This window comes from Rhodococcus wratislaviensis (assembly GCF_900455735.1).
Lineage (GTDB): Bacteria > Actinomycetota > Actinomycetes > Mycobacteriales > Mycobacteriaceae > Rhodococcus_F > Rhodococcus_F wratislaviensis.
Map to the genome: position 1 here is coordinate 114,943 of NZ_UAUI01000004.1, position 55,675 is coordinate 170,617.

Consider the following 55,675-nt stretch of genomic DNA (forward strand, 5'->3'; position numbering starts at 1 on the left):
GGCCGCCCGCGACGGGACCGTCGGTTGCCGAGAGTCCGGCGCAGCCCGGGGCCGGGCAGCGCTCGCTCGGGCTCGAGGGTGCCCGAAATGCTCGTGACATCGGTGGATACCCGACGGCCGACGGTTCCGTCGTCCGTTCCGGTCTGGTGTTCCGCACGGACGCGCTGGACAGGCTGACCCCGCGTGACCTCGCGCGGCTCGAATCCTCGAACGTGACGGTCGTCGACGACCTCCGCACGACGTACGAGCGGGCGCTCGCGCCGGACCGGCTTCCGGCCGGCGCAGCCGGGAACTGGTACGACGTGCTCGGGCAGTCGCCGATCGCCACTCTGGTCGACATGCCCGCCGCCTACCGCGCCTTCGTGACGGGTCCGGGGGCGAACGAGGCGTTCTCCGCGGTTCTCCACGACATCGCGGCGTCCGACGGCGCCGTGATCTACCACTGCAGCGCAGGCAAGGACCGCACCGGATGGGCGACGGCCGTGCTGCTCACCATCCTGGGGGTCCCGCGGGACACGGTCACCGCGGACTACCTGCTCAGCAACACCTACCGCGGGGCCGACCCGGAACATCCCGGCCTGGACGGCGTCGACCAGGCGTGGCTCGACATCGCGTTCGACACGGCCGTCGCCACGTACGGCAGCTTCGACGCCTACGTGTCGGAGGGGCTGAAGTTGTCCGAGGGCGACATCACCGAGCTGAAGTCACGACTGCTTGACTGACGTCACCTATGACGCCATGCTGGCGTCATGGACCTCGGCATCTACGTCTCCCGGCTGCGAGACGACCTGAACGCAGCAGCAGCACTCGGCGACGAGCAGACGCGTGCGACCGCGGCGGCACTCGCTGCCGCGGTCGAACCCGCAGCCCGGCTGCTCCTCCTCTCGGCGCTCACTGATTTCGCGGGTGAAGTGTCGTCCGAACTGGGCAATCGCACCGTCGGTGTGCGACTGGACGGCAGCGAGGTGGCGGTCGACGTGCATCGCACACCCACTGCGCCGGGGCCGGAGGGGGAAGGGACGACGGCTGCCGAGGACATCGGTGCCGCCTTCGATGACGTCACCGGAGACATCAGCCGCGTCACTCTGCGTCTGATGGATCAGATCAAGTCGAAGGCCGAGGAGGCCGCCTCCCAGAACGGGGTGTCGCTCAATTCCTGGGTGTCGCAGGCGGTCCAGGGCGCGCTCAAGGACCAGATGCGCCGCAGCGGGAGAGACAATTTCTGAGCACCGGCGCACTCACTCCACGCGCCCGTCGGCGGCGGTGATGTAATTACGTCGCATCAGCCACACGGTGAGAGTCGCCACGGGCTCGAAGGAGCGAAGAACATGGCCGTTTCCGGCGTCAAGGAATTCGAGATCAAGGCCGATCCGGCCACGGTGATGGCCGCGATCGCTGCGGTGGATCGCCTGCCCGAGTGGTCCTCGGCCCACAAGTCGGTCACCATCGAGAGCACACACGACGACGGCCGCCCCCATCGAGTCCGGATGAGCGTCTCCATCCTCGGGATCAGCGACGAGCAGGTCGTCGACTACACGTTCGAGGGCGACGACACCGTGTCGTGGCACCTCGTCGAGAGCGGCCAGCAGAACGCCCAGGACGGCTCGTACGTCCTCACCGAGTCCGGCGCAGGCACCAAGGTCACCTTCGAGTTGACGGTCGATCCGAAGATCCCGCTGCCCGGGTTCCTCGTGAAGAAGGCACAGAAGACGGCACTCGAGACCGCGAGCAAGGGCCTGACGAAGTTCGTCGAGAGCCTGTAATTCCTCACTCTCCTCGCGGCCGCGCCGCCGCGGCCGCGAGGAGGGCACCGAGGTTGCCGCGATCGTCCACCCGGATGTCGTCCAGACCCAACCACGTTGCCATTCTTCGCAGTTCCGGGAGCAGCGCCTCCACCACGCGCCCCGGATTCCGGTCGGGTTCCACGAACGCGGATCGCACCTCGAGCGTTCCCGACGCGCGGTCGGCCTTGAGATCGACCCTCGCGACCAGTTCACCGTTCAGCAGGAACGGAAAGACGTAGTAGCCGTGGACACGTTTGTGCGCGGGGGTATAGATCTCGAGTCGGTACCGGAAGTCGAATATCCGCTCGGTCCGGGGACGGCAGAAGACCAGCGGATCGAACGGGCACAACAGCGCCGCCCCCTCCACCTTTCGGGGAATTCGGACGTCGCGGTGCACGAATGCCGGCGCATCCCAGCCGCGGACCCCGACCCGTTCGAGCACCCCGTCCTCGACGAGTTCCTCGATGGCCGAGGCGGTCTGCCCCGGCGACAGTCGATAGTAGTCCCGCAGATCGGGTTCGGTAGCCACACCGAGGGCCCGCGCGGACCGCTGCACGAGCCCACGGACGGCGTCCTCCTCCGAGATTTCCTCGGCGAGTATCGCTTTCGGCAGCACACGTTCACTCAGGTCGTAGTGACGGGTGAAGGCGACCCGTTTGTCCACCGCCAACGCGCCGGACGCGAATAATTGCTCGCACACCACTTTGGTGTCGCTGCGATCCCACCACGGCCCCTTGCGGTCCGGACGGTCGACCTCGAGGTGTTTCTCCACGTCGCTCGCGCTGCACGCACCGACGGCGCCGATCACGTCGAGCACGTCGGCGGCGAGCGTGGGATTGCGGTCGAGTACGCGGGATTCGCCGGACCAGCGACCGTGCCGGTACCGGTGCATCCGCCAGCGCATCAGCGGCCAGTCCTCGACGGGGATGAACGCGGCCTCGTGCGCCCAGTACTCCGCCAGCATCCGGGGTGCGCGGGCGGAATGCGACCACGCCGCCGAATCGACCAGCCCCCGGTCGTAGCCACCGAGACGGCTGAACAGCGGGACGTAGTGGGCACGCACAGCCACCGACACCGAGTCGATCTGGAACAGCCGCACCCGGTCGAGGACCGAGCGGACGTGCCTGCGCGTCGGCGCCCCGGCCGGTTTCCTGTCGGCGAACCCCTGCGCCCAGAGCGCCGATCTCCGGGCCGCGGCAGCGGTCATCTCACGCATGACCGCAGCCTGCCATCAACCACCGACACGGTCCCGGCCGCGACGTCACGCATCCTCGGCCAGCGTGACCGCGACCGTCGCACCGAGTTCGTAACACCGCTCCCGCGCACTCGCGTCGAGCGATCCGGTCAGTTCCAGGATCTCCGCCACCTGCGTGAGTGCCAACCCGGTCACGATCTTCTGCACCGACTTCACGGCGCCGGCGGTGTCGTTGTTGCCGTGCACCCAGAGTCCGTAGGGACGTCCGGCGACCGCGTCGAGGCACGGGTAGTAGACGGTGTCGAAGAAATGCTTCAGCGCACCGGACATGTAGCCGAAGTTGGCGGACGTCCCGAACAGGAACCCGTCGGCTGCCAGGACGTCGGGCACGGTCGCGCCGAGAGCGGGGATCGACTTCACCTCGACGCCGTCGATGTCGGGATCGCGCGCGCCTTTCAGCACGGCTTCGAGGCACTCACGGGTCACCGGTGACGGTGTGTGGTGGACGACGAGTAGTGACTTCACAGTCGTCAGCGTACGACCGCGTCCGTCACCTACCGGCCGGGCTCACCTTCCCGTTCCACGCGTTCGAGTTCCACGGCCCGTTTCATCGTCTCCCGGGCCCTGCCGCGGTCGCCGGCGTAGTCGTAGGCGCGGGCGAGGCGGTACGAGTTCCGCCAGTTGTCCGGATCTGTTTCCCACTCGGACTTGATCTGCTGGAAGAGTGCGTCGGCGGCGTCCCGGTCGATGCGGCCCGAGGGTCGCTTCGGCAGATCGCTGACGTCCAGTTCGAGTCCCTCGTCGGCGATCCGGCGGGACAGGTGCTGATGCTGGAATCCGGCACGCAGCGTGGCGTAAACGATCCAGGCGCCCAGGAACGGCAGGATCAGGACGCCGACACCCAGGCCGATCGCGGCTGCTCCGCCGTCCTGGATCAACTCGATCCCGCGCCGGCCGAGAAGGACGAAGTAGAACGCCAGCGCCGCGACCAGCAGTCCGATCGTGACGACGGTCTTGGTCGAGCCGTCCTTCACAGGTCGAGAAGGGGGTCGATACCGACGGTCAGGCCGGGACGGGAGCCGATCTCCCGCACCCCGAGCAGGACGCCGGGGGCGAAGGAATTGCGATCGATCGAATCGTGCCGGATGGTCAGCGTCTCGCCCTGCGTGCCGAGGATGACCTCCTGATGGGCGACGAGACCTGCCAGCCGCACGGAATGAACCCGCACGCCGTCCACGTCGGCGCCGCGCGCACCGTCCAGTTCGGTGGTCGTTGCGTCGGGGCTCGGTCCCACGCCTGCCTTGCGGCGCGCCTCCGAGATGAGGGCGGCGGTCCGGTAGGCGGTGCCGGACGGCGCGTCCGCCTTGTTGGGGTGGTGCAACTCGATGACCTCGACGGAATCGAAGAATCGTGCCGCCGCCTCGGCGAAGCGCATGGAGAGAACGGCACCGATCGCGAAGTTCGGGGCGATCAGGACACCGACCTCGGGCCGCTCCGACACCCACGACCGCACGGTGTCGAGCCGGGCGTCGTCGAACCCCGTGGTGCCCACGACCGCATGAATACCGTTGGACACGAGGAACTTCAGGTTGTCCATCACCACGTCGGGGTGGGTGAAGTCGACGACGACCTGCGTGCCGGTCTCGACGAACGTCTCCAGCCTGTCGCCGTGATCGACCTCTGCGACGAGTTCGAGGTCCGGTGCCTGCTCCACCGCCTCGCAGATCGCTCGGCCGACCTTGCCCTTGGCCCCGAGAACCCCGACCCTGATGGGTGTTGCTGCGCTCACTTCTCCACGCTCCGTCCAGTCACAACGATTCGCCCGAAAGCCTACGCAATCGCCGGGTGCGGACCGTTGCGCAGGGGCGGGGCAGGAGACCTGCGTCTCGTCGTCAGACGCGGCCGGCCTCGTACTCGGGGTGCCAGTGCGGTGATCGGCCGAGCAGCGACAGCACCACGTCGAAATCGGCGGAGTCTGGGCCGGTCGGCAGGCCGGGCGCGAACGCGGCCCCCTCGCGCATCCGGTCCGCCCCGTCCGGCACGAGACGTGCGATGGGGAGAACCGCGGCCACCATGCCGGATTCGGGCGCGAAGTCGAGCCCGAGTGACCGGGCGACGTCCCACGAATGGACCACGTAGTCGAGGAAGTGGAACCCGACGGCCGTGGCTGCGGGGAACGGGAACTCGGTGCTGATCTCCGGCAACCAGAACTGCCGATTCCCGACGCCGTCCCGGGCGAAGGCCTCGATGACGGCGCCGGCCGCCGAGCGGTACGCGGCAACGGGGTCCGCCGACACGCGCGGCCGCCAGTTCGACAGGTCGGGACCGCCGCCCGCGGCCGCCGCGGCGAATCCCCGGTGCTGCACGGTCATGTGGGCCAGCAGTTCCCCGAGAGTCCACTCCGAACACGGTGTCGCGCGCTGCAGATCGTCGCGCGTCACCTGCGACACGAACTCCACACTCGATTGCACGGCGCGGCGATCCCAGCGCCGGACCTCGTCCACATCCATTGTCGGCACCTCGTCACTCGACTCGAATTGATATGCGTTCGCTTATCATCTACCTATGTAGATGATCGGTCAAGGTGTATTTTCTGCGATATGCCCAGCCTCGACCCGACGAACGGACAGCACGAACGCACCCGCCCCGACCTCGCGGCGATGACGACCGCCCTGAACCGTTCGCTGGTGGCGGCTGAACTCCCCGTGCTCGCGGAGCACGGGCTGACCATGTGGGGATACGTCGTGCTCCTGGCACTCGACGAGCATCCGCTGCGCACCCAGGCCGCGCTCGCGGAGGCGATCGGCGCCGACAAGACCCGGATCATCGGCGTGCTCGACGAACTGCAGGACCGTGGCCTGATCGACCGGCAGCGCGATCCCGCGGACCGCCGGGCGCGCCTGCTGTCGCTGACTCCTGCCGGGCACGACGTGCGCGATTCGGCGCAGGCGGCGATCCGGCGGGGCGAGGAGCGGCTCTTGGCCAGGTTGCCGGAGCGCGACCGCGAGAGTTTCCTGGCCGGTCTGATTGCGCTGTCGGCGCTGCCGGTCGAGGATGTCACCGGGCGACCGGGCGACTCCCCCTGACGGAATCCGCGCCGGTTCGCCTCAGCCCTGCCGGAGCGCGTCCACGGCCTTTCCGATCCGGCGCTGCCGGGTCTCGTCCGTCTTGGCGCCCTCGATCGAGAGCACGTGCCGCCGCTGATTGTTGTACGACAGTGCATCGAACGCCGTCCTCGCGTCCGGCTCCCGGTCGAGCGCCGCGGCGAAGTCGGGCGGAACCGTGACGACCCTGGGTTCGCTGTCGAGTTCGACGTCGACGTCCACCTCGTCGCCTGCCGCGACCCCCGCACCTGCCCTGTTCTCGGCGCTGAGCGGAATCATGAACACGCCACCCATCGGCGCGACCGTGGTGCGGTAGGTGTGACCGCCGATCGTGACCCGGACCGCGGGGCGCTTACCCGACCCCAGTTCCGCGACGACGTCCTCGGGGATCCGGAAACCGGTCGCGGTCTTGCCGCCCAACTCGATGGTGGTGCGAAACCTCATGGGCGGAATTCTGCCCGCGACCGGCCCGCCGGGTCAGTCGAACACGATGATCTGCCGGATCGCCTTGCCGTCGGCGAGTTCGTCCATGCCGCGGTTGATGTCGTTCAGCGTGATGCGAGAGGAGATGAGTTTCTCCACGGGTAGCTTCCCGGCGCGCCAGAGGTCCTCGTAGATCGGGATGTCCCGGGACGGCACCGCCGACCCGAGGTAGCTGCCGATGATGGTGCGGGCCTCGGCCACCAGGGTGAGCGGCGAGATCGACGACCGCGCGTCGGGGGACGGCAAGCCGACGGTGATCGTGCTGCCACCGGGAGCGGTCGCGCGAACAGCCGATTCGAACGCGCGCGCGTTTCCGGCGGCTTCGATGACGATGGGCGCCCGGACACCGGCCTCCTCGAGCTCCGCAGGGGTGTAGACAGCCGTCGCGCCGAGTTCGCGGGCGGTCTGCAGCTTCTCGGGAACGGCGTCGACGCCGATGACCTCGCCGACTCCCAGGGAGACCGCTGTCAGGATCGCGGCCATCCCCACCCCGCCGAGTCCGACGACCATCACAGCCTGGCCGGGTTGCGGATCGCCCGCGTTGAGGACGGCGCCGCCGCCGGTGAGGACGGCGCATCCGAGCACGGCCGCTACCTCGGCGGGGACGTCGTCGCCGACGGGAACGACCGAGCGGCGGTTGACGACCGCGTGCGTCGCGAATCCGGACACCCCGAGGTGGTGGTGGACGGTGTCGCCGCCGCGGTGCAGTCGCGCTCCCCCGTCGAGCAGGGTTCCGTCGTTGTTGGCACCGGTGCCGGGCACGCACGGCATCCGGCCGTCGGTGGCGCAGCCCTCGCACTCCCCGCAGCGTGGGAGGAACGTCATGACGACGCGCTGTCCGACCGCGACATCGTCGACTCCGGCGCCGAGTTGGGTGATCAGCCCCGCGGCCTCGTGCCCGAGCAACATCGGGACCGGGCGCACGCGGTTGCCGTCGACGACGGACAGGTCGGAGTGGCACAGTCCCGCGGCCTCGATCCTGACGAGGATCTCGCCCTCGCCGGGCTCGTCGAGGTCGAGTTCGGAGATCGAGATCGGTGCCGACTCGGCGAACGGGCGCGTTCTCCCGATCTCCTCGAGTACCGCTCCACGGATCTTCATCTCGGGCTTCTCCTCTTGTTTCGGCGAATCCTCGTTACCGCACGATGCCGCGCACCGAGGCCGGCAGGTCACGCTTGCGACGATACGGTCCGACGACGGCGGCTCCGAACGGGCGCTGCAGCAGGACTCGCGCGACGTCGCGCACCTCGTCGGTGGTGACCGCGTCGATCTTGCTCAAGGTTTCGCTGATGCTGCGGTGATTGCCGTAGTTGAGTTCGCTGCGACCGATGCGGTGCATCCGGGAGCCCGAATCCTCCAGTCCCAGAACCAGTCCGCCGCGCAGCGATCCCTTGGCGCGGGCGCACTCGGCGTCGGTGATGCCCTCGGCGGCGACGTTCGACAGCACCTCCCGGATCACCGTGGTGACCTCGCCGAGGTTCTCGGGCTGGCATCCGGCGTAGATCGAGAACGCGCCGGTGTCGGAGAACGTGTCGATGCCCGAGTACACGGAATACGCGAGGCCCCGGATTTCCCGCACTTCCTGGAAGAGCCGGGAACTGAGTCCGCCACCGACCGCGGCGTTGAGCACCGACAGCGCCCAGCGGTGCGACTCGTGCCGCCCGAACGCGCGCACCCCGAGGGAGAGGTGCACCTGTTCGCTGTCCCTGTTGGTCAGGCTGAGTGTCGGCTCCGTCCGCAGGCGCAGCGTCCCTGCGCGTCGGGGGGCGGGCTCGGACGCCGATTCGAGATGCCCGGCGAACGCGCGCCGGACCAGCTCGACCGTCGGTTCGTGCTCCACGTTGCCGGCGACGGCCACCACCATGCGCGGCGGCGTGTAGCGCCGCACGTGGAAGGAGTGGAGTTGGGTACGGGTCATCGATTCGATGGATTCGACGCTGCCGATGACGGGCCTGCCGACGGGATGGTCGCCGTAGAGCGCGGTCAGGAACGCGTCGCCGAGGAGGTCTTCCGGGTCGTCGTCGCGCATCGAGATCTCTTCGAGGACCACCTGGCGTTCCACGTCGACGTCGGCGGACCGGCACCGGCCCCGCAGCACGACGTCACTGACGAGGTCGATGGCGAGGGGCAGGTCGTCGTCGAGCACGTGCGCGTAGAAACAGGTGTGTTCCTTGGACGTGAACGCGTTGAGCTCGCCGCCGACGCCGTCCATCACCTGCGCGATGTCGAGGGCGCTGCGCGACGGCGTGGCCTTGAACAGGAGATGCTCGAGGAAGTGCGCGGCCCCGGCGACGGTGGGCTGTTCGTCGCGTGATCCGACACCCACCCAGACGCCCACGGACGCGGAGCGGACACCGGGAACGTATTCGGTGACCACCCGGAGTCCGCCGGGAAGCACGGTGCGCCGGACGCCGGCATCCGGCTCGTGGAGGGTCGGCGCTTGGGTCAGTGCGGCAGTGCGGCTGCGATCGATCTTGGCCATGTAGTGGTTCAGCAGTCCTCGAAAGCTGGGCGTCGTCGAACGGCAAACTTTACACGCGGCACCCGGCCGTCGGTCACCAGCCTCGGCGATGTGGTTGCGAGCCGATCAGCTCGCCGTTCCGGGCGACGTCGCGACTGCGGTAGACGATGTAGGGGCGGAACAGATAGGCCACGGGGGCGCTGAACGCGTGCACGAGCCGGGTGAACGGCCAGAGCGCGAACAACACCATCGCGATCGCGACGTGGATGTGGAAGGCGAGCGACGCCTGGGCCATGAGGTCGCCGCGGGGCTGCAGAATCCAGATCGACCGGAACCACGGCGACACCGTCTCGCGATAGTTGCTCTCCTCCCCGACGACGCCGGATCCGAGCAGGGTCGTCGCCAGCCCCGCGACGATCGCGGCGAGCAGCACCGCGTACATCAGCTTGTCGTTCCAGGTGCTGCCGACGCTCGCGGCCGGGGATCGGCGCGCCACCCACGCGAACACACCGCCCGTCCCGATGCCGAGGAACACGGCCAGCGTGATGAACGTGACGGCCGACCAGAAGTCCGGTGGGGGTTGGAATGCGGCCACCACCGCCATCACCCCGGTGCCCGCGAGGGACGTGAGCACCACGAACTTCGGAGGTATGCGGTCCGACAGCGCACCGCCGATCGGTCGCGCGGTCACCGCGGCGAGTGCGAATCCTGCTGTACGCGTGCCCGCGTCGACGGCGGAGAAGTCGTAGATCGTCTTTGATGTAGGTGGGCAGCTAGTTGCTGAATGCCACGAAACCACCGAACACCACCGCATACAGGAACGACATCTCCCACGTGACCCGCAGGCGGGCAGCGGCTTTCAACTTCGGCAGCACCGGTTCGGTGTGCGGTGCGAATGCCGGCGCGTCGCGCATCACGGCGATACACACCAGCGCGGTGACGCCGAGTGCGGGCTCGAAACCAGCCGGTGCCCAACGGTTCGGCCACGATCGCGTGCGTGGGAAGAAGGCCGAACCAGCCCACCATCCGACGCCTCGGCGTACGTGGTCGACAGGGGGCCGATCATGTTCCATGCCCAGAAGTTGATCGCGGAAACCCAGGTGGCCAACGCCAGATTCAGAGTCCGCGCCGAATTCGTTACCTCAGGATGTCCTAAACGCACCCATTCATGGAACCGTCAGTTGCCGCGAGATCGTGATAATTCGGACAAACATCCGGGGACGTGGCGGCGCCATCGCCGGGTCAGCGTGGAGCGTCGCCGTACCGGAGGTCGGTCGCGGCGAGCACCGCGATGCGCTCGGTGCGCTGGCCCGGCCGGATCATCTCCCGCGCCTCCAGCATCCTCGTGCGGGACGAGAGCGCGGGACCGAACGGCACGTCCTCCGACGCGACCACGTCCACCCGCAGTCCCCGTTCCTCCAGCATTGCCCGGGTCTTGTCCACACCGTTGAGCGTCGACTGGACGAGGAGCAGGGTGCCGCCGGGGGCGAGAAGGTCGGGGGTCTCGCTGCAGATCCGGTCGAGCACGGCGCGCCCGTCGACGCCGGCATCCCAGGCCCGCGCGAGTACCCGGCCCGGCCTGCCGTCGTCCGTCGCCGGCGCGTAGGGCGGGTTGGCCACCACCACGTCGAAGCGCAGGGTCCGGACCGAGTCCACCAGGTCACCCCGCACGACGCGGATCGTCCGGCGGTTCAGTTTGGCGTTGAGCCAGGTACTGATCGCGGCCCGGCGCGACACGTCGACCGCCGTCACCCACCCCGCTCCCGCCGCGCACGCCTCGACGCTCAACACCCCTGTGCCACAGCAGAGATCGAGCACGCGGGTACCCGGTCCGAGATCGCGGGCCGCCAGCACCTCGGCGAGCAGCCAGGTGTCACGCTGGGGGCGATACACCCCGGGCAGACGAACGAGCATGATCGGCTCCCTCCCTCGCCGTTCCCTACAAGCGTGGCCAGTACCCCGAGTTACACGCAACTCGACACGGGCCAATTCACCCGGTGTTCACCTCCGGCCCCTCCCCGAACCGCATCTGCGGTGTCTGCCGGGGTCGAAACCGGGTACTCCTCCCCCGTGCCGCATTCCTTCTCAGCTGATTCCGACGCCTCGGTGGATGTCGCGTGGGCGCTCGTCGCCCGACCCTCGCGCTGGCCCGAATGGGCGCCGCACGTGCGCGGCGCGTGGGGCCTCGGGTCCCCCGAGATTCAGGCCGGCCGGCGTGGCGCGGCGCGGCTGCTCTGGATCGTGCCTGTTCCCGCATCGATCTCGGCCAAGACGCCGGGCCGTTCCTGGACCTGGCGTGTGGGACCGATGACGCTCGATCACGCCGTCGAGCCCCGCGGTGCCGGATCACGGATCACGATGACGATGTCCGCTCCCGGCCCGCTCGACTCGGTGCTCGGCGCCGCCTACGGCCCGGTGGTGCGGACCCTCGTCCGTCGCCTCGCCCGTGTCGCGGGTGAACGCTAACCGACGGCCACCGGCGGCGCGTCGTTCGGAGCGAGTTGAGCGCCGATCTTCCGGAACAGCCTGTCGGCCTCGTTCTTGTAGGCCCCCGTGTCGTCGAAGGCGGCCTGTTCGTAGGTGACGGCGACGGCGATGGCGATCTTCTGGGAGGGCAGATAGGCCTCGGCCGCGGCGGACCCGCTGAACAGCGGGTTCTGCATCAGCCAGTTGCCCACGATCGGCAGTCCGAGCCCGTAGGTGTAGTTCTCCGACTGCGGGAAGCAGGTGGTGCAGCCGGGCAGCGCAGTCGTCTTGCCGCGCAGGTCCGTAGACACCATGGCCGCGTAGGACTCGGGCGAGAGCAGTTCGCCCGTGCCGATGGCGACGGCCGTGTCGTGGAGGTCGTAGATGTTCGTGGTCTGGATGGCTCCGTGGGTGATGGTCCAGGACGGGTTCCAGTACGTGGATTCCTCGTAGAACGGCGCACCGGGCGGGATCTGCAGGGCCTCGCGCCGCTCGGACGAGAACGCGTGCAGGACGGGTTCGGGGATCACTGCCGTCCCCGGATCCGTGGTGGCGTCGAGGCCGAGCGGACCGAGCACCTTGTCCTGCATGAGGTCCGTCATCGGCTGACCGGTGATCTTCTCGAGAGCCAACCCGAGGATGATGTAGTTGGTGTGGGCGTAGTTCCAGTTGGTCCCGGGTTCGTAGAGCAGGGGCTTGGACGTGGCGAATGCCAGGAGTTCCTCAGGCGTCCAGTTGCGGAACGGCGCCGCGTAGAGGGCGTCGGCGAATTCGGTGTTGCCGATGACGTAGTCGACGTAGCCCGAGGTCATCTGGGCGAGCTGACGGAGGGTCACGCGGTCGGCGTTCGGAAGGTCGGGCAGCCACTTCGACACCGTGTCGTCGAGGCTCACCTTCTTCTCGTCGACGAGCTGGAGCAGCAGCGTGGAGACGTAGGAGATGGCGACGGCTCCGTTGCGGAAGTGCATGTCGGTGGTGGCGGGCACCCCGGTCATCGACTCGCCGAGAGCCTGGGTGACGATTTCCTTGCCGTCGACCGTGACACGCACGATCACCGCCTTCAGGTGGCTCTCCGCCATGGCATCGCGCACGATCGTCATCACCGCGTCGGCCTGCGCCGGATCGGCCGACGCGAGGGCAGATCCGCTGCTCGCGTCCGAGGAGGACACATCGGAGGACGAGGTGTTCGACGTGCATGCGGCCAGGAGAACGAGGACGCACGTCAACAGGAGAACCCGCCGAGTCGGTGCCATACCCGAGCTTGGCAGATGCGGGCGGCCCCGGGGAGTGAAAACCGTGGAGCCGGCCAGGATTCCGGTCAGATTATCGGCCGGCGCAGGTAGAGATCGCGGAGAAGCGCCACCTCGGCGCCGTGATGGATGACTTCCCGGTTGATGTGCAACACCAGTGCCGCCATCGGATAATCCGCGAACGGTCCCTCGCTGGGGCCGCACGGCCGGGCGAACCCCTCGGCTCCGAGGCTCCGGACGCCTGCGGACCAGGCGGCATATTTCTCGTCGAGTTGCGCGAGCGCCTCCGCAGCGGTGCCGGCGTACTCGAACGTCTGATAGTCGACGGGCGGCCCGCCGAAGTGGCTGGCAATCCGCATACCGAAGACGCCGACGACGACATGCCCGAGCCGCCACGCGATGGTGGTGACCGGCGGCGGGTCCGGTGCGGGAAAGGCGAAGTCGATGGTGAACGCGCCACTTCCGGCCTGGACCGGCGCCTGCGACTCCCCGCGCGGGCGCACACTCCAGCCGTCCGGCGCGGGTTCCCAGAAATACTCTTCGTCGGTCAACCCCTCCAGCCGGGGACGCAACTGATGCTCCCAGTGCCAGCCGAGCTGATCGGCAAGTTCGTGCGGCCAGTCCATGTCGTGACTCCCCTCTCCCTTGTCGCCCGATCGGACACCGGCCCCGGGTCGCCTACCCCACACCGTCCGGGTCTCGGACCCCCGGATGATTGGCCCGGAGGTTCATTGCCGCCAGCCTGACCGTCCGCTCGATCCGCCGCTGCCTCGTGTCGGGCTTCCTGGCTGACGCTATCCACTCGAGAATCAACCGTGTCGAAGACGGCGGAAACTTGTCGAAGTTCGCGCGTGCAGCGTCGTGTCGCCCGAACGCTGCCCGCAGATCGCCGGGGACGACCGTGCCGTCCCCGTTCGCCGTGTTCTCCCAGGTCCCTTTGGCCTTGGCCAGTTCGATGGCGGCGAAACCGTGCTCGGTCATCAGCCCCTGCTCGATCATGTCCGCCGCGCGCTGCCGGTTCACCCGGCTCCAGGTACTGCGCGGGGTGCGCGGCGTGAAACGCAGTTGAGAACTGTCGGCGTCTCGTCTGCGGTGCAGGCCGTCGATCCACCCGAAGCACAACGCCTGCTCGATCGCCTCGTGGTATCGCACGCTCGGCGTTTCGCTGTCCTTGTGGTGGATGATCAGCCAGACCTCCTTCTCGGACCGGCAGTTCTCCGAAAGCCAGGCACGCCACTGCTCGGTCGTGCAAGCGATGACGGTGTTCACGTCGTGGGTGTCCATCACGCGCCTGCCTTTGCAGCCAGAGTGTCCAGGTAGTGCTGGTTGAACATCACGCCGAGGATGTTTCCGAACGGGTCGGTCACGGACGCGGTGACGAATCCCGGCCCGTGTTCGACCGGCTTCCCGTGCAGGGTGGCACCGAGGGCCAGCAACTGCGCGACGCTCGCCTCCAGATCGTCGACGTGCCAGTAGGTCATCGTGTTCTCGGCTCCGTGTGACCTGTCGGGCGTCGCGAATCGGCGGTCGATGATGCCGAGTTCGTGCTGGTAGTCGCCGATCCGGAACTCGATGTAGGCGGGGGCCCCCTTCACCGAGCGCACGAAGTACGGTTCGACTCCGAGCAGTTCGGTGTACCAGGCCTGGGCGGCGGTGAGGTCGTCGGCGTAGAAGTTGACGGTGGTGAGTCCTCGCAACATGGGTGGTTCCCTTCCTCGGTCGTTTACATCACCCATCCTCCGGTTCAAAGTGCTCACCAATTGAGCACTTTCCGGGGGAAACTGAGAACATGCGCGCTGACCGACTCGTCGCCACCCTCTTGCTGATGCAGTCCCGGGGTCGGGTGACCGCCGCCGAGGTGGCGGACGAACTGGAAGTATCCGTCGCGACCGCTCGCCGCGACCTGGAGGCGCTGTCCGCTGCGGGGATCCCGGTATACCCGCAGTCCGGGCGCGGCGGAGGGTGGTCGCTCGTGGGCGGCGCTCGCACCGACCTGAGCGGGTTGTCCGCGACCGAGGCGCAGGCCCTGTTCCTGCTGGTCGGCCCGGCGGCCGCCGTCTCGGGCGAGGCGAAGGCGGCGCTGCGGAAACTCGTCCGGGCGCTGCCGCAGACCTTCCGGGCCGATGCCGAGGCCGCCGCCAGCGCCACCATGATCGATCCCACCCGGTGGGGCGAGCGCGACCGCCGCAGGCCCGAGATGGTCGACGTGCTGCAGGCCGCCGTGATCCGGCGGCGGAAGGTTCGCCTGACCTACACGAACAGTTCCCGGCAACGGTCCGAGCGACTGGTCGACCCGTGGGGTCTCGTCGACAAGGACGACATCTGGTATCTCCTGGCCGGGACCGAACGGGGGCAGCGGACCTTCCGAGTCGACCGGATCGTCCACGCCGAATCGACGGAGCAGACCGCGGAGCGCCCCGACGACTTCACACTCGCCGCGGCATGGGACCAAGTGGTCGGCGAGGTGGAACAGCGGCGCTCGACGACCTGGGCGACGGTACTCATCGACGCCAGGTTCGTGCCGATCCTGCGCGATCACTTCGGGCGTCACTGCCACCCGCACGGTGAGGACGACGACGGTCGCGCCCGGGTGCGACTCGCCGCACCGACCCCGTTGGACATCGCCCGGAACCTCGCCGGCTGGGGGTCGACGGTCGAGGTGCTCGAACCGCGATCGGTCCGAGCCGAGCTCGCCCGGATCGGCACAGAACTCGCCCACAAGTACGCCGGCGAACAGGAATGACCGAACCTCAGTCGGTCAGGTAGCGCTCCACCGTCTCGACCTTCGCTCGCAGCTGATCGCTGCGACCCGGCCGGATATCCGCTTTGAGTACCAGACTGACCCGCGGAAACTGTTCCAGCAGAACGTCCGTCGCACGCTTCACGACGGCCATCACCTCGTCCCACTCACCCTCGACGGTGGTGAACATCGACGTGGTCTCATTGGACAGCCCGGATTCGCGGACCACCCGCACGGCCGAGGCGACCGCGGCACCGACACTGTCGGAGTCCCCGCCCATCGGGCTGACGCTGAATGCCACCAGCATGTGCTCTCCTTCTCCGGGGATCGATGACCACCATCGAATCACCTCGACCCACAGACACACGTCGGACGGCACCCATTGTCAGGGGGCGCCGTCCGCGAGCACGAACGTCTGGTTACCAAGCTGCATGGTTGCGCGGGGTGAAATGTGGCCTCGGCGTCAGACATCCCCCCGCCTGACGCAAGCCCACCGCGCTGAGCCCAGTTAGTGGGCCGTGCTTGTGCGTGGGTGCCTACAACTCGTGCTGGGCGCCACGGCCGAGAGGTGGAATCTTCTCTTCCGGTCCAACCTTGGTCTGCCGTGGATCCGTACCTCAGGTCTACCCCGCATTTCCGGATAAGGCAATGAACATGAGCGCGAACGCCTCCGATTCGCCGGGTGGCCGAGTTGCAAGGTCACCGACCCGGCCCGCTCGGCACGACAGACCTCACTGGTGAGGCGTACAAAGGAAAGACGCCCATAGGCTCGGCAGTGGCGAGACAAGCCGCCACCCGCGCGATCTGCGTTACGGGAAGAGCAATCTCCTCCCCTACACGCACAGAGAGGACTTCGCATGGGATTTCCGTGGGCATCACGGGCACGATCGGATGCGTACTGGGAGCAACAAGTCTCCAGCGAAGCGCGCGTCTCCGCCTGTGGCGAAGCGAAAGAATCCGCACCTGCCGACACACGCCCGACACTGGCCGACCACAGCCTGACTCACCGCAACCCTGACGCCCCACCTGCAGATCACAGCGAGTAGATTCGCCGGCCTCCGGAGACTTCGCTACCGGCGACTCCGCCAACTCGAATCGGTCAGCTTCATATTCGGCACAGCGGCAACTTCATTCAGTCCGGGATGTCCGAATGTTTCGTCACGAGTCTGCCGGCCACGCCGGCATGCGGCCCCGCGACCAGCAGCGGACAATGCCTCGGCATGCCGAGCGGACCGATCGACCACCGCCGGACCGATGATGCTGTGGCCGGAGGCGCGACCCTGTACGTGACAGAACACTAGGCCGTTCGGGGCAGGGGCGACCCTGTAGACGTGCCGGCGTGCGCCTGCCGCCGCAGCGCCTCCAGATTCTGCCGCATCTGCGGCCGCATATCCCGGTGCTGCGGCTGCAGGCGCGAGTAGAGCGCGAGCAGCGGGCGGTACGGCAGAACGTCGATCCGATACGAGTGCGTCACCCGGGTCCCGTCGCCGTCCGCTCTGAAGATGTACGACCAGGTGGTCGAGTCGTGGTACAGCGGGTTGCGCCGATCCGACACCGTCCGGAATTCGAACTTCCTGCCGGGATCCGCGGCGGTCACCTCGCACACCCGCGACCAGCGCATGTGATGTGCGCGGTTGTGCCCCCGGAATCGGGCGCCCACGGTCCCCGGCGACCGTCCCGGTAGCCACGCGCAGCCGCGGCACTCGGGGCTGCGTTCGCTGATGCGGGTGACATCGGCAACCACGTCGTACAGCTGCCCGGCCGGGACGTCGATCCACAGTTCTGCCGAGCCCTCGGTGCGGGGTCGCTGGTGGAGCCGCGGGCTGACGTCGAGGTCTGCGCCCCACCGGGCGGCGCACGCCCGCCGGTATGGTCGTTTGAACGTATGGATCAGCATGAACCGGGTGGCGGGACCGACTTTGCGAACGGTGACGTCGTAGTCTTCCCGGTCGACACCGTCGACAATCCAGTGAGCTTCGATCCCCAGCTCCCGCTTGGTCTTCGAGGCGATGAACACCTGCTGCTCCACGTCGTCCCACTGACGACGGGTCAGGGTGCGGGCGACCACCGGCATCATCTCGTCCTCTTCGCGCTGCAGATGCGGCAGCAGAACTTGTTCGAGAGCGGTGAGGGAATGCGAAAGGTCTTCTCGGGAAGCCGGATAGGCACGGTATTCGGTTGCCGCGGCGGTGACCCGCTCTATCTCGGGGCCGATTCGCGCATGGTCGGCGTCCATCGCGTCGAGCAGTGCTCCGGCGGCCGGGTTCAACTCACGGACCAGCGGCCACAGCCCACTGTCCTCGCCGCTGTGGTGCAGGTGCAGGAAATGCATCATCCACACGAGATGGTCGGCGAGGGCGACCCGCTGGGTCTGCGCGGGCGGCGGTGCCGTGCGCAGCACCTGCGCGGCGCGCACAATATCGCGGCGCAGCGCGCTGTGGACGATGCGCATGATTCGAGTGTCGGCGGGCGGCCGAGTGTCGGTTGTCATGACCTACTCCAGACAATGTGCCCGAATGTCACACCGGGCGGTCGAGGATCTCTTCGATGCGGTCGATCAGCCATGACTCGTAGCGGACGCGACTCCAACCGCATTCGTCCACGAGCAGGGCGTAGACCTGGTCGCCGGTCTGGACCCACAGTTCGTCGACCTGGCCAGGGTCGGCGTGATGGCCCGTGATCAGCTGTGCGACGTCGGCGACCGAGCGCCTGCGCTGCCCCTCCAGGTCGGCGGCCGCCGCTGCGAGCGTGGCATCCGCTGTCGCACCCTGGCGGATAGCGACGGCCAGGCGGTAGATGCGCTCGTTGATCCTGGCGATCATGCGCGCACCCATCTCGATGCGGTCGCCGGTCGTGCTCCCCGTACCGATCGCCGTGTAGACGGGCCGGTCGGCCAACGGCACCTGGGCATCATCGCCGACGATGGCGACCTCCAGCGCTGCCGTCAACAGGCGGGCCTTGGATCCGAACGTCGTGTAGACGGTTTCGACGGAAACCGCCGAGGCCCGAGCGACCTCCCTCATGCCGGTGCCGACCCACCCGTGCTCGGCGAACAACCGGGTGGCGGCCTCCAGTACGACCGCCCGCGTCTGAGCTGCCTGCATCCGACGCAGCGGAGAGCGGTACGGGCGGGTCCCAGATCCGCCCGGCTCCGCCGAGTCGTACTCGACCGTCGCCATACCCTCATTCTAGAACGCATGAGTTTTCAATACAACACTGTTCAAGGGATTTCCGGGAAGGCCCCTGCCAACCCGAACACGTTGAGAGAGAATCCCTTCCAGAACACCGCAAATTTCGGGGTCCCTCACACCATGCGCGCCAGGTGCCGATGACGCTGCACAACCGTGTAGGTCAACACGAGCCCGACGTGGACCGCGATCGCGGCCAGTAACGCGACCTGCGCAGCGACACGCACCGCAAGCCCGAACAGCTCGAACCCCGCAGTTCATAGTCCCCTCGCGGCGTCCACGACAGTCCGGCGCCGTCCCGGTAAGCCGACCGGACGCACAGGCGACGGTCGTCCGCGACAGTTCCGGACCAGAACCCCCGTATTCACATCAGCACGCCTGCCGACTTTAGGTGCGCACCACAAGTGCGGTCTGCATTTGCCGGGCACACGATTACGCCGATCTGCGCCAAGATCTCGCGCTGTGCGGGCTCTACCGCGACGCCGCCACAGCCCTCGGACGCACCATCGACGACGCCACCCCCACCCGGCAGGGATCCACCGACATGGGCAACGTCTCCCACCTCGTACCCGCGCTCCACCTCTCCCCCAGCAGTCTGTACCGGGCCTTCGCCGGCGAACAACTCGAATTCCGAGAATTCCTTCTCCTCGGGATTCTCCGACCCGCGCACTTCAGCCGCGCGTTCCGGACCCGATTCGGGTGCAGCCCGAGCGACAACCGCCACGCCTGGCCCGCTCGCCCTCACCGGGATACCGCGACGGTTGGTGTCCGACAGCAGCTCCGATCGGACATGATCAGGTCGTGGCAACCTTCAACGACTACGACACATACGCGTCGGCGTACGACGCCGACATCGAGGACAACGTGTACAACGCGTTGTACGAGCGACCCGCGACATTGGCGCTGGTCGGCGATGTCGCAGGCCGGAAAGTACTTGATGCGGGCTGCGGCAGCGGTGCGCTGTCGCAGGCACTCGCCGCCGCTGGTGCTGCCGTCACCGGCATCGATCTCAGCACCGGTCTGCTCGCGATCGCCCGAAGGCGCCTGGGTCCCGACGTGCCGCTGATCCGGGCGGATCTCAACCAGCAGTTGCCCATTCGGTCATCGGCCTTCGATGCCGTCGTCGCCTCGTTGGTGATGCACTACGTCCACGACTGGTCGAGACCGCTGACCGAGTTTCGCCGGGTACTCGTGCCAGGCGGGTACGTCGTCATCTCGACCCACCACCCGTTCGTGGACTTCAGGCTTGCCGGGCAGGGCGACTATCTCGGAACGTACGAGTTCACCGAGGAATGGGTGAAGTCCGGCGAGACTTTCCCCATGAAGTTCTGGCACAGGCCGTTGCACGCCATGTTCGACGCATTCACCGCAGCAGGATTCACCGTCGAACGCATTTCGGAGCCACGACCGGGTGCGGGGGTGCGCGATCGCTCCCCCGAACATTTCGAGCGGCTCAGCCGTGAGGCACCGTTCATCTTCTTCACCCTGCGCGTCAGGGAAGATGCATCAGCTTCCCGGCGAGGGTGAAGAGACGGCGGGCGAGCCTCACCACGGGCAGGCCCAGAGGAAGCAGGATGACCGTCACGCAGAGCACCCCACCGACGAGCCATACCACCGCCGCGACAATGCCCAGCACCGTGCCGAGGATGGCCGTGAGGATACCCAGCACCACGTCGAGCAGGCCCCGTAGTAATCGCATGACGACCTCCTGACCTCCTGGTTCCAGTCTGCGCGCCGACGGGCCGAAGCGCACCTCTGAAAGCCGCCCGTCAAGGGAGGGAATACGGCTGCACCGCGCATCGTTGACACACTCGACGGTGTTCGACCCAATGCCCCGGGTACCACATTGAAAATTGTCGCTTCGAGCGACCACTTGCCGAGAGGCGCACTGGCGGGCACCGTCACCCCCGACCGGGTCAGACCTACATTGCGTAGCGTGCCTGCGAAGGAAACGAAGCCGCTGACACCGTCAGGTGCCGGCGGCTTCTTGCGTGCGCTACACCACCCGCTCCAGCGCGCGCACGTCGGCATCGAGCTTCCGGTACAACCAGTACACGGCGACGAACGCGAGCCCGGAGGCCGCGCACAAGCCAAGGACCGAATCGCGCACGAGGGGAAGCTCCGCAGGCTCGAGGGTGCTGAATCCGGCCAGCACCCCGACGAGCGGCACGGATGCCGTCACCGCCAGGTAGATCGTCGTTCTTCGGCGCAGCCCACGAAGTACGACGGTGTCGTGCGCAGTCGTGACGCTGTGACGCAGATAGATGGGATAGACACAGCGAACGACGTAGAACGTCGACAGAAAGAATGTGTACGCAACGGAGATGGTGCCCGCGACAAGAACAGTCGTCGCCGCATGGACCATCAGCCGGGCCGGAAGGTCGGTGAACCAGCGAAGGAACATCACCCCGGCCACGGACGCGCAGACGGCGAACACGAACGTGTTCAGAGCACACATATCGCCCCAGACCAGTGTTCGCGACCGCACCCGCGCGAGGACGGCCTCGTCGTAGCGTCTGCCCTTGCGTAAGCCGCGGGGAACCGCGAGCAGATCGCGCGACATGTAGGCGTAGATGAGGACCGCCAGCGGCCAGGCACAGAGGTTGAAAACGATCGTGCTCGTGTAGAGCTTCGAGTAGGTGGCATCGGACAGGCGCTCGTTGAGCAGTTCCTGGAGGTGCACGGCCAGATAGATGGTGGCCAGGCCGATGCCGACCAGCGAGGACGACCACAGGATGGGGGTCGGCGATCGTGACAGTCGCGCCCGCCAACTGTTCGGAGGTGGATAGACCAGGTCGCGGGACCTCTCCTCGAGGCACAGGTCGAGCTGCTGAGCCAATTCCGAACCGGACGGGTAGCGATCTTCGCGGTCCGGCGACAGACACTTCAGGAGCACACGGCGCAACGCCATGGGGCAATCCGGCGGAAGCTCCGACAAGAATTTCGCGTCGACGGGACTTCGCCGAAGTTCGAGCATGCGGGCCAGCGACGTCTCCGACTCGCCGGCGGACGTTTCGTCCGCGAAGGGACGGCGTCCCGTGAGCAACTCCCACAGCATCACAGCGAGCGCGAAGATGTCGCTCCGCGTGTCGAGATCGGCGGCGGTCGCCGGCGAGCCCGGATGGCAGGCTTCGAGCTGTTCGGGCGACATGTACGCCAGCGACCCGCCGAAGTACGCCAGCGGGCTCGTGCCCTTGATGCGATTGCTGGCGCTGACGTTGAAGTCGGCCAACTTCGGAATTCCCTCGGCGCTCAGCAGCACGTTCGCGGGTTTGATGTCTCGATGCAGAACCCCCCGCTCGGATGCGTGCTGAAGCGCGTCCGCGAGTCGGCGGCCCAGCCAGGCGACAGTCTCCGGCCACGTCAGTGAGGCGGCACGTGTTCGAACAGCGGACTCGGTGGGCCGAACCTCACCCTTGGCGGCAAGGACGCCGTCGACGGCATCGAGCAGTAGTTGACCACTACGGTGTTCCGGCGGCGTCGAGCGCAGTAAGTGCACCACGTCGAGCAGCGTTCCCCCTGGTAGATACTGCATGTAGAGCAGCTTCAGCTCGCCGTCGGCGATCAGTCGCTGGTCGAAGATCCGCACGATGTATTCGTGGTCCAGTTGGGCGAGGGTCTGTGGCTCGATGCCGTGGTTGTGGGAAATCTTGACCGCGACCAGTCGTTGCATCGATTGTTGCCGAGCCAGATACACCTGGGCGAAGGCGCCGGACCCGATCCTCATCAGAAGGTCGAAATCGTCGACACGGTCGCCGACATCGATGTTGCCGAGAACAACTTGCGCCAATGGACGGGCAATCATCGTGCTGCAGTAGTCACTCGTCAGATCGTCGAGGTCGGGGCCACCCGCAGTGGTGGCCGCCTCAGCGGCCATGGTTGCCGTATCGACTCCGTGCGCACTTCGGCGCAGGGCGTGGAATTCCTCGTAGACCAGGTCGGCAGGAAGCGGACCCTCCTGCAACTCTGCGAACTCCGCACGGTATTCGGTCAGTCGTTTGGGGAAGCAGTGGCGAACCCAGCGGTATTCGAGGTCGATCTTGATCAGTTCGATCAGAATCGAACGCCGCTCCGCCGGTTCGCGGGGTAGGAACGCGGACAGGTCAGGCGGGGACCCGGACCCCCAAGCCTCTGAAAATCGTGCCACGACGGTGGCAAGCGCTGTGCGGGTTCGTTCGGCTGATTCGACCAGATCGGCCGGCTCGTACATCGGTAGCTCGGAGTGCAGCCCCGGGCGATCACACGCCGACTACGCGCGGTTCGGCCTTGTGTCGTTGTCGACCCACATTGTGTCCTTCCGCCGACTCTCCCCGCTCAAGGGTATCGCTCGGATACGAGCGCAGGGGCGGCATAAGCGCGGATCGGCCACGGCGGTAGGGACCGCCAAAGCCGAAGCCGACCGTCGAGTATTTGCCGGTACCTGCGCCGATGCAGCACGAGACCCACCCTGCGCGAGGCACGATAGATCGGGAGGTCGGCGCCGCTGACACGGATTTCAACGGCAACCACCGACGGCGATCGTGAGGGTGGTCGGATGAGCAACACGACATCTGTCGTGGGTCGACGGGTGCTGGGGCTGGTGTTCTTCCTCGTCCTCGCGCTGTTTTTGGCACTCTCCGTCGGCATGTTCGACAAGACCTTCACCAAGGTCGTCGAGGTCGACCTCGTCACGGACACCGCCGGACATGCCCTGCCGCCCGATGCCGACGTGAAGGTCCGGGGCCTCATCGTCGGCGAGGTGCGCTCCGCGTCCTCCGAGGAGGACGAGGTCACCCTGGCCCTCGCGATCCAGCCGGACAAGGCGGAGCTGATTCCGTCCAACGCGACGGCGCGGCTGCTGCCCAAGACGCTGTTCGGTGAGCGCTATGTGTCGCTGATCGTTCCGGAGGGCGACACCGCTCCGCCGATCCAGGCCGGCGACACGCTGCGTCAGGACAAGAGCGGCAACGCCGTCGAGGTCGGCGAGGTTCTGGACGGTCTGCTGCCGCTGCTGCAGGCGATTCCGCCGCAGGACCTGGCGAACACGCTCGGCGCGTTGTCCCAGGGACTGAGCGGCCGCGGCGCCGAACTCGGCCTGACACTCGACCGTCTCGAGGAGATCTTCGGCGGGCTGAACACCGAACTTCCTGCCATCCGGGAGGATCTGCGCGGACTCGCGGATTTCTCGCAGACGTATTCCGAGGCGGGGCCCGACCTCGTCGACGCCCTCGACAACCTGCGCGCCACCGGGAACACGGTCGTCGAGAAGCGAGGTGAGATCGCGCGACTGCTCGTGACGCTCACCGGAACGAGTTCGTCCACCGCGGACCTCCTGGAGACCAACGCCGAATCGATCGTCAGTATCGCCGCCGATTCGCGTGAGGCGCTGCAGCTCCTCGGCCGCTACTCGCCGAGCTTCGGTTGCACTCTGGCGGACTTCGTGAAGGCCGAACCGATAGCCCGAGAACTGCTCGCCCTCGACGATCCCTATCCAGGCGGTCGCGGTTCTGTTCAGTTCGTCAACCCGAAGGGTCGCTATCTGCCCAACCAGGACGAGCCGCGCCTGCTCGACAACCGCGGACCGGCTTGCTACGACAACGTCACCGCACCCGGCGGGAACTTTCCGCAATACCCGGGCGGATCGTTCAACGACGGCTCCTACCAGGTGCCCTCACGAAATCCCGGCCCCTCGACCATCGAATACCTCCCGGCGCCCGCCGGGGTCCCCGATCAGGTCCCGGGGTACGGAGCCGAGGTCACGCCCGCAAGTTACGCGGGTTCGAAGATGGAGCAGGACACGTTGGACGTCGTCTACGGCGAGGCCGGGGGCATGGCACCGGAGAACGTGCCGAGCTGGACGACACTCGTCGGCGCCCCGACCATGAGGGGAACCGAGGTGACCTTCAACTGAATACGTTCAGAGGGCCACCAGCCCCCCGTAGGCAAGATCGTCAGACTGTGGCAGCCAGCGCGGCGACTCCCGGTCCGTCGAGGTCGTCCAGTGCCACCCTCCGACCGGAGACGGCCAGGAGGAGCGAAAGGGCGGTGCCGCTCACCTCGGGACCGTCGCCGATCGATATGTCGGCGTCCGCTGCCGTCAGCCGGACACGGGCCACGATTTCTTTGGCGCCACCGAAGGACGCCGGGGTGCGTGTCTGGAGGCGCAGCGACCTGTCGACGGCTTCCGCCGGGTAGGAGCGGGTGAGTCCCAAGGGCCGACGGATGTCCTCCCCGTGAACGATCTCTTCGACGAGCCGGCTGTCGAGGGGCGCCGGAGGCGTCGAGGTGCGCGACGCCACCTGACGAAGCCGCTCCCACGTCTCCTGTGGTGAGGCGCCGCGCTCGCGCTCCACACCGCGTGCGTTCTGGCGGTCGAAGTCGAAACGGGCCCGGGCGAGGGCGACCACGAAACCGAGACGCGTCGTCCGAGCCGTGTCGACCAGGTGGGCGACCACGTCGTGCACGGTCCACTCGCCGCAGAGCGACGGCTCGTCCCACCGCGCGGCGTCGAGACTCCCGAGGTCGTCGATCAGCGCCGCACGCTCCGCGTGCACCATCGACCAGACATCTTCCACAGCTCGCTCCTTCGGTCGGCCACATCGTATGCACGGTAAGACTCGTCGAGACACGGAATCTCATCGCTGCTCGGGGAACGACCGAATGAGAGCCGACCCACATGGTCAGCTGTCGATGGTGAGCAGGTCTGCGAGGTTGTCCAGGCTTGCCTGCACCGTGCGTGAGTACGCCTTCGCGACTATCGGGTCAGCCAGCTTGCCGAAGATTCCTCCGAGGCCACTTTCGCTGTCGACCCGATAGGTGAACAGGGTGCCGCCGTCGATTTCTTCGAGCCTCGTCGTCGCGGTGAAGCCGACCTTGCTCTCCACCGACTTGGACGTGGCCACCTTCAACGGCTCGTACTCGACGAATTCGGTCACCCAGTCGAGGCGCCTACCCAGAATGCGGGTTACCCCGCGCCACCGGGTGCCCACCCCGAGTTCCCCGTCGGTGAGCTGCTCGCATTCAACGGTGGACGCCTCCCACGACGGCCAGTTCTCCGCGACGGTGACAAAACTCCACACTTCCGACGCAGGACGGGCGATGACGACGGACTGCTCGACAACCGGCATGGTGATCATCCTTCTGGTGATGGCTGGATCGGAGTCGACCTGCCTCGTCACGCTCCTCAGGCGATGTAGGGCCAGAAGACAGGAGACCGGTCTGTTTGATTTTCCCCTCTACGCGGGGTCGCTGTCACTGATGGTTAGCGCATCAAAGCGCTGGTAGCGGTGTAGACAAGCCGACGAAACGCCGGCGAAACCGGTGCTGGATCGATCCGCCGAGGAGCTGAGATAGGTCGAGACCCGACCGACTCGCCGGTCAAGGCTGCGGAGTGTCGCACGCTTCGGTGTCGCCGTCGAACGCGCACAGGCAATGCGGCTCCACTCCCCCGAACAGTGCGACCGCCAACCCCATTACGCCCACACCGCCGGCCAACACCGCACCGAGCATGAACACCTCAGTCATCCGACCGTCCCCCTTTTTCGTCCTGTTCCCATTACAGCAGGCCCCCATGCCGGCTCGGGCTCCGGCCTGCCGGAGAGTTCCCACTCCCGCTTCAGCAGGATTCGGTGGCGACGACGCGACGTGCGGTGGTCGACGGGAGCAGCGCGAGGAGGAGGGCCAGCGCCGTGAGCACGAGGACGAGGACGGCCACGGAGAGCCATTGTCCGCTCGCCCAGGCGATTCCTCCGACCCACCCGAACAGGCTGGATCCAGCGTAATAGGAGACGTTGTACAGCGCAGTCGCCTGTGCGCGACCGGTTTTCGCGTGGGCGCCGACCATACCGGATGCGACGGCGTGGCCGACGAAGAGTCCGGCGGTGATCGCGGCCACGCCGAGGAGGATCAGGACCAGCGGTCCGGCGACGCTCAGCATCGTCCCGCCGGCCATGCAGGTGCAGGCCAGCACGAGCACGGTTCGCTGACCGAACCGGCCGACCATCCAGGCGGCGGCGCGAGAGCCCGCGGTTCCGGCCAGGTACGCGAGAAAGATGAGCGACACCACCGTCGGCGCGAGATCGTAAGGAGCGGCCTCGAGGCGGAAGGGGAGGTAGTTGAACACGGCCACCATGCCACCGACGAGAAGCGCACCGATGCCGAACAATGCCAGCAGGCGGGTATCCCGTAGGTGGATGGCCAGGATCCCGGTGGACGGGACGGGTGAACGCCGGGCCCGTCCGGCGGGTAGCAGCGCGATCAGGATGGTCATCAGGATCGCCAGACCACCCCCGAGGATCGCCAGTGCCGGACGCCACCCGAGGTGGTCGGCGACCGGGACGACCAGAAGGCGACCGCTCAAACCACCCAAAGATGTTGCCGCAACGTAGGAACCGGCCAATCCTGCGGTCCGCGCCGGCGCCGCGACCTCATGGAGCAGTGTCATCGCCAGCGCCGGTAGTCCACCGAGCGCCACGCCCTGGACGAATCGTCCCGCCACCAGGGCGTCGAACGTCGGGAGCCAGGGGACGGCCACGGCGAGCAGTCCCGCGGTTGCCGCCGCGTACCGCATCGCGGTGGGGCGCCCCACTCGATCCGAGAACCGGGCCCACGGCAGAACCGACAACGCCAGCCCCAGCGTGGCCGCCGAGACCAGGAGAGACGCCTGCGCCGGACTCACGGACGCGTCGTTCCCGATCTGTGTGAGGAGCCCCTGCGGCGCGTACATCAAGGCAAAGGTCGCCACGCCGGCACACCACAGGGCCGCCGAGAGTCGGCGGTCCGGATTTCCCGTCGGCGGCGTGTTCTGCAGGGCAGCCGCGGCGCGGGCGTCCTTCTCCGTGAGGTGTGTGGCGGACATGACGTCGACGGTAGATCCGGCGAACTGATGAATCCAATGCAGAAGCGTCCGCCGACTCATACAGTTGAGTCATGAATAGCGAGTCCGTCAAGGCGCTGTTGCCGCATCTTCCCGTTCTCGTCGCCCTCGGCGAAGTCGAACATGTGACTGTCGCTGCTGCGATGCTCGGGATGCCCCAACCCACGGTCAGCCGGATAGTCCGCCGACTCGAGAAGCAACTCGGCACCCCGCTCCTGGAACCCGACGGCCGCGGCGTGCGACTGACGGATGCCGGCCGGACACTGGTGCCCTACGCGCAACGCGCACTCGGGGCCGTGGTGGACGGCCTCGACGCCGTGCAGTCCGAAGACCGACTGGCGCGGGCCACCGTTCGCGTCGCCTTTCAGATGTCGCTCGGCGAGCACCTCGTGCCCGAGTTGATTCGCACCGTCCGCGCGACGGATCCGACGATCCGGTTCGTCCTCAGCCAGGGCGCGCGCCGCACATGCCTCGACACCCTCCTCAACCGTGAGGCCGATATCGCGCTCGTCTCTCGTCTCACCCCACCGCCGGAGGGCCTGACGGTCACGCCGCTGTTCGAACAGCCGCTCGTCGTCCTGGTGCCCTCCGAGCACCCGCGAGCCGCCTCGATCTCGACGACGATCCGTGACCTTGCCTCCGAGCCGATCGTCACTCTCAAGCCGGGCTACGGGCTCCGGGGATCCCTCGACGACCTGTTCGCGCGAGCCGGCGCCCTTCCCACGATCGCGTTCGAAGGAGAGGACCTGCACACCGTGCACGGCCTGGTCGCATCGGGCTTGGGCGTGGGCATCGTGCCGGCCACCGACACTCCCCCGCCCGGGTGCGCGCAGATTCGCCTCGACGACCCCCGAGCGTTCCGCGACATCGGTGCCGCGCGCCTGTCCGGTCCCCCGGGGGCCGCGGTCACCACGGTTATCGCTGCCCTCAGAACCCTCACGTCGTCGGAAAGCAGGGAGACGACGTGAATCGCGAACATCTCCAGCTCGATTACGGCCTCCGCTTCGACTGGGGGCTGCCGGGAGCGAAAGCCATCGGCGCCGCTGCCGACGTCGCGGTCGTGGTGGACGTCCTGTCGTTCACCACCACCCTCACCGTTGCGGTCGACGCCGGCATCGACGTCCTGCCCTACCGGTGGAACGACGAGTCCGCAGAACGCTACGCCCGGGATTCGGATGCCGTCCTCGCCGTCGGCCGCAGCCAGTCGGCGAAAGGGCAGATCAGCTTGTCGCCGAATACGATTCGGCGGACCGCGGCGCCGCGCAGATTGGTACTTCCCTCGCCGAACGGTTCGACCATCAGCTTCGAACTCGGCGCAGGAACCGGCGTGTGCGTCGGAGCGTCCTTACGGAATGCGACCGCGGTCGCCGGCTGGATCGCCCGGTACTGCACATCGACGTCGGTGGTGTCGGTGATCGCCGCCGGGGAAAAGTGGCCGGGCGGCGAACTACGGCCGGCGGTCGAGGATCTGTGGGGCGCGGGCGCCGTGCTGTCCGCTCTGGCGGCGAACGGTTGGGGCGCAGACGCTTCGCCGGAAGCCCTGTCGGCCATGACCGCCTGGCGTGGGGTCGCGCACTCCCTCCCGCAGTCCCTGGAGGCGTGTGCGTCGGGACGGGAGTTGCGTGCCTCGGGATATCCGGAGGACGTCGCAATCGCCGCGGAGGTGGACCGGAGCACCGCCGTCCCGGTCCTCGAAGATCGGGCCTTCCGTACGGCTTCGCAATAGAGTGAGCGCCATGTTCGATACCTGGGACGCCGATGCTCCTGGAGTCCTGCGCCTGCCGTCCGGGCGCCTGGTCCGCGGCCGCGGGCTGAAACGACCACTTCCCGACGGTCCCCTCCCCGATTTCGCCGTCTACCTGCTGGGGCGAACGTCGCCGCCGGTGCAGTGGGATTCACGATGGGTCCGCTGGCCCGATTTCGCGTTGCCGCGAGATCGTGACGACACACTCGATGCGCTGGGTGAGGTGTGGCGCCGTGCCGCGACGGAGCGGGTGGAGGTGGCGTGCGGGGGCGGTCGCGGCCGGACGGGCACAGCCCTCGCCTGCATCGCCGTGCTCGACGGGGTCCCGGCGCAGGACGCCGTCGCGTACGTCCGGCAGCACTACCACCATCACGCGGTCGAGACGCCGTGGCAGCGGCGGTATGTCGGGCGGTTCACCGCGGCACCGACCTCCTGACCCTCCACCGACACCGGACCCGAAGACACCGGCGGCCCCGCACGAGAATTCGTGCGGGGCCGCCGGCGTGATGACCGGGAGAAGGCTACTTCTCGGCAGCCGCCTCTTCGCTCTGCTCGGCCGGAGCCGCAGCGCCGTCTTCTTCGACGGGGATCAGCGAGATCTTGCCGCGGTTGTCGATGTCGGCGATCTCGACACGCAACTTCGAGCCGACGCTCACGACGTCCTCGACCTTCGCAATGCGCTTGCCACTGCCCAGCTTCGAGATGTGCACCAATCCGTCGCGGCCGGGGAGGAGCGACACGAACGCGCCGAAGGCGGTGGTCTTGACGACCGTGCCCAGGAAGCGCTCGCCGACCTTCGGCAGCTGCGGGTTGGCGATGGCGTTGATCATGTCGATCGCGGCCTGCGCGGACGGGCCGTCCGTCGCACCGACGAACACGGTGCCGTCATCTTCGATGGAGATGTTGGCGCCGGTCTGCTCGGTGATGGAGTTGATCATCTTGCCCTTGGGGCCGATGACCTCACCGATCTTGTCGACGGGGACCTTGATGGCCGTGACGCGCGGAGCGAACGGGCTCATCTCGTCGGGGGTGTCGATGGCCTCGGCCATGACCTCGAGGATCGTCGCACGCGCATCCTTGGCCTGCGACAGCGCGCCGGCGAGGACCTTGGACGGGATGCCGTCGAGCTTCGTGTCGAGCTGCAGGGCCGTGACGAAGTCCTTCGTGCCCGCGACCTTGAAGTCCATGTCGCCGAACGCGTCCTCGGCACCGAGGATGTCGGTGAGCGCGACGTAACGGGTCTCACCGTCGACCTGGTCGGAGACGAGGCCCATGGCGATACCGGCGACCGGAGCCTTCAACGGCACACCGGCGTTGAGCAGTGCGAGCGTCGACGCGCACACGGAGCCCATCGAGGTGGAACCGTTGGAGCTGAGTGCCTCCGAGACCTGACGGATGGCGTACGGGAACTCCTCGACACTCGGCAGCACGGGCATGAGTGCCCGCTCCGCCAGCGCGCCGTGACCGATCTCGCGGCGCTTCGGCGAACCGACGCGTCCCGTCTCACCGGTGGAGTACGGCGGGAAGTTGTAGTGGTGCATGTACCGCTTGGTCGTCTCGGGTCCGAGCGAATCGACCTGCTGCGCCATCTTGACCATGTCGAGGGTGGTGACACCCAGGATCTGGGTCTCGCCGCGCTCGAAGAGCGCGGAACCGTGTGCACGCGGAACGATGGCGACCTCGGCCGACAGCGAACGGATGTCCGTGATGCCACGGCCGTCGATGCGGAACTGGTCGCGCAGGATGCGCTGACGGACCAGCTTCTTCGTCAGCGAGCGGAACGCCGCGCCCAGTTCCTTCTCGCGACCCTCGAAGTTCGGGGCGACCTGCTCGAGGACCTCGACCTTGACCTCGTCGGTCTTGTCGTCGCGCTCCTGCTTGCCCGCGATGGTCAGTGCTGCGCTGAGCTTCTCCGCTGCGGCGGCCTCGACGGCGGCGAACACGTCGTCCTGGTACGCCGGGAAGACGGGGAAGTCACCGGTGGGCTTGGAGGCCTTGGCCGCGAGCTGCTGCTGCGCGGTGCAGAGGCGGGCGATGAACGGCTTGGCTGCTTCGAGGCCCTCGGCCACGATCGACTCGGTGGGAGCCTGCGCGCCACCGTCGATCAGGGAGATCACGTTGTCGGTGGCCTCGGCCTCGACCATCATGATCGCGACGTCGGCGTCGTCACCGCTGCCGGAGACGATGCGGCCGGCGACGACCATGTCGAAGACGGCGTTCTCGAGCTGCTCGACGGTGGGGAATGCAACCCACTGGCCGGCCTTGTTCTCGTCCGAGGTGATGAGCGCGACACGCACACCGCCGACGGGTCCGGAGAACGGCAGTCCGGCGATCTGGGTGGAGGCGGACGCGGCGTTGATCGCGACCACGTCGTACAGGTCCTGCGGGTTCAGGCTCATCACCGTGACGACGACCTGGATCTCGTTGCGCAGACCGTCGACGAACGACGGGCGCAGCGGGCGGTCGATCAGGCGGCAGGTCAGGATCGCGTCCGTGGAGGGACGGCCCTCACGACGGAAGAACGAGCCGGGGATACGGCCCGCTGCGTACATGCGCTCCTCGACGTCCACCGTCAGGGGGAAGAAGTCGAAGTGCTCCTTGGGGTGCTTGCTGGCGCTCGTCGCGGACAGCAGCATCGTCTCGTCGTCCAGGTAGGCGACGACGGCGCCGGCGGCCTGCTGTGCGAGGCGACCGGTCTCGAAACGAATGGTGCGGGTTCCGAAGGACCCGTTGTCGATCACGGCGGTGGATTCGAACACGCCCTCATCGACCTCTACTGCGGAATTCTCTGTCATCTCTTCTTTTCACTTCCCTCTCGTCTTCGCCGTACCCGCGGGGGCGTTCTCACCCTCCTGGCGAGAACTGCGCACCTGAGGAACATCCCCCTCTCGAGTTCTCGGGATGTCACTGTGCGGAGGCGGCCGTCGATCGAAGTCCCCCGGACCGTGTCCGGAAGACCACTACCGAAGACCGACACCACATTCTCGGGTGCATACGGTAGTGCTGCCCTCGGCAGCTAACGCCGATAGCCAGCGAGGCCCAGTCTAAGCAAGGCCCCGCCGGCTACCGGAGTGATTTGCGATCGAAATGACCGCTGTGTACGAAACTCAGCGACGCAGGCCGAGACGCTCGATCAGCGAGCGGTAACGCTCGATGTCGACCTTCTGGACGTACTTGAGCAGACGACGACGGCGTCCGACCAGCAGCAGGAGGCCGCGGCGGGAGTGGTGGTCGTGCTTGTGCATCTTGAGGTGTTCGGTGAGATCGACGATGCGCTTGGTGAGCATGGCCACCTGCGCCTCCGGCGAACCGGTGTCGGTCTCGTGCAGGCCGTACTCGCTCAGAACCTGCTTCTTCTCTTCGGTGGTCAATGCCACTGGTTCACTCCTGGTGATGACGTTCGCGTGCAAGGATCGAAACTCGGCGCGGCCGCCACGAACCGCAGCGCACGCCAGCGGTCCACTTTACCAGCTGAAATGGGACGGCTTTACCGCACGTCCTCCGACGCCGCCAGGATCGCGCGCGCACGCTCGGCGTCCTTGCCCATCGCGACGATCAGGTCGTCGACCGAATCGAATTTTTCCATCCCGCGGAGGCGCTCCACCAGATCGACGGCCACGTGCTGGCCGTACAGGTCGGCTTCCCGGTCGAGCACGAAGGCCTCCACGGTGCGCGTCCGCCCCGAGAACGTGGGGTTGGTGCCCACCGAGACGGCGGCCATGTACCGCTCGCCGGAGGTGACCGTGCCCAGGTCGACTCCGTGCCCGAGCACGGTGAACCAGGCGGCGTACACGCCGTCCGCGGGAATCGCGGCATACATGGGCGGCGCGACGTTCGCGGTCGGATAGCCGAGCTGCCGTCCACGACCGTCGCCGTGGACGACGACACCCTCGACGCGGTGCGGGCGGCCGAGGGCCTCCGTCGCGGCGGCCATGTCGCCGGCGTCCACGCACGAACGGATGTAGGTGGACGAGAACGTGACCGCATGCTCTGCGAGCAACGTCACACCGTCGACCGCGAACCCGAACCGGTCGCCGATCTGACGCAGCAGGTCGACGTTGCCCGCCGCCTTCTTGCCGAACGTGAAGTTCTCACCGACGACGACCTCCGCCACGTGCAGGCGCTCCACGAGAATCTCGTGGGCGTACCGCTCCGGGGTCAGCTTCATGAATTCGGCGGTGAACGGCATGACGCAGAACACGTCGATGCCCAGCTCCTCCGCGAGCTCCGCCCGGCGGGCGAGCGTCGTGAGCTGGGCGGGATGACTGCCCGGACGAACCACTTCCATCGGATGAGGATCGAAAGTCATGAGCACGCTGGGTATTCCACGCGTGCGGGCAGCCGCCACCGCTCGACTGATCAGTTGGGCGTGACCTCGGTGCACGCCATCGAATACGCCGATCGTGAGAACACAACGACCCCAGTCGGCAGGAACCTCGTCGAGACCACGCCATCTCAGCACGAGTGGCAGCCTACGGTGCCGCGCGCCGATGTTCATCTCCGGACCGGGTGTCCGGCCGCCCCGCTCGCCGGGGAAGCGCCACGACCTCGCGGTTCGCGGTCGCCCGGGCAGTCTCCCGACGACGGATCAGGTGTGTCGATGTGTCTCGCCGGTAAGACTTGCCTAAGCTCGTTGGCGTGGCCGTGAACAAGAATGACCAGAGCGTGACCGAGGACTCGACCTCCGAGACCGGGGCTCTCTCGGCAGTGGCGCAGGACTACCTCAAGGTCATCTGGACCGTTCAGGAGTGGTCGCAGGAGCGGGTGTCCACGAAATTGCTCTCCGAGAAGATCGGGGTGTCGGCGTCGACCGTGTCGGAGGCCATTCGGAAACTGTCCGACCAGGGCCTCGTCGATCACGCCCGCTACGGGTCCATCGCGCTCACCGAGGCGGGGCGCGTCGCCGCCGTCGGTATGGTCCGCAGGCACCGCCTCATCGAGACGTATCTGGTGCACGAACTGGGATACGGCTGGGACGAGGTGCACGACGAGGCGGAGGTCCTCGAACACGCCGTCTCGGATCTGATGATCTCCCGGATGGACGCGAAGCTCGGCCATCCCGAGCGCGATCCGCACGGCGATCCGATTCCCGCGGTCGACGGCTCGGTGCCCACTCCCCCGGCACGTCAGCTCAGCGACTTCGTCAACGGCGAGAGCGGACGCATCGCCCGGATCTCGGACTCCGACCCGGCGATGCTGCGGTACTTCGACTCGGTCGGTGTGGCACTGGACGTTACGGTCACGGTGCTGGAGCGACGCGACTACGCCGGAACCGTGTCGGTCCGGCTCGGCACGCACGAGGACTCCATCGAGCTCGGAAACCCCGCAGCCCAGGCCATCTGGCTGGTGTGAACCGCTACCTCAGGGTCGCGGGGCGGACCACCATCACGGAGCTTGCCCGCCGTCCCCGCTCCTGGAGCAGCGCGATCGTGTGCCCACTCGGATCGATGGCGGCGTAGACCCCCTTGATTCCGATCGGCTCGAGCCACCTGCCCTGACTGATCGATTCGGCCTCGTCCGCGTCGATCTGCCGGTGCGGGAACGCGGTCTGCGCGGCGGCGTCGATGTCGAGACTGACACCCGGTTCCTCGGCCAGCTGCTCCAGCGTCCGCGCGTGCTCGAGCGTGAACGGTCCCACCCGGGTCCGACGCAGCGAAGTGAGGTGCCCGCCGACGCCGATCAGCGCGATCCCCAGATCACGCGCGAGCGCCCGGACGTACGTGCCGGAGGAACATTCCACCTCGACGTCGAGGTCGACGAACGTGCCCTCGGTGCGCCTCCCGATCACCTCGAACCGAGACACCGTGACCGAACGGGGAGCGAGTTCGAACTCCTCGCCCGCACGGATCAGTGCGTGCGCCCGCCGGCCGTCCACCTTGATGGCGCTGACGCTCGACGGGATCTGCTGGATGTCGCCGGTGAGGGTGTGCACCTGCGCGGCGATCTCGTCGTCCGTCACGCCGGACGCATCGGCGGACGCGACGACCTCGCCCTCGGCGTCGTCGGTGGTGGTGGCCTGACCCAGCCGGATCGTGGCCGTGTACGCCTTGGTGGTCAGAGCGAGGAGCCCCAGCAGCTTCGTCGCCCGCTCCACACCGAGCACCAGCACCCCGGTGGCCATCGGGTCGAGAGTGCCCGCGTGCCCGACCTTCCGGGTGCCGAGCAGCTTGCGGCACCGGGCCACCACGTCGTGGCTGGTGACGCCCGCGTCCTTATCGACGATGAGCAGTCCGGCGCCGACGAGACCGGAAGAGGGCTTTTCACGTGCAGACACGAGGTCCGATTCTGCCAGCCGTCGTCACCGCACCGAAATCAGTGCACCGCAATGGCGGTGATGATCAGACCGTCGGACACCATCCACCGTCCGTCGAACGACGCCAGTGGTGGGCCGTCGACGGTCTCTCCGGAGATGAGGAGATCCGAATGGAACGTGCCCGTGCCGTCCCCGGACGCCTCGAACGTGATGTGCGCGTCCTCGAACCCGAGCCACCGGGCCGTGAGCGGGAACCACGCCTTGTACGTGGCTTCCTTGGCGCAGAACAGCAGCCTGTCCCGGTGCACCGGCCCGCCGGTGGCGGAGCGCCACTGCCCGGAGTCCGCCGCGCCCGACAGCCAGTCGCGTTCGGCGGGCAGGCTCACCGCATCCAGCACACCGTCCGGCAGCGCCTCGTGCGGTTCCGCGTCGATCCCCACGGACCGCACCTGCATGGCGTAGCCGAGCACCGCGCCGCGGTAGCCGTCGCAGTGCGTGAGGCTCCCGACCACGCCGCGCGGCCACACGGGGGAACCCTTGTCGCCCCGCAGAACAGGGGCCGGGTCCACGCCCAGCTTCGTCATCGCCAGACGGGCGCAGTGCCGTGCGGTGGTGAATTCGCGCCGCCGCTTCTCCACCGCCCTGCCGATCAGCGCCTCCTCCTGCGGGTGCGGACGCAGGCCCGGCGGATCCTCGAACAGTTCCGAGGACACCACTCCGGCAGGCAGAATTCTCTCGATCACAGGGCCCCCCTCGCCCGCATCTTCTCCACTTCGGCTTCCTGTTCGGGAGTGACCTTGAAGTGGCCTCCCCACTTGTTCAGTGTTCCCGGCGGGTACTCCGGCACCGGGAGGATCTGCCGCAGGAGCCGGTCCGGGAGTCCCCGCCGCTGCCACTCCCGCGGGTAGCCCAGCGACACCTCTTCGAACCGCACCCCGTCGTAGTAGGTGGTCCGCGGAATGTGCAGATGCCCGTACACGGCGCAGACGGCGTTGTACCGGGTGTGCCAGTCCGCGGTCAGTTCGGTGCCGCACCAGAGGGAGAACTCCGGGTACCACAGCACCTGCGTCGGTTGACGCACCAACGGGAAGTGGTTGATCAGGACGGTGCGGGTGCCTGCGGGCAGGGCGTCCAACCGGGCCTTCGTCGTCTCGACGCGGTTGCGACACCACGCATCCCGGGTTCCGTACGGTTCACTCGACAGCAGGAACTCGTCCGTGGCCACCACGTTCTTCTCGCGCGCGATCGCGAGACCTTCCTCCTTGGTGGTGGCGCCGTCGGGCAGGAACGTGTAGTCGTACAGCAGGAACATCGGGACCAGCGTGATCGGGCCGTCCTCTGCCTCCCACACCGGGAACGGGTCCTCGGGGGTGATGACGCCGATCTCGCGGCACATGGTGACCAGGTAGTCGTAGCGGGCGGCGCCGTGGATCTGCACCGGATCCTTCGCCGTCGTCCACAGTTCGTGGTTGCCGGGAACCCAGATGACCTCGGCGAAACGACTGCGCAGGAGTTTCAGCGCCCATCGGATGTCGTCGGTCTTCTCGGAGACGTCGCCCGCGACGATCAGCCAGTCTTCGGGCGAGTCGGGATAGATGTCCTCGGCGATCGGGCGGTTTCCCCGGTGCCCCACATGGATGTCGCTCACCGCCATCAGTTTGGGTGCCACGTCAACCACCTTTCCGATCGTGTTCCGCCGCGGGATCGCTGTCCGATTCGTGCCGTGTCTGCAGGTCGGCCCCGACCACTGCCCAGCGGCCCGTGCCCACGCGCCATACGACCGCGAGCATCCGAAGAATTATGAACACCGTGAGTCCCGTCCAGATTCCCGCCAGGCCCCAGTCGCGCAGCATCGACAGCCAGATCAGTGGCAGAAATCCGACCAACGCGCAGGACAGCGTGGCATTCCGGAGGAAGGCGACGTCGCCGGCCCCGAGCAGTACTCCGTCGAGGGCGAACACCACTCCGGCGACCGGCATGATCGCGACGAAGAACCACCAGGCCACCGCCATCTCGTCGAGTACGGCCTTATCGGAGGTGAACAGTTCGGGGATCACCCCGTGGCCGAGGGCGAAGATCAGGGCGAGCCCTGTGGCGAAGATCGTGGACCACCGGGTGATGCGCCACGACAGTCGCGTGGCGCCCTTGGCATGTCCGGCGCCCAGCGCGGCACCGACCAGCGCCTGTGCGGCGATGGCCAGGGAGTCGAGGGTGAGTGCGACGAGGTTCCACAGCTGCAGCACCACCTGGTGGGCGGCGACCGCGGCGGCACCGAACCGGGACGCGACGGCGGCCGCTGAGAGGAAGCACGCCTGGAAGGCCAGGCTCCGCAGGATCAGGTCCCGGCCGAGCACCATCTGGGCGCGCATGACGTGCCACCGCGGACGCAACGGCACCCGCTCCACCACCAGCGCTCCGATGAACAGGCTCGCGGACACCGCCTGCCCGATCACGTTCGCGACCGCCGAACCCTCGAGTTCCAGCCGCGGCGCACCCCACAATCCGTGCACCAGAACTGGGCAGGCCACGGCCGACACGACGAGACCGGCGATCACGAACCGCAGCGGTCGAACCGTGTTCTGCACACCGCGCATCCACCCGTTGCCCGCCATCGCGACGAGGATGAGCGGGGCCCCGAACACCGCGATCCGCAGCCAGCTCTCGGCGGCCGCCGCGATGTCGGAGCCGCCCGAGATCGCCGACGTGACCGGACGCGCGAACAGGTGGGCCAGCGCGATCACGAGCGCGCCGATACCCAAGGCCAGCCACGTGGCCTGCACGCCCTCCCGGACCGCACCACGCTCGTCGCCGGCCCCGTGCATACGGGACGCGCGCGCCGTGGTGCCGTAGGACAGGAACGTCAGCTGTGTGCTGACCTGGGCGAGGATGAGACCGCCGACCGCAAGGCCCGCGAGCGCCAGTGCGCCCAGCCGACCGACGACGGCGATGTCGAAGAGCAGATAGATCGGTTCGGCAGCGAGCACGCCCAGCGCGGGCAGCGCCAGCCCGAACACCGTCCGGGCGGTCGCGTCGCCCGTGACTTCCGAGACGTCAGCCAATGATTTCGGACCTCAGCCGAGCGATTCGACGAGCATGGTCACGATCTCGTCGGCAGAGTCCTCGGCCGTGTAGCCGGCGGCGAACCGATGACCGCCGCCGCCGAGGTACCCGGCGATCACCGACACGTCCACGTCGGACTTCGATCGCAGCGACACCGACCACGTGCCGTCCACGGCCTCCTTGAGGACCGCGGCGACCTCGGCCTCGGACGTCGTCCGGACGATGTCGATGACGCTTTCGATCTCCTCCGAGCGGAGGTCTCCGATGTAGGCCTGCCGGATCACGGCGTACACCAGTCCACGCCCTCCCGCTGCGTCGGGGACGAGAGTCGCCGATCCGAGCACCGAGGACAGCATGGGCAGCCAGCCGAACGGGTGTGTGTCGAGCAGGCGCCGCGCGATGCGGGCTCCGTCGATTCCGGTGGCGAGCAGCCTCTCGGCGAGAGTGTGGGTGCCGGGCTGCACCCAGCGGAACGAACCGGTGTCGGTCACGAGTCCCGCGTACAGGCAGTGCGCCAGATCGGCGTCGATCTCCACACCCCACAGGTCGAACATCTGCGCCACGACAGCGGTCGTCGACTCCGCGGACTCGTCGATCACGTTCATGCGACCGAAGCGGGTGTTGGACCGGTGGTGATCGATGACGAGGGTCTCCCCCGCGTTCGCGAGCCGATCGGCGAGCTTCCCGAGACGCCCGGCACTGCCGCAGTCGACGGTCACGAGCAGGTCGACGTTGCGGCGCACCTGATCCGCAGGCACCAGCAGGTGGGTGCCCGGCAGTTCACGCATCGACTCCGGCAGTTCGTCGGGCGCGCCGAACGCGACCTGCACCGGAATCCCCTTGCGCTCGAGCACCAACGCCAGGGCCAGTCCACTGCCGATCGTGTCGGCATCGGGTTGGACGTGACACAGAATCGTCACCGACGTCGCGTTCTCGAGAACGGCGACCGCCTGCGGCAGAAACACCTCGTGACGATCGAGATCAGACAGGGACGTCTCCTGAGTGTGGGTCATGTCGGTTCGTGTCAGTCCGCCTGGCGGGAACCGGAGGGCTCGTCGACTTCGGCGTCGTCCGCGTCCTCGGCTCGGGGCTCCTTGTACGGGTCGGGATCGCCGGCCGGGGACGCACCGGCCGCGACACGCGCGACCTCGTCGTCGGCGGCGCGAGCACGGGCGAGGAGTTCCTCCATGTGCCGTGCCGTGTCGGGGACCGTGTCCGCGACGAACGTCAGCGTCGGCGTGAACCGGACTCCGGTGCCTGCGCCCACCTTCGAGCGCAGAACGCCCTTCGCCTTCTCCAGCCCTGCGGCTGCGGAGGCGAGGTCCGGTTCGGACTCGAGGTCGGCGCCCATCACGGTGTAGTACACGGTGGCGTCGTGGAGGTCGGCCGTCACCTTGGTATCGGTGATCGTGACGAACGCCAGGCGAGGGTCTTTGATTTCGTGGTCGATCGCCGTTGCGACGATCGTGCCGATGCGCTTGGCGAGTTTGCGTGCCCGGGCGGGATCCACCATGACAATCAGACTCCTCTCCCTGGCCGCTGAATAAGTTGTGAAGTTGCGTGTGTAGCTGTATTTCATTCTGCACGCCGGGCCGCCGACGCGGCCGGGCGGGCAGGGCACTCCGAGTCAGTCCTCGGGGCCGAAAATCCTTCGCCGGACCGCAAGGAGTTGCAGTTCCGGCAGCTCGGCGACGTGCCGTTCGCACGTGTCGAGTACCTCGTGTACGTGATCGACCGCCGAACTCGCCATCGTGACGCCGAGCATCGACCGGCGATACCGATCCTGTTCGCCGGTCTCGGCGGCCGAGACGCCGTAGCGTCGCAGCTCCGCCAGTACCGGTTTGACCATTGCACGCTTCTCTTTCAGAGATCGCACGTCACCGAGCAAGATGTCGAGCTCGAGCGCACCGACGTACAAACTTTCCTCCTTCGGGGAGACGTGCGCTCCCCCGGCCGATCGACTCGGCCGGAGAAGCGCACGCCGGATGACGCTGCTACGTCACCCCAAACGGATGGCGACTAGTCGCGCGGCTTTTCCCGAAGCTCGTAGGCCTCGATGACGTCACCGACCTTGATGTCGGAGTAGGTGAGCGTCAAACCGCACTCGTAACCCTCGCGTACCTCGACAGCGTCCTCCTTCTCCCGCTTGAGCGAGGAGATGGTGACGGTCTCGGCGACAACCGTGTTGTCACGCAGCAGCCGGGCCTTCGCATTGCGACGGATGGTACCCGAGGTGACGAGGCAACCGGCAATGTTGCCGACCTTGGACGAACGGAACATCGCGCGGATCTCCGCCTTGCCCAGCTCGACCTCTTCGTAGATCGGCTTGAGCATGCCCTTGAGAGCCTTCTCGACCTCGTCGATGGCCTGGTAGATCACCGAGTAGTACCGGATGTCGACGCCCTCGCGGTTCGCCAACTCGGTCGCCTTGCCCTCGGCGCGGACGTTGAACCCGATGATGATCGCGTTCGACGCAGCGGCCAGGTTGACGTTTGTCTCGGTGACGCCACCGACACCACGGTCGATGACCCGCAACTGCACCTCGTCGTCGATCTCGATGCCGTGCAGGGCCTCTTCCAAGGCCTCCACGGTTCCCGAGTTGTCGCCCTTGAGGATGAGGTTGAGCTGCGACGTCTCCTTGAGAGCCGAATCCAGGTCCTCGAGGCTGATGCGCTTGCGGCTCTTCGCGGCCAGAGCGTTGCGCTTACGCGCATTGCGCCGGTCGGCGATCTGACGGGCGATGCGGTCCTCGTCGACCACGAGCAGGTTGTCGCCTGCACCGGGGACCGACGTGAAGCCGACCACCTGGACGGGACGCGAGGGCAGGGCCTCGAGCACGTCGTCGCCGTGCTCGTCGACCATGCGGCGCACACGTCCGTATGCGTCGCCGGCCACGATCGAGTCGCCGACCCGCAACGTTCCGCGCTGGATGAGCACGGTCGCGACGGGGCCGCGTCCACGGTCGAGGTGCGCCTCGATGGCGACACCCTGAGCGTCCATGTCCGGGTTGGCCCGCAGGTCCAGGGCAGCGTCCGCCGTCAACAGCACGGCTTCGAGCAGCGCGTCGATGTTGGTGCCCTGCTTCGCCGAGATGTCGACGAACATGGTGTCTCCGCCGTATTCCTCGGCGACCAGTCCGTACTCGGTGAGCTGCTGCCGGATCTTGTCCGGGTTCGCGCCTTCCTTGTCGATCTTGTTCACCGCGACCACGATCGGCACGTCGGCCGCCTGGGCGTGGTTGATCGCTTCCACCGTCTGCGGCATGACGCCGTCGTCGGCGGCGACGACCAGGATCGCGAGGTCGGTGGCCTTGGCACCACGGGCACGCATGGCCGTGAAGGCCTCGTGACCGGGGGTGTCGATGAACGTCACGAGACGCTCGTTGCCGTCGAGCTCGGTCAGCACCTGGTAGGCACCGATGTGCTGCGTGATGCCGCCGGCTTCGCCCTCACGGACGTTGGCCTTACGGATCGTGTCGAGCAGTCGGGTCTTACCGTGGTCGACGTGGCCCATGACGGTGACCACCGGCGGACGGGACTCGAGGTCCTCTTCGCCACCTTCGTCTTCGCCGTAGGTGAGGTCGAAGCTGTCGAGCAGCTCGCGGTCCTCGTCCTCCGGGCTGACGACCTGGACGACGTAGTTCATCTCGCCGCCGAGCAGTTCGAGCGTCTCGTCGTTGACCGACTGGGTCGCCGTCACCATCTCGCCGAGGTTGAACAGTGCCTGTACCAACGCTGCGGGGTTCGCGTCGATCTTCTCCGCGAAGTCCGACAGGGATGCACCACGGGCGAGGCGAATGGTCTCGCCGTTGCCACGGGGCAACCGCACGCCGCCGACGGCGGGCGCCTGCATCGAATCGTATTCCTGGCGCTTCTGACGCTTCGACTTGCGACCACGACGCGGGGCACCACCGGGGCGACCGAACGCGCCTGCTGCCGCACCGCGCTGACCGGGGCGTCCACCGCCACCGGGACGACCGCGGAAACCACCTGCGGGTGCTCCGCCACCGGGCGCACCTGCGCCGGCACCGGGAGCTCCGCCACCGCGGTATCCACCGCCGCCGCCGCCGGGACGACCGCCGGGGGCTCCGCCGGGACGGCCGGGACGACCGCCGGGAGCGGGACGTGCCGAACGAGCAGGCATCGCGCCTGGGTTCGGGCGAGGAGGCATCGAGCCCGGGCTGGGACGGGGACCGCCCTGACCGGGAGCCGGACGGGGACCGCCCTGACCCGGTGCCGGACGAGGTCCACCCTGACCGGGAGCCGGACGGGGACCGCCCTGACCCGGTGCCGGACGAGGTCCACCCTGACCGGGAGCCGGACGGGGTGCACCCGGACGCGGTGCGCCGGGAGCGGGACGGGGCGCCGGACGCTCGGCGGGAGCCGAGGAGTACGGGTTGTTACCGACACGCGGGGGCTTCGGGCCGGGACGGGGTCCGCCGGGCTTGGCGCCCGTGGACGGAGCCGCGGGGGCACTCGCAGCCGGAGCGGCCGGGGCTGCGGGTGCGGCCGGAGCCGGGGCAGCCGGGGTGGGGCGACCGGGCTTGGGAGCATTGGTCGCCGGTGCAGCCGGGGTGGCTGCGCTTGCTGCGGGCGCGGCCGGAGCCGGGGCCTGCGCCTCGGGGGTGGCTGCGGGGGCTGCCGCCGCGGGTGCGGCCGGAGCCGGAGCCGGGGCTGCCGGCTTCGGGCCGGGACGCGGACCGCCCGGCTTCGCTGCGGTCGCCGGGGCGCTCGGCGCGGGTGCACCGGGCTTGGCAGCCGGACGGGCTGCGGAATCGGCGGACTTCGCCGACGGGAAGGACTCCCGCAGACGCCTGGCGACGGGCGCCTCCACCGTGGAGGACGCCGACTTCACGAACTCGCCCTGCTCCTTGAGCGTTGCGAGTAGTTCTTTACTTGTGACACCGAGTTCTTTAGCCAACTCGTGCACGCGGGCCTTGCCTGCCACTGCTCTCCTCACTGATGAGGTCGAGCAGGAGGCTCCCCTGAGAGGGGCCCGCACGACCTCGGGTTATCTCCGATGGACGATCATCGCTGGTGCTTCACGGTGTGCTCATGAGTGCTTGTGCCTGTTCTGTTCGAGAGGTACTGCTCTGGGTGGGTGCCCTGCTCGTACCCAGTGGTCGACTTCTGAACTGTCGACACTTCCGGACACTCGCAGCGCTCTGCCGAATGCTCGGCGTCGTTCCGCGAGACTCAGGCAAGCCTCGGCGGGGTGCAGCCACGCACCTCGACCGGGAAGCCTGCGCCTCGGGTCCGGGGCGAGAACATGACCTTGCGGCCCGCTCTCACTAACCACAACCCTGAGCAGATCGACAGCCAGCGCGCGCTCCCTACATCCTATGCATGTTCGAACCGGTGAACCGGTAGGAACGCGCGCGGAATCGGGGTGCTCATGCTGAACCATTGACCACTCTACCGCCGACTCGCCCCGATCTCCGCATTCCCGGCTCAACGACTGGTCGCGGCGGGTCCGCCTGCCGACTCGGGGGCGGGTGCGGCGTCACTGCGGATGTCGATTCGCCACCCGGTCAAGCGTGCAGCAAGGCGGGCATTTTGCCCCTCCTTGCCGATGGCGAGGGACAGCTGGAAGTCGGGGACGACGACACGTGCGGCCCGCGCCTCGGGGTCCACCACAGTGACGGAGACCACTTTCGACGGCGACAGCGCGTTACCGACGAACCGGGCCGGGTCTTCGTCGAAGTCGATGATGTCGATCTTCTCGCCGGCGAGTTCGCTCATCACGTTGCGCACCCGCTGGCCCATCGGCCCGATGCACGCACCCTTGGCGTTGAGTCCCTGCACCCGCGACTGGACGGCGATCTTCGACCTGTGCCCGGCCTCCCGGGCGACGGCGATGATCTCGACGGAACCGTCCGCGATCTCCGGAACCTCGAGCGCGAACAGCTTGCGGACGAGGTTCGGGTGGGTGCGCGACAGCGTGATCTGCGGTCCCCGCTGTCCACGGGCCACACCGACGACGTAGCACTTGAGCCGCTCGCCGTGCTCGTAGTTCTCGCCGGGCACCTGCTCGGCGGGCGGGATCAGACCCTCGGCGCCGCTGGCCTCGCTGCCGATCCGCACCACGACCATCCCGCGCGAGTTCGCGCGGGTGTCGCGCTGGATCACGCCGCCGACGATCTCACCCTCGTGGGTGGAGTACTCGCCGAAGCTGCGCTCGTGCTCGGCGTCGCGCAGTCGCTGGAGGATGACCTGGCGGGCGGTGGTCGCGGCAATCCGGCCGAAACCTTCCGGGGTGTCGTCCCATTCCTCGCCGACCATGTTGCCGTCGGCGTCGACGTCGTGCGCCATCACACGCACGATGCCGCTCTTGGTGTCGACGTCGATCCGCGCGTGCTGCTGATGCCCCTCGGTGTGCCGATAGGCGGTGAGCAACGCGGTCTGGATGGTCGAGATGACGGTCTCGATCGAGATGCCCTTGTCGGCCTCGATAGCGCGCAACGCCGCAATGTCGATATTCACTTGTCCAACCCCTCTACTACTTCTTCATCTTCCGACGCGTCTGCGTCCGCGGGTGCCACGCGACCCTCGGGAATCCCGCCCGCGAGTTCCAGCTCTCGCGGGTCGGGTTTCGAGAATTCCACTTGCACAACAGCTTTCTGAATGTCCGGGAGCGCGACGCGCCGAACCTCCGGGCCCGTACGCGAGCCGATCACCACCGCGACCGAATCGCCGTCGAGGACGCCGATCCGACCCACGACGGTCTCGTGCGCAAGATCGATGCGCGCCTTGCGGCCGCGGGCCCGGCGCCAGTGCCGCTCGTGCGTGAGCGGCCGGTCGATACCGGGAGACGTGACCTCGAGCGTGTATGGCGACTCCCCGAAATCGGACACCGAATCGAAGACCTCGGAGATCTCGTGGCTCAGGTTCGCGACCGCGTCGAGTTCGAGCCCGGCGTCGCTGTCCACCATGATCCGGACCGCGCTGTGCCGACCCGCGAGGGTGACCGCAACGCCCTCCAAGTCGTAGCCCTGGCGTTGCACCAGATCGGAGATGAGCTCCGTCACCCTCTCCTTGGATGGAACCGGCATCGGGGAAGCTCCTCGTTTCAGTTGTCGCTCGTCGTCTTCGTGGTCTGGCAGGTCATCGTGCCGCGCACGCAGCACCACGAACCCGCCGGGACGGGTTCGAGCATCTAAGAGTAACGCTGATTCGACGCGCCCGTGACCAGCCCCGGTGCTCGATTCCCGGGATCGCGGCCCGACCTGGCACCATGGACCGGTGCTCATGCCCACCGTCTCCCGGCCCCCGACATCCGGTCCGGCCGTGTCCCGGCGCACCGCTCTCCGGTTCGCAGCCGCCTCGGCCTTCGGCGTCGCGAGCGTCGCCCTGCTGGCGGGGTGCGCCGACGACGCGGACTCCGACACCGAGGTCGATTCACTCGTCGAGCAGTCGCGTCTGGCTCGTCGTGACGCCGCCGGTGCGGCGGCCACGATCGCGCTGCTCCCCGATCGCGGCGCGGCGCTCGAACTCGTCCGCGCCCAGCGCGCCGCGCACGCCGACGCACTGGATGCCGAAATCGCCAGGGCTGCAGGAACTTACCTGGACGGCACCGCACCGACCACGTCCGCTCCCCCGTCGACGACACCGACCGCACCGGCGCCGCCGCCCGGCCTCGATCAATTGCGGGCCTTCCTGGCCGAGTCGCAGCGCAGCGCAGCCGATTCGGCGCGCGCACTGACCGCCTACCGGGCGGGGCTCTGCGCGTCGATCAGCGCGGCATGCGGAACGTATCTGGCGGTGGTGCTGCCGTGACGACACCCACTGAAGCCGAGGGTAAGAGCCTCGCCGACGCGCTGACCGCCGAACATTCCGCGGTGTTCGCCTACGGAGTGGTCGCCGCATTCTCGAATCCCACCCGGGCCACCCAGGTGGCCACCGCCGCCGCAGCCCACCGGGCGCGACGGGACGGGCTCCTGGACACGTTGACGGCGGCAGGACTGACGGCCCCGGCCGCCGAGGCGGGCTACACCCTGCCGTTCCCCGTCACCGATCCGATCACGGCCGCACAGTTGGCGGCCCAGGTCGAGGCCGACACCGCCGTCGCGTGGCGGGCGGTCGTCGAACACGGTGAGACGGAGGACACCCGCACGCTCGGCGTCACCGCGCTGACCGAAGCGGCCGTCAGGGAGGCCACCTGGCGGGTGGCTCTCGGGACCGATCCGGTGACCGACCCGTTCCCCGGCCAGCCCTGACGACGCGCAGGTTCCCGCCCAGCGGGATTCTGCACCCGCCTGTCGCGTTCGCGGCCTAGCGTCTGTCCCGACACGGTGAACGGCAACGGGAGGACGGCGGCGTGGACGAGCGCTCGGTGGAGCAGCGTCTGGCGGACCTGGAGCGGATCGACGCGATCAAGGCGCTCAAGTACCGCTATTGGCGAGCGTGCGACGGCAAGGATCCGGACGCGTTCCGTTCCTGCTTCGTCTCGTCCGGGGCGTCGATCGACTTCGGGCCGCTCGGCCGGTTCGACGACGCGGACCGGCTCACGGACATCTTCCGCAGGATCGCGCTCCATGAAGTGGACGGCAAGCACGTGATCCTTGACATGCACCACGGCTTCCATCCGGACATCGTGCTGCACAGCGACACCGAGGCGTCGGGCGCGTGGACGCTGAAGTTCCGCCAGGTGGATCTGCTGAAGCGGACGGAGACCGTATCCTCCGGCGAGTACGACGACGCCTACCGTCTCGAGGACGGCGTCTGGCGAATGTCGCGATGCCACTTCACCACTCGATGGTCGATCACCCGCCCGCTCCCCCAGGACACGGTGGTCGTCCAGTGAGCGCCGGGGTAGCTCTGGTCACCGGGGGGAGCCGCGGCGTCGGCAAGGGTGTGGCGACGGCGCTGGGAGCCGCGGGGTGGACCGTGTACGTCACCGGGCGCGGCCCGCTGACGGACGAAAGCCCACTGGCGGTGTCGGCGCGAACGGTCACCGATGCCGGTGGGACCGGCATCGCGGTGGCCTGCGATCACCGCGACGACGACGACGTGCACAGCCTGTTCGCCCGGATCTCGGACGAGCAGGCCGGCCGGCTCGACCTGCTGGTCAACAACGTGTGGGCCGCGCCCAAGGGATTCGGCGGGTTCAGCACGCCGTTCTGGGAGCGGCCGCTGGACGACTGGGACTCGCTGATCGGCGTCGGTCTGCGTGCCCATTACGTCGCGTCCGTGGAGGCTGCGCGGTTGATGGTGCCCCGCCGCTCCGGGTTGATCGCGAACATCTCGTCGTTCGGGACGCGCGGGCATCTGCACTCGGTGCTGTACGGCATGTCCAAGGCCGGGCTGGACAAGATGGCCAGCGACATGGCGGCGGAGCTGGCTCCGCACGACGTGCGTGCGGTCTCGCTGTGGCCGGGCATCGTGCGGACGGAGATGATCGTCGCCAGCGGCCTCGAGACCATCGCCGGCTTTCCCGTCGCGGACGCCGAGTCCCCCGAGTTCATCGGCGAGGTGATCTGCGCCCTGACCGCGGACTCCACCCTCCCGGACCGAAGCGGGCACACCTTCGTCACGGCGGAGCTGGCCGTCGAATACGGAATCACCGACACTCAGGGCCGGACCCCGCCCTCGCACCGGGAACCGTTCGGCGGCGGCCCCCTCTTCTGAGCACCGGGCGCCCGTCCACTCAGTTCACGTCGCGCCGGCGGACGAGCCAGACCGTGCCGAGGGCGAACGCGGCGACGTACCCGGCCAGGAGAAGCACCGACGTGCCGCCGTCGAGGATGTTCAGGACGCCGGGGGTGGTGTCGCCGCCGAAGTCGCGGAGGGTGCCGGCGAGCGAGCCCGCGGCGGTACCGGGCAGGAAGTCCGTCACCACCGACACGGGGTCGAGGATCGCCGCCACTCCGCGGAGCAGATTTTCGACCACCAGCACCCACACGAGGCCGAGCCCGACGGACAACGCCGGCCCCCGCGCGAGGGCGCCGACGAGGACGCCGGCGGCGGTCCACATCCCGAGGATGAGTACCCCGGAGGCGAGTGCCTTCAGCATCGCGTCCGCGGCAGGCAGACTCGCCGACTCCGATTCGACCACAGCGATGACGGACGCCACCCCGAGGTCGACGGCCGCCACCGTGAGAACGAGTCCGATCACCACGGTCAGCAGCGCGAGCAGGGTTCCGGTGAGCGCGGCCGATCGCGGCGGCCCCTGGGTGAACACGGTCTTCCACGTTCCCCACCCGTAGCCGCTGCCGATGGTGAGGGCGCCGAGGATGAGCATCAGCGCGCCCCCGAACATGGCCATGCCCTGGGTGAACACCTGGGGCACCGCCGAGGGCAGCATCTGCGCGAGCAGCACGTCCGGGGGCGCAGACGACGCCATGTCGGTGGTGCCACCGGTCGTGTACGTCATGTAGATCAACTACTCGGCCCCGAAGGGCCGGGTTTGCTGCTCACGTTCCCACTGGCTGCGGGAGGGGTGGCTGCTATGGGCGCGGTTGATTGGGCGGCCCTGTACGTGCGATGTCCGAGTGCGGCGATGTTGCGGGCCGCGTTGTGGTCGGCGTGATCGGTCCACTGGCAGTGTCGGCATCGGAACGTTGCTTGCGAGACCCGGTTCGCTTTGTCGCAGTACCCGCATTGTGAGCAGGTTCGCGAGGTGTTCCGGGGGTCGACGACAGCGACGGGCACCCCAGCCCTCTCGGCCTTGTAGGTGATCTGCGCTCGTAGCTGGGCGTATGCCCAGGAGTGGAGTTGGGTCCGTTGCTGTCGGGCTAGCCGTACCCGGTCGCGGATACCTGACAGGTCTTCCATCGCGATCCCACGACCGGTGCGTTGTGCGCTGGCAACAATAGTTTTCGACAGTTGATGGTTGACGTCGGTGGCGAACCGCTGTTCCTTTCGTCGCCGTGCCTTCAATTTCCGCTTCGCTGATTTCGTGCCCACTCGCTGCAAACTCGCGCGCAGGGCGGCGTTCTTCTTCCGGCGCGCCGTCACTGCCCCGGCGGACCACCGCACGTCGAGGGCTGCGGGATCGTCGTCGGTGGTGACGGCGAGGTTTACGATCCCCAGATCCACACCCAACCAGCCTTCGGCGGTGTCCGGCGGCGGGGACGGTTCCGGTGCGGCTTCGTCGACGGTGGCGTGCAGGTAGAAGTGCCCGTCGCGGTAGACGAGGTCTGTTTCACCTTTGCGGTCGGCGAGGAGTGTGTGTTGCCATGGTGCGCCCACGAACCGCACCCCCCGCAGCCGGCCCGCGGTGGTCCAGATCGACACGGTCGAGGAATCCATTTGCCACGACAGGCACCTGTCGTCGAACGGCTGGGCGGCATGCGGCCGGAATGCGACCGCGGTCTCTGCCACCGACGTATACCGTTTCGACCCCGGCCGACGGTAGTTTCCGTTGGCCAGGTTCGCTTGCCGGGTGGTGTACGCGTCGGCAACTTTCCGCAGAACATGCAACGCCGGCTGCGCGGAAAGACCCCGCGTCTTCACCATCGGATACAGCGCGACCTGCAACGCCCGCCGCGACCGCAGTCCCCTCGACTGAGCCAACCCGGACACCTCATTGGCAACCTCATTGCACAACACCAACGTCGACTCCAGCGCCGCAAACTGATCAGCTGTGGGTACGAGCTTGACCACCACCATCCGTTTCACCTCGCACCCACCGCCTCCCCTAGCCGACTAGCCTTCACCGACCCGATGTGTGAATAGATCATGACAGAGGGGTCCGACAAGTCCCGGGGGCAACACTTATCGAATACGATGGCGAAACCATCACGGGCACCTACTGATCCACCTACAGTGCAACTCTGCGCCTTGGTCAACAGCCTCACAGGCGTGTCCGCCCGCCGTCTACGGCAAGCGTTCCCCGGACGCAAATGCGAAAACCTGTGGAGCAACCACTTCTGGTCGCCCGCACTCACATCGATGGCCGAACGCCGCGAGCGACGCACACGGCGCGGGCTTCCTGTCACGGTCTTGCTCGTCGTGCTGGCCGTCACGATGCTCTACGTGGCCCGGGGTTACACGTACGGTCCGGTGTTCCTCTCGCTCGTGGTCGCGCCTCCCTGCGCCATGACTGCCGGGTCCTGATGGCGCACCTACCCGGTCCTTGCGATCGGCTACGTCCGGATCCTCTTCGCCGTGCCGGCTGCGCAGTCTGCCGAGTCGCCGTCGCTGTGCGTCCTCACGGGTATCGCGGCCTGCCTGATGGTCCCTCCGCGCCGCCGCGATCATCCGGCAGATGCGCGGGACACTCGACGCCCGCCGGCAACGCGCCGAGACGGCGGAATGCAGCGCCCTGAACGAGCAGTGTCGATGCGCCAGCAAGGAGCGGCTCGCGATCGCCCGCAGACTGCACGATGTTCTCGCACACAGCCTCCAACTGATCTCGTGCAGGCCTCGGTCTCGCTCGAGCTGTGGGACAGCAGACCCGAAAGGTCCCAGGAAGAGCTGTCCACGATCAAGTTCGCGAGCCGCGACGCGATCGGCAACGTCCACGCGCTGTTGTCGTCACTGCGGGTTTCGGTGAGGACAGCCCGCCGATCGCGCCAACCGCACGGATCGGGGACCTGGACGGTGCGGTCGAATGCACCCGTGCCGCGGGTCTGGCGGGGACGAAGCCCTTCGGCCGATCGGCGGACAAGCCGCACTGGTACTCGCGGTCGAGTATGGGCGTGACCCAGCTCGTCGGGACGGGTGACGTCGGATCTCCGGCGTGTGACGCCCGCCAGGTCGCGCAAGTACGCCGTTCCCGGCGAAGTCTCCGATGCGTTCCTCCCTGCCCTGGAACTGATGCGGGCCCGGAACTCACGGTCCGGGCCCGCCCGCACTCCGGCAGGGTCACGTCGACGCCAGGACGGCCTTCGATCGTCCCGGCATGAGGGCCGCGGCGACGACGGCGACGGCCACGAATCCGGCTCCCACGTACAGGGCCGGCGCAAGGGCGTCGATGTATCCCGACGGCGTCAGACTGCCGCCCGCACCCAGGAACACCGCGGTCAAGAGCGCGATCCCCAGCGCGACACCGATCTCACGGAGCGTCGCATTGGTCGAACTGGCAATGCCGTGGTCGGCCTCGGGCATGTCGGCCAGGACAGCGGTCGCGTTGGGAGCGAACGTCAGACCCATACCTGCGCCCGCCATCACGAATGCCGGAATCATGCTGCCGTACGTGGCGCCGGGAACGATGAGTGACGCCATCCACAGCAGGGACAATCCCTGCAGGACCAGGCCGGTGACGAGGAGGGTCCGGACTCCCAGCCGCGGCGCGAGCAGGCCTGCGATCGGGGCCACCAGCATGGGGGCCGCCGTCCACGGCAGAGTCCGCAGGCCGGCCTCGAACGGGGAGTACCCCATGACGATCTGGAGGTACTGCGACAGAAGGAAGACGGCGCCCATCATTCCCAGCGTGAACGTCAGCCCGATGACGTTGGCCAGGGAGAACTGACGGGACCGGAACAGCCGCAGAGGCATGACGGGGAACGGTGTGCGCAACTCGCGCACCACGAACGCCGCGAGCAACACCGCCGATGCGCACAGGGCACCGAGCACCGTGGCGCTGGTCCAGCCGTCGTCGTTGCCGTGCACGATGCCCCAGACTCCGAGGAACACGGCTGCTCCGGCCAGGACGACACCGAGTGGATCCAGTGGCTGCCGCTTTCCCTTCGACTCACCGAGCGCGTAGAGCGCCAACGGGATCGCGACCGCTGCGACAGGAACGTTGATCCAGAACACGGCTTGCCACGACACCCCGTCGACGACGGCGCCGCCGATCACCGGGCCGAGGGCGATGCCCAGTCCCGAGACGCCGCCCCAGATCCCGATGGCGAGGGCGCGCTTGGCGAGCGGAACGGCACCGGCCAGCAGGGTGAGGGAGAGCGGCATGATGGCTGCCGCACCGATGCCCTGGACAGCGCGTGCGCCGATGAGCATCTCGGAGGTGGTCGACAGGGCAGACGCGATCGACGCCAGCGCGAAGAGCATTATGCCCCAGAGGAATACACGGCGGCGACCGAGTCGGTCCCCCAGCGCCGACAGCGTCAGCATCAGCGTCGCGAAGGCGAGCGTGTAGGCGTTCATGAACCATTGCAACTGCCCCACCGACGCACCCAGGTCGCGCTGGATGACCGGTAGCGCGCTGGTCATCACGAGATTGTCGAGTGTGGCCATGAACATCGGTATCGAGGCGGCGACGATCGCCAGCCAGACCGGCACCATCCGGCTGCGGCCCTGTCCTGAGGGAGGCGCCGCCGTTTCGTGTTCCAGGCGTTCGGAGAGTGTCGTCATGACGGGTCCTCGTATCCGAGTCGTGAGTGCGGGATGAAAGACGTTGTAAGCATCAGATGATTACTTATTTCGAAGACTAGTAATCGACTGATAACATGTCAACATGGCATCGCCCGTGAAACAGACCCGGATGAGTGCGACCGAACGTCGCGAACTCGTACTGGCCGCCGCCTCCCGGGCGTTCGCGCGGGACGGCTATCACGGCACCAGCACCGACGCCGTCGCACGCGAGGCCGGGGTGTCCCAGCCCTACGTGGTGCGCATGTTCGGTTCCAAGTCGCGGCTGTTCGCAGACGTCTTCGACCGCGCGATGCGTCGGATCATGGACACCTTCGAGCCCTACTTCGACGATGTCGCCGCCGACCCGGAGAACGACGAGTCGTGGCTCCCGATGGGCATCGCGTACACCGAGCTGCTCGAGGACCGCGACCTCCTGCTCGTGATGATGCACGGCTTCACATCCGGCGCGAACCCGGAGATCGGCGCGCTGGCCCGCGACTGGATGTCCCGGCTCTACACGCAGATCCGAACGCGCACCGGCTGCAGCCCGGAACGGGCCCGTACGTTCATCGCCAACGGAATGCTGCTCAACACCCTGCTCGCCATGCAGGTCCCCGAGCATGCGGGGCAGGATCCGGCGCTCGAGGAACTGGCCGTGTGCGCGTTCGGCAGCACCCTGGACGCCGCGGGCTCCGAGAACTCATCAGTGATCGGCGATTTCCGCTCTTGATCTTGCTCAGAGGACACGCGGCGGGGCACGATGGAAGCGTGCCGAAGGGGTGTCGCCGTGGACCGAGCCGTTGAGTCTCGACTGAGCTATTCCGACCGGGAGGGTCACCACCACACCGTGGACCTCTCCCCCACTTCCGCGCGCGTCACGATCGGACGGTCGCCCGGTTCCGATCTGCTCCTCACCGAGGACGACGAGGTCTCGCGACTCCATGCCGTCCTCGAATGCGTCGGCTCGCACTGGACCATCCTCGACGACGGGCTCTCCCGCAACGGCACCTTCGTCAACGGCGAACGGCTCGCCGGGCGTCGTCGGCTCCGCCAGGGCGACAGCATCCGCATCGGGGGGACGAAGATCCGGTACCTGGAATTCGGCGGCGCACTCGACGAGGCCACCCGGATGGGAACCGACATGCCCGAGGTCCGGTCCCTCACCGACACCCAGCGGGCGGTCCTCACGGCACTGTGCCGCCCGTACAAGCACGGTGCCGCGTTTGCGAATCCCGCGTCGAATCAGCAGATCGCCCAGGAACTGTTTCTCAGTGTCGACGCGATCAAGACTCACCTCCGGGCATTGTTCGCGAAGTTCGGCGTCGGTGATCTCCCGCAGAATCAGAAGCGGGTCAGCCTGGCCGAGCGGGCCATGCGCAGCGGCATCATCAACGAGCGCGATCTCTGATCAGCCCACCGCCATCAGTTCGCGGTCGAAGGCGGCGGTCTCACCGTGCGCGATCCGCTCGACGAGGCCGATGATCGCGAGTGCGACGTCGGCAGCGCGCTCGAGGATCACCGAGTGGCCGGCCCCGTCGACGCTCACGAGCTCCGAGGCGGGGAGCTTCGAGGCCATCGCGACGGAATGCTGGAGCGGGGTGAGCATGTCCACCGAGCCGCACAGGATCAGCGACGGAATGTGAGCGAGCGCTGCGAGGGAGTGCCGCTCGTCGAACCCGAGCAGGGATTCGAGGAAGCTCGACATGGTGACGACGGACGTCGTGTTGGCCATGGCGGAGACCAGCGCCGCCAGCCGAGGATCGACAACTCGGTTGCGGGCGCCTGCCGCGCGGGCGATCGCCGTGCAGACGGTGCGCCCCACACGCTTCGACCCGTGCACGACCCGGGGTGCCCGGCGCACCGCGGTGCGGAACAGCGACACCGCGGGGCTACGCAGGTGACGTCCGAGACCCGCCTCGGCGAGATCACACGCCGCGGTGGAGATCAGGGCCATGCCGACGATCCGCGAGCCGATCGTGTGCGGGTTCTGCCGGGTGTAGGACAGCGCGGTCATCCCGCCCATCGAGTGCCCGACGAGGACGACCGGACCGTGCGGTGCGACGGCGTCGAGCACGGAGCCGAGGTCGCGGCCGAGCTGATCGATCGTGTAGGTGGCGGCCGGTGCCTCCCCGGACTCTCCATGTCCGCGGTGATCATAGAAGACCATGCGAACGTCGTTGCGCCAGAAGCGGACCAGCTGCTTGCGCAGCGCCCACCAGGACTCGGTGCGCAGGCAGTGACCGTGAACGAACACCACGGTGGTGGCTGCGTCCGGCGAACCGAACTCGCGCACCGCGAGTGCGATCCCGTCGTCGGTCCGGACCGTGAGGCGACGACCTTCGTGCTCGTGTGCAACCGGGGTGTTCGTCATGATGGCCTCCTCGGTTTCTTCGCTCGCGGCTGGTGAAGCGTTACGTTCTTGCTTGTCCTCTACTGTGCCGCGCACGGTCCGACCCGACCAGGACCCCCAGTGGTGGCCGGTGCACCCGGAGGTGTTGCCCTTTCCACCCCTGGGTGGGTGGACGTGGGCACGCCGAAGCCCCCTCGGCGAGGGGGCTTCCACACAGCCGATGTACCGGCTGCAGCGTCAGGCCGTATCGCTCGCGGGACCCGCCTCGATCGTGCGATGCTCACCGGTTCCGAGGCTGGAGACCTCGATCCGCCGCGGCTTCGCCCGTGCGGCGAGCGGGATGGTCACGCTCAGGACACCGTTCTCGTAGGACGCCGAAATGCGGTCGGGGTCGACGCCGTCGCCGAGCGACAACTGGCGCCGGAACGTTCCGCTGAACCGCTCGGACGCGATCCACTGCACGTTCTCCTCAGATGGCGCACTGCGATGCG

60 protein-coding genes and 2 pseudogenes (2 of these 62 running past the window's edge) are annotated in these 55,675 nt (G+C 67.8%); 19 read left to right on the top strand and 43 right to left on the bottom strand.

Going from position 1 to position 55,675, the window contains the following annotated elements; translation table 11 throughout:
* From DTA22_RS08785 to DTA22_RS08795, 3 genes are all read left to right on the top strand, one after another.
* Positions 1-722 carry the 3' portion of a tyrosine-protein phosphatase gene (locus DTA22_RS08785; RefSeq protein ID WP_245973295.1) on the top strand. Its footprint begins 91 nt before the window's first position, so only the last 722 of its 813 coding nucleotides appear in the window; its start codon lies beyond the left edge, outside the window; it ends in the stop codon at positions 720-722.
* Positions 723-749: 27 nt separating this feature from the next.
* Positions 750-1,226 carry a toxin-antitoxin system HicB family antitoxin gene (locus DTA22_RS08790; protein WP_037232552.1) on the top strand — a complete coding sequence of 159 codons (477 nt, stop codon included), beginning with the start codon at positions 750-752 and terminating at the stop codon, positions 1,224-1,226.
* Positions 1,227-1,328: 102 nt separating this feature from the next.
* Positions 1,329-1,763 (top strand): SRPBCC family protein, encoded by a 435-nt coding sequence (locus tag DTA22_RS08795; protein ID WP_005240727.1) that lies wholly within the window; start codon positions 1,329-1,331, stop codon positions 1,761-1,763.
* 4 nt (positions 1,764-1,767) lie between these two features.
* On the opposite strand, the gene DTA22_RS08800 is transcribed toward DTA22_RS08795, so the two are convergent.
* From DTA22_RS08800 to DTA22_RS08820, 5 genes are all read right to left on the bottom strand, one after another.
* Entirely contained in the window at positions 1,768-3,000 is a 1,233-nt protein-coding gene (locus DTA22_RS08800; protein ID WP_112299207.1) for a winged helix-turn-helix domain-containing protein, read from the bottom strand.
* A 45-nt stretch (positions 3,001-3,045) separates the two neighbouring features.
* The gene (locus DTA22_RS08805; RefSeq protein ID WP_037232556.1) at positions 3,046-3,504 is read right to left on the bottom strand and encodes a flavodoxin family protein; all 459 of its coding nucleotides are present in this window, start codon (positions 3,502-3,504) and stop codon (positions 3,046-3,048) included.
* A 29-nt stretch (positions 3,505-3,533) separates the two neighbouring features.
* The gene (locus DTA22_RS08810; RefSeq protein ID WP_037232557.1) at positions 3,534-4,013 is read right to left on the bottom strand and encodes a hypothetical protein; all 480 of its coding nucleotides are present in this window, start codon (positions 4,011-4,013) and stop codon (positions 3,534-3,536) included.
* Positions 4,010-4,768 carry a 4-hydroxy-tetrahydrodipicolinate reductase gene (gene dapB, locus DTA22_RS08815; protein ID WP_037232558.1) on the bottom strand — a complete coding sequence of 253 codons (759 nt, stop codon included), beginning with the start codon at positions 4,766-4,768 and terminating at the stop codon, positions 4,010-4,012. The genes DTA22_RS08810 and dapB overlap by 4 nt, the downstream gene beginning before the upstream one ends.
* Before the next feature lie 103 nt (positions 4,769-4,871).
* Complete coding sequence (locus tag DTA22_RS08820; RefSeq protein WP_112299208.1) at positions 4,872-5,489, bottom strand: TIGR03086 family metal-binding protein; 618 nt, start codon at positions 5,487-5,489, stop codon at positions 4,872-4,874.
* Positions 5,490-5,579: 90 nt separating this feature from the next.
* Between DTA22_RS08820 and DTA22_RS08825 the strand changes: the two genes are divergently transcribed.
* Positions 5,580-6,065 (top strand): MarR family winged helix-turn-helix transcriptional regulator, encoded by a 486-nt coding sequence (locus DTA22_RS08825; RefSeq protein WP_112299209.1) that lies wholly within the window; start codon positions 5,580-5,582, stop codon positions 6,063-6,065.
* 21 nt (positions 6,066-6,086) lie between these two features.
* Here the strand turns inward: DTA22_RS08825 and DTA22_RS08830 are convergent, their stop codons facing one another.
* The 6 genes and pseudogenes from DTA22_RS08830 to DTA22_RS08855 form a co-directional block, all read right to left on the bottom strand.
* Positions 6,087-6,527, bottom strand: a complete 441-nt coding sequence (locus DTA22_RS08830) for a YdeI/OmpD-associated family protein (RefSeq protein ID WP_112299210.1) — start codon at positions 6,525-6,527, stop codon at positions 6,087-6,089.
* Positions 6,528-6,560: 33 nt separating this feature from the next.
* A complete protein-coding gene (locus DTA22_RS08835) occupies positions 6,561-7,667 on the bottom strand; it encodes an alcohol dehydrogenase catalytic domain-containing protein (RefSeq protein ID WP_112299211.1) in 1,107 nt (368 codons plus the stop codon).
* A 34-nt stretch (positions 7,668-7,701) separates the two neighbouring features.
* On the bottom strand, positions 7,702-9,048 hold the full coding sequence (locus DTA22_RS08840; RefSeq protein WP_112299212.1) for a M16 family metallopeptidase: 1,347 nt from the start codon (positions 9,046-9,048) through the stop codon (positions 7,702-7,704).
* Positions 9,049-9,121: 73 nt separating this feature from the next.
* A pseudogene (locus tag DTA22_RS37015) lies at positions 9,122-9,499 on the bottom strand (respiratory nitrate reductase subunit gamma); the annotation flags it as partial.
* Positions 9,488-10,056: pseudogene (locus DTA22_RS37120) on the bottom strand (MFS transporter); the annotation flags it as partial. The pseudogenes DTA22_RS37120 and DTA22_RS37015, both read right to left, overlap by 12 nt.
* A gap of 213 nt (positions 10,057-10,269) precedes the next feature.
* Positions 10,270-10,941 (bottom strand): HemK2/MTQ2 family protein methyltransferase, encoded by a 672-nt coding sequence (locus DTA22_RS08855; RefSeq protein WP_112299215.1) that lies wholly within the window; start codon positions 10,939-10,941, stop codon positions 10,270-10,272.
* A 156-nt stretch (positions 10,942-11,097) separates the two neighbouring features.
* Here DTA22_RS08855 and DTA22_RS08860 point away from each other — a divergent pair, with 156 nt between their 5' ends.
* Entirely contained in the window at positions 11,098-11,493 is a 396-nt protein-coding gene (locus DTA22_RS08860) for an SRPBCC family protein (RefSeq protein ID WP_037232575.1), read from the top strand.
* On the opposite strand, the gene DTA22_RS08865 is transcribed toward DTA22_RS08860, so the two are convergent.
* The 4 genes from DTA22_RS08865 to DTA22_RS08880 form a co-directional block, all read right to left on the bottom strand.
* Entirely contained in the window at positions 11,490-12,746 is a 1,257-nt protein-coding gene (locus DTA22_RS08865; RefSeq protein WP_112299216.1) for a serine hydrolase domain-containing protein, read from the bottom strand. The genes DTA22_RS08860 and DTA22_RS08865 overlap by 4 nt on opposite strands.
* A 65-nt stretch (positions 12,747-12,811) precedes the next feature.
* Positions 12,812-13,369: a DinB family protein gene (locus DTA22_RS08870; protein ID WP_112299217.1), complete on the bottom strand. Its 558-nt coding sequence runs from the start codon at positions 13,367-13,369 to the stop codon at positions 12,812-12,814.
* Between the two features lie 52 nt (positions 13,370-13,421).
* A complete protein-coding gene (locus DTA22_RS08875) occupies positions 13,422-14,027 on the bottom strand; it encodes a YdeI/OmpD-associated family protein (protein WP_112299218.1) in 606 nt (201 codons plus the stop codon).
* Positions 14,027-14,443: a VOC family protein gene (locus tag DTA22_RS08880; RefSeq protein ID WP_112299219.1), complete on the bottom strand. Its 417-nt coding sequence runs from the start codon at positions 14,441-14,443 to the stop codon at positions 14,027-14,029. Before DTA22_RS08880 ends, DTA22_RS08875 begins: the two co-directional genes overlap by 1 nt.
* Positions 14,444-14,532: 89 nt before the next feature.
* Here DTA22_RS08880 and DTA22_RS08885 point away from each other — a divergent pair, with 89 nt between their 5' ends.
* Complete coding sequence (locus DTA22_RS08885; protein WP_112299220.1) at positions 14,533-15,486, top strand: helix-turn-helix transcriptional regulator; 954 nt, start codon at positions 14,533-14,535, stop codon at positions 15,484-15,486.
* Positions 15,487-15,493: 7 nt separating this feature from the next.
* On the opposite strand, the gene DTA22_RS08890 is transcribed toward DTA22_RS08885, so the two are convergent.
* The 3 genes from DTA22_RS08890 to DTA22_RS08905 all read right to left on the bottom strand — a co-directional run bounded on the left by DTA22_RS08890 (position 15,494) and on the right by DTA22_RS08905 (position 18,662).
* Positions 15,494-15,790, bottom strand: a complete 297-nt coding sequence (locus DTA22_RS08890) for an MTH1187 family thiamine-binding protein (protein ID WP_112299221.1) — start codon at positions 15,788-15,790, stop codon at positions 15,494-15,496.
* A gap of 990 nt (positions 15,791-16,780) precedes the next feature.
* Positions 16,781-17,974 carry a hemerythrin domain-containing protein gene (locus DTA22_RS08900; protein ID WP_112299222.1) on the bottom strand — a complete coding sequence of 398 codons (1,194 nt, stop codon included), beginning with the start codon at positions 17,972-17,974 and terminating at the stop codon, positions 16,781-16,783.
* Between the two features lie 28 nt (positions 17,975-18,002).
* Positions 18,003-18,662, bottom strand: coding sequence for a TetR/AcrR family transcriptional regulator (locus DTA22_RS08905; RefSeq protein ID WP_112299223.1), 660 nt, complete (start codon positions 18,660-18,662; stop codon positions 18,003-18,005).
* A gap of 810 nt (positions 18,663-19,472) precedes the next feature.
* Between DTA22_RS08905 and DTA22_RS08915 the strand changes: the two genes are divergently transcribed.
* Entirely contained in the window at positions 19,473-20,198 is a 726-nt protein-coding gene (locus DTA22_RS08915; RefSeq protein WP_112299225.1) for a class I SAM-dependent methyltransferase, read from the top strand.
* Here the strand turns inward: DTA22_RS08915 and DTA22_RS08920 are convergent.
* Both DTA22_RS08920 and DTA22_RS08925 read right to left on the bottom strand, forming a co-directional pair.
* Positions 20,164-20,370, bottom strand: a complete 207-nt coding sequence (locus tag DTA22_RS08920; RefSeq protein WP_112299226.1) for a hypothetical protein — start codon at positions 20,368-20,370, stop codon at positions 20,164-20,166. The genes DTA22_RS08915 and DTA22_RS08920 overlap by 35 nt on opposite strands.
* Positions 20,371-20,667: 297 nt before the next feature.
* The gene (locus DTA22_RS08925; RefSeq protein WP_037232600.1) at positions 20,668-22,881 is read right to left on the bottom strand and encodes a serine/threonine-protein kinase; all 2,214 of its coding nucleotides are present in this window, start codon (positions 22,879-22,881) and stop codon (positions 20,668-20,670) included.
* Positions 22,882-23,205: 324 nt separating this feature from the next.
* Here DTA22_RS08925 and DTA22_RS08930 point away from each other — a divergent pair, with 324 nt between their 5' ends.
* Positions 23,206-24,561: an MCE family protein gene (locus tag DTA22_RS08930; RefSeq protein ID WP_112299227.1), complete on the top strand. Its 1,356-nt coding sequence runs from the start codon at positions 23,206-23,208 to the stop codon at positions 24,559-24,561.
* A gap of 40 nt (positions 24,562-24,601) precedes the next feature.
* Here the strand turns inward: DTA22_RS08930 and DTA22_RS08935 are convergent, their stop codons facing one another.
* From DTA22_RS08935 to DTA22_RS08945, 4 genes are all read right to left on the bottom strand, one after another.
* A complete protein-coding gene (locus tag DTA22_RS08935; protein ID WP_112299228.1) occupies positions 24,602-25,225 on the bottom strand; it encodes a maleylpyruvate isomerase family mycothiol-dependent enzyme in 624 nt (207 codons plus the stop codon).
* A gap of 105 nt (positions 25,226-25,330) precedes the next feature.
* Complete coding sequence (locus tag DTA22_RS08940; protein ID WP_081792388.1) at positions 25,331-25,786, bottom strand: SRPBCC family protein; 456 nt, start codon at positions 25,784-25,786, stop codon at positions 25,331-25,333.
* A 241-nt stretch (positions 25,787-26,027) separates the two neighbouring features.
* On the bottom strand, positions 26,028-26,174 hold the full coding sequence (locus DTA22_RS36245; protein ID WP_174233777.1) for a hypothetical protein: 147 nt from the start codon (positions 26,172-26,174) through the stop codon (positions 26,028-26,030).
* A gap of 91 nt (positions 26,175-26,265) precedes the next feature.
* The gene (locus DTA22_RS08945) at positions 26,266-27,567 is read right to left on the bottom strand and encodes an MFS transporter (RefSeq protein ID WP_112299229.1); all 1,302 of its coding nucleotides are present in this window, start codon (positions 27,565-27,567) and stop codon (positions 26,266-26,268) included.
* A gap of 11 nt (positions 27,568-27,578) precedes the next feature.
* On the opposite strand from DTA22_RS08945, the gene DTA22_RS08950 reads away from it, so the two are divergent.
* The 3 genes from DTA22_RS08950 to DTA22_RS08960 are packed head-to-tail and all read left to right on the top strand — an operon-like array spanning position 27,579 to position 29,705.
* A complete protein-coding gene (locus DTA22_RS08950) occupies positions 27,579-28,493 on the top strand; it encodes a LysR family transcriptional regulator (protein ID WP_112299230.1) in 915 nt (304 codons plus the stop codon).
* Positions 28,490-29,251 carry a 2-phosphosulfolactate phosphatase gene (locus DTA22_RS08955; protein ID WP_112299231.1) on the top strand — a complete coding sequence of 254 codons (762 nt, stop codon included), beginning with the start codon at positions 28,490-28,492 and terminating at the stop codon, positions 29,249-29,251. Before DTA22_RS08950 ends, DTA22_RS08955 begins: the two co-directional genes overlap by 4 nt.
* A 10-nt stretch (positions 29,252-29,261) precedes the next feature.
* Positions 29,262-29,705: a protein-tyrosine phosphatase family protein gene (locus tag DTA22_RS08960; RefSeq protein WP_112299266.1), complete on the top strand. Its 444-nt coding sequence runs from the start codon at positions 29,262-29,264 to the stop codon at positions 29,703-29,705.
* Between the two features lie 85 nt (positions 29,706-29,790).
* Here DTA22_RS08960 and DTA22_RS08965 read toward each other — a convergent pair whose 3' ends face one another.
* The 3 genes from DTA22_RS08965 to DTA22_RS08980 form a co-directional block, all read right to left on the bottom strand.
* Positions 29,791-32,064 (bottom strand): polyribonucleotide nucleotidyltransferase, encoded by a 2,274-nt coding sequence (locus DTA22_RS08965; RefSeq protein ID WP_037232621.1) that lies wholly within the window; start codon positions 32,062-32,064, stop codon positions 29,791-29,793.
* A gap of 312 nt (positions 32,065-32,376) precedes the next feature.
* Entirely contained in the window at positions 32,377-32,646 is a 270-nt protein-coding gene (rpsO, locus tag DTA22_RS08975) for a 30S ribosomal protein S15 (protein WP_005240682.1), read from the bottom strand.
* Between the two features lie 110 nt (positions 32,647-32,756).
* On the bottom strand, positions 32,757-33,731 hold the full coding sequence (locus DTA22_RS08980) for a bifunctional riboflavin kinase/FAD synthetase (protein ID WP_037232696.1): 975 nt from the start codon (positions 33,729-33,731) through the stop codon (positions 32,757-32,759).
* A 176-nt stretch (positions 33,732-33,907) separates the two neighbouring features.
* On the opposite strand from DTA22_RS08980, the gene DTA22_RS08985 reads away from it, so the two are divergent.
* A complete protein-coding gene (locus tag DTA22_RS08985) occupies positions 33,908-34,621 on the top strand; it encodes a metal-dependent transcriptional regulator (protein ID WP_128970010.1) in 714 nt (237 codons plus the stop codon).
* Between the two features lie 4 nt (positions 34,622-34,625).
* On the opposite strand, the gene truB is transcribed toward DTA22_RS08985, so the two are convergent.
* The 11 genes from truB to rimP all read right to left on the bottom strand — a co-directional run bounded on the left by truB (position 34,626) and on the right by rimP (position 45,633).
* Positions 34,626-35,543, bottom strand: coding sequence for a tRNA pseudouridine(55) synthase TruB (truB, locus tag DTA22_RS08990; protein ID WP_037232628.1), 918 nt, complete (start codon positions 35,541-35,543; stop codon positions 34,626-34,628).
* Between the two features lie 38 nt (positions 35,544-35,581).
* Positions 35,582-36,265: a 4'-phosphopantetheinyl transferase Npt gene (gene npt, locus DTA22_RS08995; RefSeq protein WP_112299234.1), complete on the bottom strand. Its 684-nt coding sequence runs from the start codon at positions 36,263-36,265 to the stop codon at positions 35,582-35,584.
* Positions 36,262-37,191 (bottom strand): metallophosphoesterase family protein, encoded by a 930-nt coding sequence (locus tag DTA22_RS09000; protein ID WP_037232634.1) that lies wholly within the window; start codon positions 37,189-37,191, stop codon positions 36,262-36,264. The genes npt and DTA22_RS09000 overlap by 4 nt, the downstream gene beginning before the upstream one ends.
* 1 nt (position 37,192) lies before the next feature.
* Positions 37,193-38,581, bottom strand: coding sequence for an MATE family efflux transporter (locus tag DTA22_RS09005; RefSeq protein WP_112299235.1), 1,389 nt, complete (start codon positions 38,579-38,581; stop codon positions 37,193-37,195).
* Positions 38,582-38,593: 12 nt separating this feature from the next.
* The gene (locus DTA22_RS09010; RefSeq protein WP_112299236.1) at positions 38,594-39,595 is read right to left on the bottom strand and encodes a DHH family phosphoesterase; all 1,002 of its coding nucleotides are present in this window, start codon (positions 39,593-39,595) and stop codon (positions 38,594-38,596) included.
* 11 nt (positions 39,596-39,606) lie between these two features.
* Positions 39,607-40,095 carry a 30S ribosome-binding factor RbfA gene (rbfA, locus tag DTA22_RS09015; RefSeq protein ID WP_005240675.1) on the bottom strand — a complete coding sequence of 163 codons (489 nt, stop codon included), beginning with the start codon at positions 40,093-40,095 and terminating at the stop codon, positions 39,607-39,609.
* A 114-nt stretch (positions 40,096-40,209) separates the two neighbouring features.
* Positions 40,210-40,500: a DUF503 domain-containing protein gene (locus DTA22_RS09020; protein ID WP_005240674.1), complete on the bottom strand. Its 291-nt coding sequence runs from the start codon at positions 40,498-40,500 to the stop codon at positions 40,210-40,212.
* Positions 40,501-40,601: 101 nt separating this feature from the next.
* Positions 40,602-43,529, bottom strand: coding sequence for a translation initiation factor IF-2 (gene infB, locus DTA22_RS09025; protein WP_112299237.1), 2,928 nt, complete (start codon positions 43,527-43,529; stop codon positions 40,602-40,604).
* A gap of 105 nt (positions 43,530-43,634) precedes the next feature.
* Complete coding sequence (locus DTA22_RS09030; RefSeq protein WP_081792792.1) at positions 43,635-43,988, bottom strand: YlxR family protein; 354 nt, start codon at positions 43,986-43,988, stop codon at positions 43,635-43,637.
* 44 nt (positions 43,989-44,032) lie between these two features.
* Positions 44,033-45,064 carry a transcription termination factor NusA gene (gene nusA / locus DTA22_RS09035; RefSeq protein ID WP_105419289.1) on the bottom strand — a complete coding sequence of 344 codons (1,032 nt, stop codon included), beginning with the start codon at positions 45,062-45,064 and terminating at the stop codon, positions 44,033-44,035.
* Positions 45,061-45,633 (bottom strand): ribosome maturation factor RimP, encoded by a 573-nt coding sequence (rimP, locus tag DTA22_RS09040; RefSeq protein ID WP_037245703.1) that lies wholly within the window; start codon positions 45,631-45,633, stop codon positions 45,061-45,063. Before rimP ends, nusA begins: the two co-directional genes overlap by 4 nt.
* A gap of 196 nt (positions 45,634-45,829) precedes the next feature.
* Between rimP and DTA22_RS09045 the strand changes: the two genes are divergently transcribed.
* From DTA22_RS09045 to DTA22_RS09060, 4 genes are all read left to right on the top strand, one after another.
* A complete protein-coding gene (locus DTA22_RS09045) occupies positions 45,830-46,357 on the top strand; it encodes a hypothetical protein (RefSeq protein ID WP_037245701.1) in 528 nt (175 codons plus the stop codon).
* Positions 46,354-46,797, top strand: a complete 444-nt coding sequence (locus tag DTA22_RS09050) for a ferritin-like domain-containing protein (RefSeq protein ID WP_112299238.1) — start codon at positions 46,354-46,356, stop codon at positions 46,795-46,797. Before DTA22_RS09045 ends, DTA22_RS09050 begins: the two co-directional genes overlap by 4 nt.
* A 101-nt stretch (positions 46,798-46,898) precedes the next feature.
* The gene (locus DTA22_RS09055; protein WP_037245696.1) at positions 46,899-47,384 is read left to right on the top strand and encodes a nuclear transport factor 2 family protein; all 486 of its coding nucleotides are present in this window, start codon (positions 46,899-46,901) and stop codon (positions 47,382-47,384) included.
* A complete protein-coding gene (locus DTA22_RS09060; protein ID WP_112299239.1) occupies positions 47,381-48,208 on the top strand; it encodes an SDR family NAD(P)-dependent oxidoreductase in 828 nt (275 codons plus the stop codon). Before DTA22_RS09055 ends, DTA22_RS09060 begins: the two co-directional genes overlap by 4 nt.
* A gap of 19 nt (positions 48,209-48,227) precedes the next feature.
* Here the strand turns inward: DTA22_RS09060 and DTA22_RS09065 are convergent, their stop codons facing one another.
* Positions 48,228-48,953 carry an ABC transporter permease subunit gene (locus tag DTA22_RS09065; RefSeq protein ID WP_245973298.1) on the bottom strand — a complete coding sequence of 242 codons (726 nt, stop codon included), beginning with the start codon at positions 48,951-48,953 and terminating at the stop codon, positions 48,228-48,230.
* Between the two features lie 5 nt (positions 48,954-48,958).
* Positions 48,959-50,200, bottom strand: coding sequence for an RNA-guided endonuclease InsQ/TnpB family protein (locus tag DTA22_RS09070; RefSeq protein WP_112299240.1), 1,242 nt, complete (start codon positions 50,198-50,200; stop codon positions 48,959-48,961).
* 108 nt (positions 50,201-50,308) lie between these two features.
* On the opposite strand from DTA22_RS09070, the gene DTA22_RS36470 reads away from it, so the two are divergent.
* A complete protein-coding gene (locus tag DTA22_RS36470; RefSeq protein ID WP_409372693.1) occupies positions 50,309-50,638 on the top strand; it encodes a transposase in 330 nt (109 codons plus the stop codon).
* A 750-nt stretch (positions 50,639-51,388) separates the two neighbouring features.
* Here DTA22_RS36470 and DTA22_RS09090 read toward each other — a convergent pair.
* The gene (locus tag DTA22_RS09090) at positions 51,389-52,834 is read right to left on the bottom strand and encodes a DHA2 family efflux MFS transporter permease subunit (RefSeq protein WP_112299241.1); all 1,446 of its coding nucleotides are present in this window, start codon (positions 52,832-52,834) and stop codon (positions 51,389-51,391) included.
* Between the two features lie 103 nt (positions 52,835-52,937).
* On the opposite strand from DTA22_RS09090, the gene DTA22_RS09095 reads away from it, so the two are divergent.
* Both DTA22_RS09095 and DTA22_RS09100 read left to right on the top strand, forming a co-directional pair.
* A complete protein-coding gene (locus tag DTA22_RS09095; protein WP_037245687.1) occupies positions 52,938-53,564 on the top strand; it encodes a TetR/AcrR family transcriptional regulator in 627 nt (208 codons plus the stop codon).
* Positions 53,565-53,594: 30 nt separating this feature from the next.
* Positions 53,595-54,242, top strand: coding sequence for an FHA domain-containing protein (locus tag DTA22_RS09100; protein WP_052033821.1), 648 nt, complete (start codon positions 53,595-53,597; stop codon positions 54,240-54,242).
* On the opposite strand, the gene DTA22_RS09105 is transcribed toward DTA22_RS09100, so the two are convergent.
* Together DTA22_RS09105 and DTA22_RS09110 are read right to left on the bottom strand one after the other, a co-directional pair.
* Positions 54,243-55,205: an alpha/beta fold hydrolase gene (locus DTA22_RS09105; RefSeq protein WP_009479797.1), complete on the bottom strand. Its 963-nt coding sequence runs from the start codon at positions 55,203-55,205 to the stop codon at positions 54,243-54,245. It lies immediately after the preceding gene.
* Between the two features lie 216 nt (positions 55,206-55,421).
* Positions 55,422-55,675: the 3' portion of an Hsp20/alpha crystallin family protein gene (locus tag DTA22_RS09110; RefSeq protein WP_037245764.1), read on the bottom strand. The gene runs 205 nt beyond the window's last position; only the last 254 of its 459 coding nucleotides appear in the window; its start codon lies off the right edge, out of view; it ends in the stop codon at positions 55,422-55,424.

Excerpts from the sequence above, each read along its gene's own strand:
- DTA22_RS08790 (WP_037232552.1), top strand. The coding sequence starts at position 750 with ATGGACCTCGGCATCTACGTCTCCCGGCTGCGAGACGACCTGAACGCA.
- DTA22_RS08795 (WP_005240727.1), top strand. The coding sequence starts at position 1,329 with ATGGCCGTTTCCGGCGTCAAGGAATTCGAGATCAAGGCCGATCCGGCC.
- DTA22_RS08800 (WP_112299207.1), bottom strand. The coding sequence starts at position 3,000 with ATGCGTGAGATGACCGCTGCCGCGGCCCGGAGATCGGCGCTCTGGGCG.
- DTA22_RS08820 (WP_112299208.1), bottom strand. The coding sequence starts at position 5,489 with ATGGATGTGGACGAGGTCCGGCGCTGGGATCGCCGCGCCGTGCAATCG.
- DTA22_RS08825 (WP_112299209.1), top strand. The coding sequence starts at position 5,580 with ATGCCCAGCCTCGACCCGACGAACGGACAGCACGAACGCACCCGCCCC.
- DTA22_RS08830 (WP_112299210.1), bottom strand. The coding sequence starts at position 6,527 with ATGAGGTTTCGCACCACCATCGAGTTGGGCGGCAAGACCGCGACCGGT.
- DTA22_RS08835 (WP_112299211.1), bottom strand. The coding sequence starts at position 7,667 with ATGAAGATCCGTGGAGCGGTACTCGAGGAGATCGGGAGAACGCGCCCG.
- DTA22_RS08840 (WP_112299212.1), bottom strand. The coding sequence starts at position 9,048 with ATGGCCAAGATCGATCGCAGCCGCACTGCCGCACTGACCCAAGCGCCG.
- DTA22_RS08855 (WP_112299215.1), bottom strand. The coding sequence starts at position 10,941 with ATGCTCGTTCGTCTGCCCGGGGTGTATCGCCCCCAGCGTGACACCTGG.
- DTA22_RS08865 (WP_112299216.1), bottom strand. The coding sequence starts at position 12,746 with ATGGCACCGACTCGGCGGGTTCTCCTGTTGACGTGCGTCCTCGTTCTC.
- DTA22_RS08870 (WP_112299217.1), bottom strand. The coding sequence starts at position 13,369 with ATGGACTGGCCGCACGAACTTGCCGATCAGCTCGGCTGGCACTGGGAG.
- DTA22_RS08875 (WP_112299218.1), bottom strand. The coding sequence starts at position 14,027 with ATGGACACCCACGACGTGAACACCGTCATCGCTTGCACGACCGAGCAG.
- DTA22_RS08880 (WP_112299219.1), bottom strand. The coding sequence starts at position 14,443 with ATGTTGCGAGGACTCACCACCGTCAACTTCTACGCCGACGACCTCACC.
- DTA22_RS08885 (WP_112299220.1), top strand. The coding sequence starts at position 14,533 with ATGCGCGCTGACCGACTCGTCGCCACCCTCTTGCTGATGCAGTCCCGG.
- DTA22_RS08890 (WP_112299221.1), bottom strand. The coding sequence starts at position 15,790 with ATGCTGGTGGCATTCAGCGTCAGCCCGATGGGCGGGGACTCCGACAGT.
- DTA22_RS08900 (WP_112299222.1), bottom strand. The coding sequence starts at position 17,974 with ATGACAACCGACACTCGGCCGCCCGCCGACACTCGAATCATGCGCATC.
- DTA22_RS08905 (WP_112299223.1), bottom strand. The coding sequence starts at position 18,662 with ATGGCGACGGTCGAGTACGACTCGGCGGAGCCGGGCGGATCTGGGACC.
- DTA22_RS08920 (WP_112299226.1), bottom strand. The coding sequence starts at position 20,370 with ATGCGATTACTACGGGGCCTGCTCGACGTGGTGCTGGGTATCCTCACG.
- DTA22_RS08925 (WP_037232600.1), bottom strand. The coding sequence starts at position 22,881 with ATGTACGAGCCGGCCGATCTGGTCGAATCAGCCGAACGAACCCGCACA.
- DTA22_RS08930 (WP_112299227.1), top strand. The coding sequence starts at position 23,206 with ATGAGCAACACGACATCTGTCGTGGGTCGACGGGTGCTGGGGCTGGTG.
- DTA22_RS08940 (WP_081792388.1), bottom strand. The coding sequence starts at position 25,786 with ATGATCACCATGCCGGTTGTCGAGCAGTCCGTCGTCATCGCCCGTCCT.
- DTA22_RS36245 (WP_174233777.1), bottom strand. The coding sequence starts at position 26,174 with ATGACTGAGGTGTTCATGCTCGGTGCGGTGTTGGCCGGCGGTGTGGGC.
- DTA22_RS08945 (WP_112299229.1), bottom strand. The coding sequence starts at position 27,567 with ATGAGTCGGCGGACGCTTCTGCATTGGATTCATCAGTTCGCCGGATCT.
- DTA22_RS08950 (WP_112299230.1), top strand. The coding sequence starts at position 27,579 with ATGAATAGCGAGTCCGTCAAGGCGCTGTTGCCGCATCTTCCCGTTCTC.
- DTA22_RS08960 (WP_112299266.1), top strand. The coding sequence starts at position 29,262 with ATGTTCGATACCTGGGACGCCGATGCTCCTGGAGTCCTGCGCCTGCCG.
- DTA22_RS08965 (WP_037232621.1), bottom strand. The coding sequence starts at position 32,064 with ATGACAGAGAATTCCGCAGTAGAGGTCGATGAGGGCGTGTTCGAATCC.
- DTA22_RS09010 (WP_112299236.1), bottom strand. The coding sequence starts at position 39,595 with ATGACCCACACTCAGGAGACGTCCCTGTCTGATCTCGATCGTCACGAG.
- rbfA (WP_005240675.1), bottom strand. The coding sequence starts at position 40,095 with ATGGTGGATCCCGCCCGGGCACGCAAACTCGCCAAGCGCATCGGCACG.
- DTA22_RS09030 (WP_081792792.1), bottom strand. The coding sequence starts at position 43,988 with ATGGTTCAGCATGAGCACCCCGATTCCGCGCGCGTTCCTACCGGTTCA.
- rimP (WP_037245703.1), bottom strand. The coding sequence starts at position 45,633 with ATGCCGGTTCCATCCAAGGAGAGGGTGACGGAGCTCATCTCCGATCTG.
- DTA22_RS09045 (WP_037245701.1), top strand. The coding sequence starts at position 45,830 with ATGCCCACCGTCTCCCGGCCCCCGACATCCGGTCCGGCCGTGTCCCGG.
- DTA22_RS09065 (WP_245973298.1), bottom strand. The coding sequence starts at position 48,953 with ATGACGTACACGACCGGTGGCACCACCGACATGGCGTCGTCTGCGCCC.
- DTA22_RS36470 (WP_409372693.1), top strand. The coding sequence starts at position 50,309 with ATGGCGAAACCATCACGGGCACCTACTGATCCACCTACAGTGCAACTC.
- DTA22_RS09090 (WP_112299241.1), bottom strand. The coding sequence starts at position 52,834 with ATGACGACACTCTCCGAACGCCTGGAACACGAAACGGCGGCGCCTCCC.
- DTA22_RS09095 (WP_037245687.1), top strand. The coding sequence starts at position 52,938 with ATGGCATCGCCCGTGAAACAGACCCGGATGAGTGCGACCGAACGTCGC.
- DTA22_RS09100 (WP_052033821.1), top strand. The coding sequence starts at position 53,595 with ATGGAAGCGTGCCGAAGGGGTGTCGCCGTGGACCGAGCCGTTGAGTCT.
- DTA22_RS09105 (WP_009479797.1), bottom strand. The coding sequence starts at position 55,205 with ATGACGAACACCCCGGTTGCACACGAGCACGAAGGTCGTCGCCTCACG.